Source organism: Streptomyces tardus (genome assembly GCF_018101125.2).
GTDB classification, from domain to species: domain Bacteria; phylum Actinomycetota; class Actinomycetes; order Streptomycetales; family Streptomycetaceae; genus Streptomyces; species Streptomyces tardus.
In genome coordinates this window covers 4,181,428-4,236,515 of the sequence record NZ_JAELVF020000001.1, presented here as the reverse complement: position 1 = coordinate 4,236,515, position 55,088 = coordinate 4,181,428, and the positions used below count along the sequence as shown (strand labels likewise).

Annotated in this window: 53 protein-coding genes (1 of these 53 running past the window's edge); 33 read left to right on the top strand and 20 right to left on the bottom strand. The window is 71.7% G+C overall.

Features of this window, described 5'->3' with window-relative positions; all coding sequences use genetic code 11:
• A protein-coding gene (locus JGS22_RS18140) for a HesB/IscA family protein (protein WP_211039779.1) crosses the window boundary here: on the bottom strand, positions 1-99 show its 5' end (the start). 258 nt of this gene lie to the left of the window's left edge; the window shows 99 of its 357 coding nt (coding positions 1-99); it begins with the start codon at positions 97-99; the stop codon falls past the left edge of the window.
• Positions 100-496: 397 nt separating this feature from the next.
• Between JGS22_RS18140 and nadA the strand changes: the two genes are divergently transcribed.
• Positions 497-1,717, top strand: coding sequence for a quinolinate synthase NadA (gene nadA, locus JGS22_RS18135; protein WP_372454276.1), 1,221 nt, complete (start codon positions 497-499; stop codon positions 1,715-1,717).
• Positions 1,718-1,858: 141 nt separating this feature from the next.
• Entirely contained in the window at positions 1,859-2,719 is an 861-nt protein-coding gene (locus JGS22_RS18130) for a GNAT family N-acetyltransferase (RefSeq protein ID WP_211039781.1), read from the top strand.
• A 114-nt stretch (positions 2,720-2,833) separates the two neighbouring features.
• On the opposite strand, the gene JGS22_RS18125 is transcribed toward JGS22_RS18130, so the two are convergent.
• Both JGS22_RS18125 and JGS22_RS18120 read right to left on the bottom strand, forming a co-directional pair.
• The gene (locus tag JGS22_RS18125; RefSeq protein ID WP_211039782.1) at positions 2,834-3,628 is read right to left on the bottom strand and encodes a class I SAM-dependent methyltransferase; all 795 of its coding nucleotides are present in this window, start codon (positions 3,626-3,628) and stop codon (positions 2,834-2,836) included.
• On the bottom strand, positions 3,628-4,230 hold the full coding sequence (locus JGS22_RS18120; RefSeq protein WP_211039783.1) for a DUF3043 domain-containing protein: 603 nt from the start codon (positions 4,228-4,230) through the stop codon (positions 3,628-3,630). The genes JGS22_RS18125 and JGS22_RS18120 overlap by 1 nt, the downstream gene beginning before the upstream one ends.
• A 258-nt stretch (positions 4,231-4,488) precedes the next feature.
• On the opposite strand from JGS22_RS18120, the gene JGS22_RS18115 reads away from it, so the two are divergent.
• From JGS22_RS18115 to JGS22_RS18105, 3 genes are all read left to right on the top strand, one after another.
• A complete protein-coding gene (locus tag JGS22_RS18115) occupies positions 4,489-5,280 on the top strand; it encodes a PspA/IM30 family protein (RefSeq protein WP_211039784.1) in 792 nt (263 codons plus the stop codon).
• A gap of 68 nt (positions 5,281-5,348) precedes the next feature.
• Positions 5,349-5,630 (top strand): PspA-associated protein PspAA, encoded by a 282-nt coding sequence (gene pspAA / locus JGS22_RS18110; protein WP_211039785.1) that lies wholly within the window; start codon positions 5,349-5,351, stop codon positions 5,628-5,630.
• A gap of 233 nt (positions 5,631-5,863) precedes the next feature.
• Complete coding sequence (locus JGS22_RS18105) at positions 5,864-6,943, top strand: S1C family serine protease (protein ID WP_308405734.1); 1,080 nt, start codon at positions 5,864-5,866, stop codon at positions 6,941-6,943.
• A 236-nt stretch (positions 6,944-7,179) separates the two neighbouring features.
• Here the strand turns inward: JGS22_RS18105 and JGS22_RS18100 are convergent, their stop codons facing one another.
• Positions 7,180-7,389, bottom strand: a complete 210-nt coding sequence (locus JGS22_RS18100) for a hypothetical protein (protein WP_211039287.1) — start codon at positions 7,387-7,389, stop codon at positions 7,180-7,182.
• A 158-nt stretch (positions 7,390-7,547) separates the two neighbouring features.
• Here JGS22_RS18100 and JGS22_RS18095 point away from each other — a divergent pair, with 158 nt between their 5' ends.
• The 7 genes from JGS22_RS18095 to sucB all read left to right on the top strand — a co-directional run bounded on the left by JGS22_RS18095 (position 7,548) and on the right by sucB (position 16,711).
• Complete coding sequence (locus JGS22_RS18095; RefSeq protein ID WP_211039286.1) at positions 7,548-8,843, top strand: bifunctional adenosylcobinamide kinase/adenosylcobinamide-phosphate guanylyltransferase; 1,296 nt, start codon at positions 7,548-7,550, stop codon at positions 8,841-8,843.
• A gap of 97 nt (positions 8,844-8,940) precedes the next feature.
• Positions 8,941-10,032: a nicotinate-nucleotide--dimethylbenzimidazole phosphoribosyltransferase gene (locus JGS22_RS18090; protein ID WP_211039296.1), complete on the top strand. Its 1,092-nt coding sequence runs from the start codon at positions 8,941-8,943 to the stop codon at positions 10,030-10,032.
• A gap of 166 nt (positions 10,033-10,198) precedes the next feature.
• Positions 10,199-10,990 (top strand): adenosylcobinamide-GDP ribazoletransferase, encoded by a 792-nt coding sequence (locus tag JGS22_RS18085; protein ID WP_211039285.1) that lies wholly within the window; start codon positions 10,199-10,201, stop codon positions 10,988-10,990.
• Between the two features lie 143 nt (positions 10,991-11,133).
• Entirely contained in the window at positions 11,134-12,711 is a 1,578-nt protein-coding gene (locus JGS22_RS18080) for a leucyl aminopeptidase (protein WP_211039284.1), read from the top strand.
• Positions 12,712-12,892: 181 nt separating this feature from the next.
• Positions 12,893-13,120, top strand: a complete 228-nt coding sequence (locus JGS22_RS18075; RefSeq protein ID WP_211039283.1) for a hypothetical protein — start codon at positions 12,893-12,895, stop codon at positions 13,118-13,120.
• A gap of 385 nt (positions 13,121-13,505) precedes the next feature.
• On the top strand, positions 13,506-14,894 hold the full coding sequence (gene lpdA, locus JGS22_RS18070) for a dihydrolipoyl dehydrogenase (protein WP_211039282.1): 1,389 nt from the start codon (positions 13,506-13,508) through the stop codon (positions 14,892-14,894).
• A gap of 53 nt (positions 14,895-14,947) precedes the next feature.
• Positions 14,948-16,711 (top strand): 2-oxoglutarate dehydrogenase, E2 component, dihydrolipoamide succinyltransferase, encoded by a 1,764-nt coding sequence (gene sucB / locus JGS22_RS18065; protein WP_211039281.1) that lies wholly within the window; start codon positions 14,948-14,950, stop codon positions 16,709-16,711.
• 92 nt (positions 16,712-16,803) lie between these two features.
• On the opposite strand, the gene JGS22_RS18060 is transcribed toward sucB, so the two are convergent.
• Complete coding sequence (locus tag JGS22_RS18060; protein WP_211039280.1) at positions 16,804-17,298, bottom strand: SRPBCC family protein; 495 nt, start codon at positions 17,296-17,298, stop codon at positions 16,804-16,806.
• A gap of 165 nt (positions 17,299-17,463) precedes the next feature.
• Here JGS22_RS18060 and JGS22_RS18055 point away from each other — a divergent pair, with 165 nt between their 5' ends.
• Together JGS22_RS18055 and aceE are read left to right on the top strand one after the other, a co-directional pair.
• Positions 17,464-18,087, top strand: coding sequence for a GntR family transcriptional regulator (locus tag JGS22_RS18055; RefSeq protein WP_211039279.1), 624 nt, complete (start codon positions 17,464-17,466; stop codon positions 18,085-18,087).
• Between the two features lie 365 nt (positions 18,088-18,452).
• A complete protein-coding gene (aceE, locus tag JGS22_RS18050) occupies positions 18,453-21,143 on the top strand; it encodes a pyruvate dehydrogenase (acetyl-transferring), homodimeric type (protein WP_211039278.1) in 2,691 nt (896 codons plus the stop codon).
• Positions 21,144-21,246: 103 nt separating this feature from the next.
• On the opposite strand, the gene JGS22_RS18045 is transcribed toward aceE, so the two are convergent.
• Together JGS22_RS18045 and JGS22_RS18040 are read right to left on the bottom strand one after the other, a co-directional pair.
• Entirely contained in the window at positions 21,247-21,456 is a 210-nt protein-coding gene (locus JGS22_RS18045; protein WP_211039277.1) for a methionine/alanine import family NSS transporter small subunit, read from the bottom strand.
• A complete protein-coding gene (locus JGS22_RS18040; protein WP_211039276.1) occupies positions 21,456-22,994 on the bottom strand; it encodes a sodium-dependent transporter in 1,539 nt (512 codons plus the stop codon). The genes JGS22_RS18045 and JGS22_RS18040 overlap by 1 nt, the downstream gene beginning before the upstream one ends.
• Positions 22,995-23,133: 139 nt before the next feature.
• Here JGS22_RS18040 and JGS22_RS18035 point away from each other — a divergent pair, with 139 nt between their 5' ends.
• Positions 23,134-24,162, top strand: coding sequence for a helix-turn-helix transcriptional regulator (locus JGS22_RS18035; RefSeq protein ID WP_211039275.1), 1,029 nt, complete (start codon positions 23,134-23,136; stop codon positions 24,160-24,162).
• 102 nt (positions 24,163-24,264) lie between these two features.
• Here the strand turns inward: JGS22_RS18035 and JGS22_RS18030 are convergent, their stop codons facing one another.
• Positions 24,265-25,188, bottom strand: coding sequence for an SDR family oxidoreductase (locus tag JGS22_RS18030; RefSeq protein WP_211039274.1), 924 nt, complete (start codon positions 25,186-25,188; stop codon positions 24,265-24,267).
• Positions 25,189-25,423: 235 nt separating this feature from the next.
• Between JGS22_RS18030 and JGS22_RS18025 the strand changes: the two genes are divergently transcribed.
• The 5 genes from JGS22_RS18025 to JGS22_RS18005 all read left to right on the top strand — a co-directional run bounded on the left by JGS22_RS18025 (position 25,424) and on the right by JGS22_RS18005 (position 31,085).
• Positions 25,424-25,948, top strand: coding sequence for a DUF4240 domain-containing protein (locus tag JGS22_RS18025; protein WP_211039295.1), 525 nt, complete (start codon positions 25,424-25,426; stop codon positions 25,946-25,948).
• Positions 25,949-26,147: 199 nt separating this feature from the next.
• A complete protein-coding gene (locus JGS22_RS18020) occupies positions 26,148-27,050 on the top strand; it encodes a TIGR01777 family oxidoreductase (RefSeq protein WP_211039273.1) in 903 nt (300 codons plus the stop codon).
• Between the two features lie 292 nt (positions 27,051-27,342).
• Positions 27,343-28,695, top strand: coding sequence for an FAD-dependent oxidoreductase (locus JGS22_RS18015; protein ID WP_211039272.1), 1,353 nt, complete (start codon positions 27,343-27,345; stop codon positions 28,693-28,695).
• A gap of 288 nt (positions 28,696-28,983) precedes the next feature.
• Positions 28,984-30,048: a phosphatidylinositol-specific phospholipase C domain-containing protein gene (locus JGS22_RS18010; protein ID WP_308405733.1), complete on the top strand. Its 1,065-nt coding sequence runs from the start codon at positions 28,984-28,986 to the stop codon at positions 30,046-30,048.
• 149 nt (positions 30,049-30,197) lie between these two features.
• Positions 30,198-31,085: a polysaccharide deacetylase family protein gene (locus JGS22_RS18005; protein WP_211039270.1), complete on the top strand. Its 888-nt coding sequence runs from the start codon at positions 30,198-30,200 to the stop codon at positions 31,083-31,085.
• A gap of 123 nt (positions 31,086-31,208) precedes the next feature.
• Here JGS22_RS18005 and JGS22_RS18000 read toward each other — a convergent pair whose 3' ends face one another.
• The gene (locus JGS22_RS18000) at positions 31,209-31,574 is read right to left on the bottom strand and encodes an arsenate reductase family protein (protein WP_211039269.1); all 366 of its coding nucleotides are present in this window, start codon (positions 31,572-31,574) and stop codon (positions 31,209-31,211) included.
• Positions 31,575-31,695: 121 nt separating this feature from the next.
• On the opposite strand from JGS22_RS18000, the gene JGS22_RS17995 reads away from it, so the two are divergent.
• Both JGS22_RS17995 and JGS22_RS17990 read left to right on the top strand, forming a co-directional pair.
• Positions 31,696-32,910 (top strand): serine hydrolase domain-containing protein, encoded by a 1,215-nt coding sequence (locus JGS22_RS17995; protein ID WP_236073200.1) that lies wholly within the window; start codon positions 31,696-31,698, stop codon positions 32,908-32,910.
• Positions 32,911-33,142: 232 nt separating this feature from the next.
• Positions 33,143-33,895: a CPBP family intramembrane glutamic endopeptidase gene (locus JGS22_RS17990; RefSeq protein ID WP_211039268.1), complete on the top strand. Its 753-nt coding sequence runs from the start codon at positions 33,143-33,145 to the stop codon at positions 33,893-33,895.
• On the opposite strand, the gene JGS22_RS17985 is transcribed toward JGS22_RS17990, so the two are convergent.
• Positions 33,825-34,781, bottom strand: coding sequence for a LysR family transcriptional regulator (locus JGS22_RS17985; protein ID WP_211039267.1), 957 nt, complete (start codon positions 34,779-34,781; stop codon positions 33,825-33,827). The genes JGS22_RS17990 and JGS22_RS17985 overlap by 71 nt on opposite strands.
• 93 nt (positions 34,782-34,874) lie before the next feature.
• Here JGS22_RS17985 and JGS22_RS17980 point away from each other — a divergent pair, with 93 nt between their 5' ends.
• From JGS22_RS17980 to JGS22_RS17965, 4 genes are all read left to right on the top strand, one after another.
• The gene (locus JGS22_RS17980; protein ID WP_236073199.1) at positions 34,875-35,609 is read left to right on the top strand and encodes a succinate dehydrogenase cytochrome b subunit; all 735 of its coding nucleotides are present in this window, start codon (positions 34,875-34,877) and stop codon (positions 35,607-35,609) included.
• A 1-nt stretch (position 35,610) separates the two neighbouring features.
• Positions 35,611-37,743: a fumarate reductase/succinate dehydrogenase flavoprotein subunit gene (locus JGS22_RS17975; protein WP_236073198.1), complete on the top strand. Its 2,133-nt coding sequence runs from the start codon at positions 35,611-35,613 to the stop codon at positions 37,741-37,743.
• Positions 37,740-38,483, top strand: a complete 744-nt coding sequence (locus JGS22_RS17970; protein WP_211039265.1) for a succinate dehydrogenase/fumarate reductase iron-sulfur subunit — start codon at positions 37,740-37,742, stop codon at positions 38,481-38,483. Before JGS22_RS17975 ends, JGS22_RS17970 begins: the two co-directional genes overlap by 4 nt.
• Before the next feature lie 151 nt (positions 38,484-38,634).
• Positions 38,635-39,087: a VOC family protein gene (locus JGS22_RS17965; protein WP_211039264.1), complete on the top strand. Its 453-nt coding sequence runs from the start codon at positions 38,635-38,637 to the stop codon at positions 39,085-39,087.
• Here JGS22_RS17965 and JGS22_RS17960 read toward each other — a convergent pair.
• From JGS22_RS17960 to JGS22_RS17945, 4 genes are all read right to left on the bottom strand, one after another.
• Positions 39,047-39,856, bottom strand: coding sequence for an alpha/beta hydrolase (locus JGS22_RS17960; protein WP_308405732.1), 810 nt, complete (start codon positions 39,854-39,856; stop codon positions 39,047-39,049). The two genes, JGS22_RS17965 and JGS22_RS17960, sit on opposite strands and share 41 nt — an antisense overlap.
• 182 nt (positions 39,857-40,038) lie before the next feature.
• Positions 40,039-40,407 carry a hypothetical protein gene (locus JGS22_RS17955; protein ID WP_211039263.1) on the bottom strand — a complete coding sequence of 123 codons (369 nt, stop codon included), beginning with the start codon at positions 40,405-40,407 and terminating at the stop codon, positions 40,039-40,041.
• The gene (locus JGS22_RS17950; protein ID WP_211039262.1) at positions 40,404-41,423 is read right to left on the bottom strand and encodes a sigma-70 family RNA polymerase sigma factor; all 1,020 of its coding nucleotides are present in this window, start codon (positions 41,421-41,423) and stop codon (positions 40,404-40,406) included. Before JGS22_RS17950 ends, JGS22_RS17955 begins: the two co-directional genes overlap by 4 nt.
• Before the next feature lie 228 nt (positions 41,424-41,651).
• On the bottom strand, positions 41,652-42,455 hold the full coding sequence (locus JGS22_RS17945) for a VOC family protein (RefSeq protein ID WP_211039261.1): 804 nt from the start codon (positions 42,453-42,455) through the stop codon (positions 41,652-41,654).
• Positions 42,456-42,902: 447 nt separating this feature from the next.
• On the opposite strand from JGS22_RS17945, the gene JGS22_RS17940 reads away from it, so the two are divergent.
• The gene (locus tag JGS22_RS17940) at positions 42,903-44,525 is read left to right on the top strand and encodes an FAD-binding oxidoreductase (RefSeq protein ID WP_211039260.1); all 1,623 of its coding nucleotides are present in this window, start codon (positions 42,903-42,905) and stop codon (positions 44,523-44,525) included.
• 19 nt (positions 44,526-44,544) lie between these two features.
• On the opposite strand, the gene JGS22_RS17935 is transcribed toward JGS22_RS17940, so the two are convergent.
• Positions 44,545-45,489, bottom strand: a complete 945-nt coding sequence (locus JGS22_RS17935) for an alpha/beta hydrolase (protein ID WP_211039259.1) — start codon at positions 45,487-45,489, stop codon at positions 44,545-44,547.
• Between the two features lie 260 nt (positions 45,490-45,749).
• On the opposite strand from JGS22_RS17935, the gene JGS22_RS17930 reads away from it, so the two are divergent.
• Positions 45,750-46,670 carry a helix-turn-helix domain-containing protein gene (locus JGS22_RS17930; protein ID WP_211039258.1) on the top strand — a complete coding sequence of 307 codons (921 nt, stop codon included), beginning with the start codon at positions 45,750-45,752 and terminating at the stop codon, positions 46,668-46,670.
• 94 nt (positions 46,671-46,764) lie between these two features.
• Positions 46,765-47,655 (top strand): helix-turn-helix domain-containing protein, encoded by an 891-nt coding sequence (locus JGS22_RS17925; RefSeq protein WP_211039257.1) that lies wholly within the window; start codon positions 46,765-46,767, stop codon positions 47,653-47,655.
• Between the two features lie 111 nt (positions 47,656-47,766).
• Here the strand turns inward: JGS22_RS17925 and JGS22_RS17920 are convergent, their stop codons facing one another.
• Positions 47,767-48,789, bottom strand: a complete 1,023-nt coding sequence (locus tag JGS22_RS17920; protein ID WP_211039256.1) for a right-handed parallel beta-helix repeat-containing protein — start codon at positions 48,787-48,789, stop codon at positions 47,767-47,769.
• A 249-nt stretch (positions 48,790-49,038) separates the two neighbouring features.
• On the opposite strand from JGS22_RS17920, the gene gad reads away from it, so the two are divergent.
• Together gad and JGS22_RS17910 are read left to right on the top strand one after the other, a co-directional pair.
• Positions 49,039-50,412 (top strand): glutamate decarboxylase, encoded by a 1,374-nt coding sequence (gad, locus tag JGS22_RS17915; RefSeq protein WP_211039255.1) that lies wholly within the window; start codon positions 49,039-49,041, stop codon positions 50,410-50,412.
• A gap of 195 nt (positions 50,413-50,607) precedes the next feature.
• Positions 50,608-51,141 carry an NADPH-dependent FMN reductase family protein gene (locus JGS22_RS17910; protein ID WP_211039254.1) on the top strand — a complete coding sequence of 178 codons (534 nt, stop codon included), beginning with the start codon at positions 50,608-50,610 and terminating at the stop codon, positions 51,139-51,141.
• A gap of 96 nt (positions 51,142-51,237) precedes the next feature.
• Here the strand turns inward: JGS22_RS17910 and JGS22_RS17905 are convergent, their stop codons facing one another.
• Complete coding sequence (locus tag JGS22_RS17905) at positions 51,238-51,738, bottom strand: ATP-binding protein (RefSeq protein WP_308405731.1); 501 nt, start codon at positions 51,736-51,738, stop codon at positions 51,238-51,240.
• A gap of 176 nt (positions 51,739-51,914) precedes the next feature.
• Between JGS22_RS17905 and JGS22_RS17900 the strand changes: the two genes are divergently transcribed.
• Positions 51,915-52,784, top strand: coding sequence for a helix-turn-helix domain-containing protein (locus tag JGS22_RS17900; protein WP_236073197.1), 870 nt, complete (start codon positions 51,915-51,917; stop codon positions 52,782-52,784).
• On the top strand, positions 52,781-52,969 hold the full coding sequence (locus JGS22_RS17895) for a DUF397 domain-containing protein (protein WP_211039253.1): 189 nt from the start codon (positions 52,781-52,783) through the stop codon (positions 52,967-52,969). The genes JGS22_RS17900 and JGS22_RS17895 overlap by 4 nt, the downstream gene beginning before the upstream one ends.
• A 61-nt stretch (positions 52,970-53,030) precedes the next feature.
• Here the strand turns inward: JGS22_RS17895 and JGS22_RS17890 are convergent, their stop codons facing one another.
• The 3 genes from JGS22_RS17890 to JGS22_RS17880 are packed head-to-tail and all read right to left on the bottom strand — an operon-like array spanning position 53,031 to position 55,076.
• On the bottom strand, positions 53,031-53,348 hold the full coding sequence (locus tag JGS22_RS17890; protein ID WP_211039252.1) for an SUKH-4 family immunity protein: 318 nt from the start codon (positions 53,346-53,348) through the stop codon (positions 53,031-53,033).
• A 43-nt stretch (positions 53,349-53,391) separates the two neighbouring features.
• A complete protein-coding gene (locus tag JGS22_RS17885; protein ID WP_211039251.1) occupies positions 53,392-54,240 on the bottom strand; it encodes an immunity 49 family protein in 849 nt (282 codons plus the stop codon).
• Positions 54,237-55,076: a hypothetical protein gene (locus tag JGS22_RS17880; RefSeq protein ID WP_211039250.1), complete on the bottom strand. Its 840-nt coding sequence runs from the start codon at positions 55,074-55,076 to the stop codon at positions 54,237-54,239. The genes JGS22_RS17885 and JGS22_RS17880 overlap by 4 nt, the downstream gene beginning before the upstream one ends.
• Between the last annotated feature and the right edge of the window lie 12 nt (positions 55,077-55,088).

Sequence of the window (55,088 nt, the reverse complement as noted above, 5' to 3'; positions counted from 1 at the left end):
CCGGCCCTCCTGCTCCAGCAGGGCCTTGACCTTCGCCTGGGCGGCGTCGGACACGATGATGCCGTCAGTGGTCGTGGCGGTCTCGTCCGATACGGACATCTGCTTCTCTCCCGGGTTGTACGGACTGCTCTGCCGCCTGCTGCAACAGACGAGTTCCCGGATCTATTCCGGTCCAGGAGCTTTTCTCGCCACCGCGTTCGCACTGGTCTCGTACTGCTCACCCGGCGCTGCTCCGCTCTCATGCTCGCACACCGCCCGGGCACCGGTCACGGGTCGGCCGACCGCATCCCCGTCCGGCACGGTGCGCGGCACGGAGCGGCCGGGCCCGGGGCGCCGCCCCGGCGGCCCCACCGGCGCCACCGGGGCGGTGTCCGACACCGGCGACGAAGCGGGGATGCGTCACATTGACACGAGGCCCATCGTCAAGCTGACACAAAGCGGCTATCATAGATAACGTCAAATCGACGAAAAGCGTTGAGCCGAGCAACCAGAAAGGGTGCGTGCTGTGACCGCTGCGTCGAACGCAACCCCGCCCACCCAGACGTTGGACGTCCAGCCCACTCCCCTCGCCCTGCTGCTGCTCGGCCGGGAAGCCGACCCGCGGAGCGAGCGCGGGGTGGAGTGCCCCGGCGACCTCCCCTCCCCCTCGGACCCCGATCTGGTGGCCCGTGCCCGCGCCGCCAAGGAGCGCCTCGGTGACCGGGTCTTCGTGCTCGGCCACCACTACCAGCGGGACGAGGTCATCGAGTTCGCCGACGTGACGGGCGACTCCTTCAAGCTCGCCCGCGAGGCGGCGGCCCGCCCCGACGCGGAGTACATCGTCTTCTGCGGCGTGCACTTCATGGCCGAGTCCGCCGACATCCTGACCTCCGACGACCAGCAGGTCGTACTGCCCGACCTGGCCGCGGGCTGCTCGATGGCCGACATGGCCACCGCCGAGCAGGTCGCCGAGTGCTGGGACGTGCTGGCCGAGGCCGGGGTGTCCGAGCAGACCGTGCCGGTCGCGTACATGAACTCCTCGGCCGACATCAAGTCGTTCACCGGGCGCCACGGCGGGACCATCTGCACCTCCAGCAACGCGGCACGCGCGCTCGGCTGGGCCTTCGAGCAGGTCGACCCCGACCGCGGCAAGGTGCTCTTCCTCCCCGACCAGCACCTGGGCCGCAACACCGCCGTGCGCGACATGGGGATGTCGCTGGAGGACTGCGTCGTCTACAACCCGCACAAGCCCAACGGCGGCCTCACCCCCGAGGAGCTGCGCGACGCCCGGATGATCCTGTGGCGGGGCCACTGCTCCGTGCACGGCCGCTTCTCGGTGGACTCGGTGCGCGACGTGCGCGAGCGGATGCCCGGCGTCAACGTGCTGGTGCACCCCGAGTGCAAGAACGAGGTGGTCGCCGCCGCCGACTTCGTCGGGTCGACGGAGTACATCATCAACACCCTGGAGGCCGCCCCCGCGGGCTCCAAGTGGGCGATCGGCACCGAGCTCAACCTGGTGCGCAGGCTCGCCAACCGGTACGCCGCCGAAGGCAAGGAGATCGCGTTCCTGGACCGGACCGTGTGCTTCTGCTCGACGATGAACCGCATCGATCTCCCGCACCTGGTCTGGGCGTTGGAGTCGCTGGCCGACGGTACGACCGTCAACCGCATCCAGGTCGACCGGGAGACGGAGAAGTTCGCCAAGCTCGCGCTGGAGCGGATGCTGGCCCTGCCCTGAACCCTTGACCCCCGTGCCCCGCGCCCCCGCGCCGACCGGTGTTCGCCGGCCGACGCGGGGGCGGACTGCCGGGGGCTGCGGGGCGGCCGGCCGAGGCGGGACGGGCTGCGCGGGGCACGCCCCGGGCGGCAGGATGTCCCCATGATCCTTCGCCCCCTACGACCAACTGCCGCTGACGCGGAGGCCGTTCGCACGGTGACGGCTGCCGCCTTCGTCGATCTGGACACCCGCCCCTGGCCGCCGGGGCGGATCGACCGCCACCACCGCCGGGCGCTCCACCTCGCCGAGCGGGACCCCGACGGCTGCTGGATCGCCGAGGACGCGCAGGGCAGACCCGTCGGCACGGTGCTCGCGAGCATCAGAGAGGGCACCTGGGGACTTTCCCTGCTCGCGGTGGGACGGGAGGCCCAGGGCGAGGGGGTCGGGAAGGCGTTGCTGACACGGGCACTGGAGTACGGGCGCGGCTGTCTGCGCGGCGTCATCTGCTCGTCCGACCACCCGGCCGCGGTTCGCGCGTACCGCGCGGCCGGCTGCGATCTGCACCCGGCGATGCGGCTGACCGGCGAGGTTCGGCACGCCGGACTGGCCGCGCCCGACGGCCCGGTCGCCCCCGGGGGGCCGGACCGGTTCGATCTGCTCGACTCGGTGGACCGCCGGCTGCGGGGCGGGGCGCGCGGCAGCGACCATCACGAACTCCTGCGCCACTTCCGCCTGTTGGTCTGCGACGACCTGGCGGGCAGCGGCTACTGCTACTACTCCCCGGACGGCGGGATCGAGTTGCTGGCCGCCACCTCGCGCCGACTGGCCACCCGCCTGCTGACCACCGCGCTGCTCGGCATGGACGACGGCGCCGAGGTGGAGGCGACAGGCCTGACCGCCGAGCAGCAGTGGGCCGTGGATGTCGGGCTGGCCGCGGGCCTGCGGGTGTCGGCCGGCGGCTTCGTCTGCCTGCGGGGCATGCGTCCGCCGACTCCGTACGTGCCGTCGGGGGCGTACCTCTGAGATCGGCGGCGCGCACCGGCGGCCGGTGACGGGCAGCCGCCGCACGGCAGCACGGCCGCGGGCGCCCGGGACACGGGCGGCGGCTACCGCCCGGCCGGCCTCGGACCCCGCCGGTCAGCCGCGTACGCCGCACAGGTGCAGCTGGGCAGCCACCGCGCGGTAGGGGTCGGTGGTGCCCGCCCGCTCCTCGGCGGCGAGCAGCCGCTGCCATTTCTCGCCCTGCGGCGGCTCGGCGTCGTCCGGCGCGAGGTCGGTCAGCACCCGTACGCCGTACCAGCGGGCGAGCGGGACGCCGATACCGGCCAGCGTGGCGGTGAGGCTCTCCAGCCGGTCGGCGCGGGCGGCGAGGCCGAGACGGTTGGTGTACCCGGGCTCGTCGAACGCGGACAGGGCGGCGGACCAGTCGCCCGACTGGCCGGGCCGGAGCGCCAGGGCGTCGGCGTTGCGCACGAGCAGCGAGAGCAGCCCGTCCCTCGCGAGCACCCGCGCGAGCCCGGCCAGGGTCGGCCCCGGCTCCGCCAGGTACATCAGCACGCCGTGGCACAGCACCACGTCGAAACTGCCCGGTGCGAACAGCGCACCGGTGTCCCTCGCGTCCCCGGCCCGCAGATGCAGTCGGGCCCGGATGCCCTCGGGCTCCTGCTCCAGCGCGGTGTGCGCCGCCGCGAGCATGGTGGGGTCCGACTCCAGACCGGTGACCTCGTGACCGAGGCGGGCCAGCCGCAACGCCTGGACACCCTGGCCGCAGCCGACGTCCAGCACCCGCAGCCGCCGGTCGATCGGATAGCGGTGGGTGAGCTGTTCGTCGAGCTGCCGGGTGACCAGCGCGTGGCGCACGGCATCGCGGAACTTGCCCTGTCCGTTCAGCCAGCGGTCGACGGCGGGGCTGAAGTGGTTGACCGCGGTCATCAGCGCCGCGGAGCCTCTCCCCGCGCCACCTGCGGCTTGGGCAGCCGCATCCGGCGCATCTGCAGGGTGCGCATCAGCCCGTAGCCGGTGGTGCCCTTCAGGCTCTCGTCCGGGAACCGCTCGCGCAGCGCCTTCTTCAGACGTCGGGCGGTGAGCACCGAATCGAAGATGATCATGATGATGACGCCCATCCACAGCACCAGCGAAAGGTTCTTCGCGGCGAGCGACGGCATGATGCTCATGACCAGGATGATCAGGGCGATCGGCAGGAAGAACTCGGCGATGTGCCACCGGGAGTCGATGAAGTCCCGGGTGTAGCGCCGCAGTTGGCCCCGGTCGCGGAGCGGCAGGTAGCGCTCGTCGCCGGTGGCCAGCGCCTCGCGCTGCTTGGCGAGGTCGGTGCGGCGGGCCTCCCGGGCCCGCTTCGCGGCCTCCTTGCGGTTGGCAGGCGGCTTCGACAGGCTTCGCCTGCCCGTCTGGGCCTCGCTCCGCTTGGGAGTGGGGCGGCCCTTGGGTGCCTGGGGGTCACGGGTCAGCTTCGTCAGGTCCTCGCCCGGCTGGCTTGGCGCGGCCTGCTCATCCTTGGAACGGCTTCGGAACACGCACCCAAGGGTACGTGCACCGCACGTGTGGGCTGCGCCGAGGAGGGGAACGATCCCGCAACGGTGTGCGCACAGCGCTCTCCACTGCGTCGACCTGCGTTCGCTTCCTACTCCTCAGGCGGGAGACGCGGGCTCCACGATCGTCCTGGAGAAGGACCGCATCCGCACCCGAACAGTGCGGTAATGGAACCGGGCCCCGTAGGCTGGGGTTGTAGATGCTGAGGTCGATGTCCATTACGAAGGGGGCGCGCGAGGCCCATGAGCGGTGTCATGAAGCGGATGGGAATGATTTTCCGCGCGAAGGCCAACAAGGCCCTGGACCGGGCCGAGGACCCGCGCGAGACGCTGGACTACTCGTACCAGAAGCAGCTGGAGCTGTTGCAGAAGGTGCGTCGGGGCGTCGCCGACGTGGCAACCTCCCGCAAGCGGTTGGAGCTTCAGCTCAACCAGCTCAACGGCCAATCCGGGAAGCTCGAGGATCAGAGCAAGAAGGCCCTGGCCCTCGGCCGGGAGGACCTCGCGCGTGAGGCGCTGGGCCGCAGGGCCAACCTCCAGCAGCAGGTCACCGACCTGCAGACCCAGCACCAGACCCTCCAGGGCGAGGAGGAGAAGCTGACGCTCGCGGCCCAGCGGCTGCAGGCCAAGGTGGACGCCTTCCGCACCAAGAAGGAGACCATCAAGGCCACTTACACCGCGGCGCAGGCGCAGACCCAGATCGGCGAGGCCTTCTCGGGCATCTCCGAGGAGATGGGCGACGTCGGCATGGCGATCCAGCGGGCCGAGGACAAGACGGCGCAGTTGCAGGCCCGTTCCGGTGCGATCGACGAGCTGCTCGCCTCCGGCGCACTGGACGACCCGACCGGCACCGCGCGCGACGACCTCTCCGCCGAGCTCGACCGGATCTCCGGCGGCGCGGACGTCGAGCTGGAGATCGAGCGCATGAAGGCCGAGCTCGCGGGCGGATCCGGCAGCGGACAGCAGGCGCTCGAGGGCGGCAGCGGCAGCACTCAGCAGCAGTCTCAGGACACCCCTCGGTTCGACAAGCAGTGACCGGCGCGGCCCTCGCGCCGCGAGCAGTGCCGGAGCCCCTGAACAGGCCCTGGAGAAGGAGCGCAGACGTGATCGTGAGGATCATGGGGGAAGGCCAGGTGAAGCTGGACGACAGCCACTTCGCCGAGCTGAACAAACTGGACGATGAGCTGCTGGAGGAGATGGAGAAGGGCGACGAGCCCGGTTTCCGTCGCACTCTGGAAGCGCTGCTGGACGCCGTGCACCGGCTCGGCGCTCCGGTGGAGGACGACTTTCTGGAGCCGTCCGAGCTCATCCTTCCCGAGCGGGACGCCACGATCGAGGAAGTGCGCGCCATGCTGAGCGACGACGGGCTGTTCCCGGTCATCTGATCCCGCGGACAGTGCGCGCGCTCCGCGTCATCCGACCCAGCTGGTCCCCGCCCCGACGAACGCGTCGGGGCGGGGATTTTTCTGCGCCCGACCGTGGGCGGCGAACGACCGGCCGGAGCGGTGGGTCGTACGGGCGGGGCGTACGAGCGGGAGCAGGGGGTGACGGCACCGTCGGCGCACCGCGGGGGTGAGGGTCCCAGGGCATCTGCCGCCGGCTGGGGACACTGCACGCTATGCGTCGTATGTCTGGCATTCCCCGATCGGTCTGCTTCCTCTGTTGCGCGGTGCTGATCGCGGCGGGCGGCTCCGCGTGCACCGGGATCGACGGAGATCCCGCGCGGCGCGGCGACTCGCCCGCGACGCCGTCCACCTCGGTCGAACCCGCGCCCGAGCCCAGCGTCGACGAGGCCCTGGAGGGCCGGTACCAGCAGGTCGTACGGAATGTGCTCCCCTCGGTCGTGCAGATCACCACCGGCGAGGAGCTCGGCTCCGGAATCGTCCACGACCGGGACGGCCACATCGTCACCAACGCCCATGTGGTGGGCCGTTCCGAGAAGTTCGAGGTCGAGCTGGCGACCGGCGGGCAGCCGCTGAAGGCGAAGCTGGTGGCGGGCCACCCGGAGGAGGACCTCGCGGTGATCAAACTGACGGACCCGCCGAAGCGACTGCGGCCGGCCGTCTTCGCGGACTCCTCGAAGGTCGAGGTCGGCCAGATCGTGCTGGCGATGGGCACCCCACTGGGCCTGTCCTCCAGCGTCACCCAGGGCATCGTCTCCGCGGTCGGACGAGCCGTGACCGCAGGAGAGGACCAGGCCACCCTCGGCAACATGGTGCAGACCTCGGCAGCCATCAACCCGGGCAACAGCGGTGGCGCGCTGGTCAACCTCTCCGGGCAGGTCGTCGGCATCCCGACCCTGGCGGCGCGCGACCCCCAGCTCGGCGGCGGCGCCGCGCCCGGCATCGGTTTCGCGATCCCCGCGGTCACGGTGCGCCATCTGGCCGCCCAGATGATCGAGCACGGGAAAGTGGTCGATCCCCGGAAGGCGTCGCTGGGCGTGGCGGTGCGCACCATCCTCGGCGAGGACTTCCAGCCCGCGGGCGCCTCGGTGGTGCGGGTGGCGAAGAACGGGCCGGCGGACCGGGCGGGCATCCGGCCCGGCGATCTGGTGGTGCAGGTGGACGAGGAACCAGTCGCGGACACGGTCTCCCTCGCCGAGGCGCTGGCCACCCGGCAGCCGGACGACAAGGTGCGCGTCACCTTCGTACGGGCCGACAAGCGGGAACGGGCGAACGTGACGCTCGGGGAATCCTGACCCCGCGATCCGGCACGATCCCGCGATTCCGCGGAACGGTCGTCACGCCCGGGCCCGGGCAGAGATCAGTGGCGGGGAGGGCTGCTCGGCGCTCGTCGGTACGAGCCGGTTCGACGGGAGCCTCGCGCCCTCGCCGTAGGGCACTCGCCGTAGGGCACTCGCCGTAGGGCATCTGCCCTACGGAAACTGCGGCACAGTCCGACGGCGGCAGCAGTGCCCCCGCCGTCGGAAGCGGTTCAGTCCTTGGCCTCGTGCAGGCTCATCGGGCCGTAGATCTCCTTGCCGTCCTCGGAGAGCCGCACCTGGTCCACGCCGCCCTCCAGCAGCTCCCGCCAGACCTCACCGATCCAGGACTCGGCATCGCCCTGGGTGGTGAACTCCTCGGGCTCGACGGCAGGTTGGGCCTCCGTACCGTCGGACTTCTCGAACCGCCACGTCCACGCCATCGTCGCCTCCTGAAGATCACCCGACAGTGCTGTTCGCAGCGTACGTCGGAACGCGGCGGAAGCCGGGCGGTGTGCGGGAATCAGCCGTTCGACACCCGCCGCGCGCCGTCTCGCGCTGCGCACGCGCCCAACCCGGCGGGACGCGAGACGATCGGGGTGTGGAACTCACTCTGCTCGGCACCGGAGCCCCCGACGGGCTCCCCCGGCCCGACTGTCCCTGCGCACGCTGCGCGCTCGCGACCGGGCAGCACGCGCGGGCGGCGACCGCCGCACTGATCGACGGCGTGCTGCTCCTGGATCTGACGCCCGGCCCCGCCTTCGCCGCCGCCCGGGTCGGACGCTCGTTGCACGGCGTACGCCAGGTGCTGCTCTCGCATCCGCGCTCCGGGCCGCCGGTGGAGTTTCCCGAGCCGCTGCCGACCCCGGTGCGGGTCCCCGACGGCGAGGAGCTGGTGCTGCTGTCCGGCCACCGGGTGACCGCCCTGGCGCTGGACTCCCCCGGCACCGGGTACGAGGTGGTCGGGCCGGGCGGCGAACGTCTGCTGTACCTGCCGCCCGGCGGCGCGGTGGCGGGCGCGCTGCCGCCCGGGCGCGTCCGTACGGCGCCGAAGTCGGGCCCGGCGCACGGTGGTGGCGCGCGCGACCGGTCCGCCCGCGGTCGGGAGCGGGCCGAGCCGGGCACCAGCCCGTACGACCTGGTGCTGCTCGACGTCCTCGGCCGCCCCGACGGGCTGGCGCGGTTGCGCGCGGTCGGCGCGGTGGGCTCGGAGACGGACGTGGTGGCGGTGCATCTGGACCACTCCACCCCGCCGGGCGCCGAGACCGGTCGGCGGCTGGCGTCCCTGGGGGCCAGGGCCGAACCGGACGGCAGCACACTGGTGGTCGGCGACTTCCGCGCGGCACCGGAGGTCCCCCGCCGGACGCTGGTGCTGGGCGGGGCGCGTTCCGGGAAGTCGGCGGAGGCGGAACGGCGCCTCGCCGCCTTCCCCGAGGTCCTGTACGTGGCGACCGCGGGACGGCGGGACGGCGACGCGGAGTGGGACGCCCGGGTCCGGCTGCACCGGGACCGACGCCCGGCGAGCTGGCGCACGGTGGAGACCTGCGATCTGCTGCCGCTGCTCGCGCAGGACGACCCGCATCCGCTGCTGGTCGACTGCCTCTCGCTGTGGCTGACCGACGCCATGGACGCGGTGGGCGCATGGGACGAGAGGGTCTGGCACGGCGGCGGCGCCCACAGGCTCGAACAGCGGATCGGCGAGCTGGTCGTGGCGGTGCGGGACAGCCGTCGCGTCCTGGTCGCGGTCAGCAACGAGGTCGGCTCCGGCGTCGTCCCCGCGACCCCGGCCGGCCGGCGTTTCCGCGACGAACTGGGAAGGCTCAACGCCGCGTTCGCCGCCGAGTGCGAACAGGTACTGCTGGTCACAGCGGGACTGGTGCAGCCTCTGCGCGGCTGAGCGACGGCCGCGCAGAGGGTGTCGGGGACTAGATCCACCGGGCAGGCTCGGAGCCGAACACCACGGCCGGTAACCTCCCCGTATGAGTGATGACCGGCTGAACCTGGACGACTTCGGCGATCTGATCCAGCGCCCGGACGGCTCCGTCCGCCGCGGTGCTGAGGAGCGCCGGGAACGCACCGGGCTCGCCCCGAGCGCCCTGGGGAGGCTGGACGAGCTGGCCGAGTGGCTGTCGGCCGCGCAGTCCGAGGTTCCGGTGCGGCCGATCAGCCGGCCGAAGCTCGTGCTGTTCGCCGGCGACCACGGGGTGGCGGATCTCGACGTCTCGGCGCGCCCGGCCGGGTCGGCCGGCGAGTTGGTGCGGGCGCATCTGGACGGCGAGAGCCCGGCCGCGATCCTTGCGCGGCAGCACGGCGTACCGACCCGCATCGTCGACATGTCGCTGGACTGCGAGCGCGCCGGACTGCCCGCGGAAGTCACCGACCTGCGGGTCCGGCACTCCTCCGGCCGGGTCGACCTCGAGGACGCGCTCACCCTCCACGAGACCGAGCAGGCAGTGCGGGCCGGGATGGCGCTCGCCGACGAGGAGGCGGACTCCGGCACCGACCTCGTCGTGCTGGGCGACCTGAGCGTGGGCGGCACCACGATCGCGGGCATCCTGATCGCCGCCCTGTGCGGCACCGACGCCTCGGTCGTCACCGGCCGCGGCGGTGCGCACATCGACGACCTCGCCTGGATGCGCAAGTGCGCCGCCATCCGCGACGGACTTCGCCGAGCCCGCCCGGCGATGGGCGACCAGGTGGAGCTGCTGTCCGCGGTGGGCGGCGCCGACTTCGCCGCAACGACCGGCTTTCTGCTCCAGTGCTCGGTGCGACGCACTCCGGTGATCCTGGACGGCGTGGTCTCCGCGGCGTGCGCGCTGGTCGCCCACCGGGCCGCCTTCCGCGCTCCGGACTGGTGGCTGGCCGGGCACGCGAGCGGCGAGCCCGCACAGCTCAAGGCGCTGGACCGGATGGGACTGGACCCGTTGCTGGACCACGGCGTGACGGTCGGCGCGGGCGCGGGGGCGCTTCTCGCGCTGCCCCTGGTCCGGTCGGCCGCGGAGCTCGCCGCCCAACTCCCGGTGCGGGAGCCTGAGTCGGACGCGTCGACCGCGGCGGGCGCGGCGGAGATCCTCGAAGCGACCTGAGCCGCGCCTCCCCCTCCTGGCGCCCCGGCCGTCCCCACGTCCGCGCCCATCCCGGCGGGCAGCCGTACGCAGCACTCGAGCCCGTCGCGCAGCAGTTCTGCGCGACGGGCTCGCGCCGTACCGGCCGCGGCGGACCGGCCGCGGCGGCCGCTTAGGGTGCACAGCGATGAACGAAACACCGGCACACCCCCTGGACGGACCGCGCTTCGCCTTCGGCACGCTCACCGTGCTGCCCGTGCGAGTGGTGCGCTGGGACCGCACGGCCGCGCGCGGCGGCATGCTCTGGGCGCCGGCCGTCGGGCTGGTGGTCGGGCTGTTCGCCGCGGCGGCGGGCGGTGCGCTGCTCGTGCTGGGCGCGGGGGCGGCGACCGCGGCGGTGGTCTCGGTCGCGGTGCCGGCGGCGCTGACCCGCGGACTGCACCTGGACGGACTGGCCGACGTGGCCGACGGGTTGGGCAGCGGGCTGGAGGCGGAGGGCGCCCAGCGGGTGATGAAGCGCTCGGACATCGGCCCGTTCGGGGTGGTGACGCTCGTCCTGGTGCTGCTGGCGCAGACGGCCGCGCTGACGCAGCTGTACGCACAGGGGTGGACGCACGGCGCGCTCGGCTGCGCCCTGTCGGCAGTGGCCGCACGTACCGCGCTCACTCTCACCGCGCGGCGCGGGGTCGCCGCCGCCAGGCCGGACGGGCTCGGCGCCGTGGTGGCCTCGGTGGTGCCGCCGGTCGGAGCCGGCGCGGTGGTGGCGGCAGTGGTGGTGCTGACCGGGCTCGCGGTGTGGCCAACGTGGGGCGCGACGTGGGCAGTTGGGTCCGTACTGGCGGTGGCGGCGGCGTTGGCGGCCGGCGAGGGGTTGCTCCGACGCTGCTGTCAGAGGTTGGGTGGGGTGAGCGGGGACGTGTTCGGCGCGGTCTGCGAAGTCGCCGGTACGGCGGCTCTGTTGACGCTCACGCTGTGCTGAACACCGGCATGCACTCGGCGCCGGCGCCGGTCCGGGTTTCCCGGGTCGGGGCGGGTTCGAGTTCTCTCCTGGCCCGCAGGGGCCTCATCCGATGGGCGTAGGCTCTCGCCCATCTACAACCAACGAACAGGATCGCGAAGACCGTGACTGCACTGACCCTCAGTTCCTCTTCCGCCGCGGCGTTGCGTGCGGATGCCGTCGTCATCGGAGTCGTTCAGGGCGCCGACGGGGCGACCACGCCCGTGCTCGCCGCCGGTGCCGAGACCGTCGACGAGTCCTTCGGCGGGCGGCTCGCCACGACCCTGGAGACGTTGGGCGCGAGCGGGCGCGAGGGTGAGGTCACCAAGCTGCCCTCCCCAGAGGGGGTCAAGGCACCGCTGATCGTGGCCGTGGGCCTGGGCGCACAGCCCGCCGAGGACGAGACGTACGCCGCAGAGACGCTGCGCCGTGCCGCCGGTGCCGCAGCACGCGCGCTGGCCGGTACCAAGAAGGGCGCCTTCGCGCTGCCCGTCGCCGAGGACGTCGAGGCCGTGGCAGCTGTCGCCGAGGGCGCGCTGCTGGGTGCGTACTCCTTCACCGCCTACCGCGGCTCACAGAGGGCGAACGCCAAGAACGGCAAGTCCAAGGACACCAAGGAGACCAAGGACGGCGCGGCCAGCGGCGCGCCGCTGGCCGAGATCGCGCTGCTGGGCGCCAAGCCCCGCGACAAGGCCCACAAGTCGGTCGTCGAGCGCGCCGGTGTGCTGGCCGCGGAGGTGGCCCGGGCCCGCGACCTCATCAACACCCCGCCCAACGACCTCGACCCCAAGGCGTTCGCCGAGCACGCGCAGGCCGCCGCCAAGGAGTTCGGACTCAAGGCGCAGGTGCTGGACGAGAAGCAACTCGTCAAGGGCGGCTACGGCGGCATCGTGGGCGTCGGCCAGGGTTCGCAGAGCCCGCCGCGGCTGGTGCGGCTGAGCTACACCCACCCGAAGGCGGAGAAGACGGTCGCGCTGGTCGGCAAGGGCATCACCTACGACTCGGGCGGCATCTCGCTGAAGCCCGCGGGCCACAACGAGACGATGAAGTGCGACATGAGCGGCGCCGCCGCCGTGTTCGCCTCCGTGGTGACGGCCGCCCGGCTGGGGCTGCGCGTCAACGTCACTGGCTGGCTGGCGCTCGCCGAGAACATGCCCTCCGGCGGCGCGCTGCGCCCCGGCGACGTGCTGACCATGTACAGCGGCAAGACCGTCGAGGTGCTCAACACCGACGCCGAGGGCCGGCTGGTCCTCGCCGACGCGCTGACCAAGGCGGGCGAGGAGTCGCCGGACGCCATCCTGGACGTGGCCACCCTGACCGGCGCGATGATGGTGGCGCTCGGCAAGCGGACGTTCGGCGTGATGGCGAACGATGACGCGTTCCGCACCGAGGTGCACGAGACGGCGGAGGAGGCGGGCGAGCAGGCCTGGCCCATGCCGATGCCGGTCGAGCTGCTCAAGAGCATGGACTCGCCGACCGCCGACCTCGCCAACATCGGCGACCGGATGGGCGGTGGTCTGGTCGCGGGCCTCTTCCTGAAGGAGTTCGTCCCCGAGGGCACCCCGTGGGCCCACCTGGACATCGCGGGTCCCGCCTTCAACGAGTCCGGCCCGTTCGGCTACACGCCGAAGGGCGGCACCGGTGTGGCCGTCCGGACGCTGGTGCGGCTGCTGGAGCGCACCGCCGACGGCGAGCTCGGCTGACGCCGGATTCGACCGACTCCAGGCGCCTCGCGCGACGGTGGGGTTGCGGGCCGCGCTCGGCCCGCAACCCCACCACCCTCCCCTCGCCCGGTTCGCACCGGTACGTCCGCACTCCTCCATGGCGTTCGCGTCACGGCGGAGGGACACTGGTGTTCTGACGGGCGAGGAGAGGGGGCACGCCATGCCCACCACGCACGACGGTCATCGGCGCACCCGCGCACTGGGTCTTGACCTGTTCTTCCTGGTGCTGCTGGGGGTGGTGGTGTTCACCGCGACCAGCCTGGCGGCGGGCGGCCTGCCGGGGTACGCCCCCGCGGCCATCACCGCGGTGGTGGTGCTCGCGGCCTGGGCGGCACTGTCCTACCGGGGCACCCACCCCGCACACCACGGCACCCACCGCGCACACTGAACCACCCGGCCCGTCGCACCGGGAGCGGAGCACACTCGCGGAGTCGGGGCGTTCCGTGGTTCGACCGCTGCTCAGCGGCGCCGCAGGCGCTCCCCGGCACCGGCGGCACGTTCGTTCGCTCACAGCGATGCGATGGGCTACTGGTCAGTAAATCCGCGTGGTCCACCCGGTTTCAGCGCTTTGCACATGTTTGACGGCTCTCGTTTCGAACGGGTGGTCGCCCCTCGGTACGGCCCGGCGTCCCGTCGCGCGCCAACAAGTGCGAAGATGTTGTACCGGCAGGACAGGGGCCCGCAAAGCCAAGGGCCGACAACAAGCGGCCGTACATTCAGCCGCCCGGTCACAGTGGACCGGCTCCGGCGCACCCATGCATGGAGGACGTGACGTGGCGAACGACGCCAGCACCGTTTTCGACCTAGTGATCCTCGGAGGCGGTAGTGGCGGCTATGCCGCTGCCCTGCGCGCCTCGCAGCTGGGTCTGGACGTCGCCCTGATCGAGAAGAACAAGGTGGGCGGCACCTGCCTGCACAACGGCTGCATCCCCACGAAGGCGCTGCTGCACGCCGGCGAGCTGGCCGACCAGGCCCGCGAGAGCGCCGAGTTCGGAGTGAAGGCCAGCTTCGACGGCATCGACATGGCCGGCGTCCACAAGTACAAGGACGGCGTCATCTCCGGCCTTTACAAGGGCCTCCAGGGACTGATCGCCTCCCGCAAGATCACCTACGTGGAGGGCGAGGGCCGACTGTCCTCCGCCACCTCGGTGGACGTCAACGGCCAGCGCTACGAGGGCCGGCACATCCTGCTGGCCACCGGCTCCGTGCCGAAGTCGCTGCCCGGACTGGAGATCGACGGCAACCGCGTCATCTCCTCCGACCACGCGCTGGGCCTGGACCGCGTACCGGAGTCCGCGATCGTGCTGGGCGGCGGCGTGATCGGCGTGGAGTTCGCCTCCGCGTGGAAGTCCTTCGGCACCGACGTCACGATCGTCGAAGGGCTCCCGCACCTGGTCCCCGCCGAGGACGAGGGCAGCTCGAAGCTGCTGGAGCGCGCGTTCCGCAAGCGGGGCATCAAGTTCTCGCTCGGCTCCTTCTTCGAGAAGGCGGAGTACACCGACAACGGCGTCAAGGTCTCCCTGGCCAACGGCAAGGAGTACGAGGCCGAGGTGCTGCTCGTCGCCATCGGCCGCGGCCCGGTCTCGCAGGGCCTGGGTTACGAGGAGGCCGGCGTCGCGATGGACCGCGGCTTCGTCCTCGCTGACGAGTACTGCCGCACCAACGTCCCGACGATCTCCGCGGTCGGCGACCTCATCCCCACTCTCCAGCTGGCCCACGTCGGCTTCGCCGAGGGCATCCTGGTCGCCGAGCGGCTGGCCGGTCTGAAGACCGTGCCGATCGACTACGACGGCGTACCGCGCGTCACCTACTGCCACCCCGAGGTCGCCTCGGTCGGCCTCACCGAGGCCAGGGCCAAGGAGGTGTACGGCGCCGACAAGGTCGTCTCGCTGAAGTACAACCTCGCGGGCAACGGCCGCAGCAAGATCCTCAAGACCGCCGGCGAGATCAAGCTGGTGCAGGTCAGGGACGGCGCCGTGGTCGGCGTCCACATGGTCGGCGACCGCATGGGCGAGCAGGTGGGCGAGGCCCAGCTGATCTACAACTGGGAGGCGCTGCCCGCCGAGGTCGCCCAGCTCATCCACGCCCACCCCACGCAGAACGAGGCGATGGGCGAGGCGCACCTCGCACTGGCCGGCAAGCCGCTGCACTCCCACGACTGACATCACGTCGGGCGCGACTACACTTCCGCAATTCGTAAGGAGCAACCGAAACCATGGCGGTTTCCGTAACCCTGCCGGCGCTCGGCGAGAGCGTCACCGAGGGCACCGTCACCCGCTGGCTCAAAGCCGAGGGTGAGCAAGTCGAGGCCGACGAGCCGTTGCTCGAGGTCTCCACCGACAAGGTCGACACCGAGATCCCGGCCCCCGTGTCGGGCGTGCTGTCGGCCATCAAGGTCGCCGAGGACGAGACGGTCGAGGTCGGCTCCGAGCTGGCCCTGATCGACGACGGTTCCGGCGCCCCGGCCGCCCAGCAGGCCCCGGCCGCGCAGGCCGAGCCGGAGCCCGAGCAGGCCCCCGAGCCCGCTCAGGAGCCGCAGCAGGCCCCGGCCGCGCAGGCCGAGTCCGCTCCCGCCGCGCCGCAGGGCGGCTCCGCCGAGGGCACCGAGGTCGTGCTTCCGGCGCTCGGCGAGAGCGTCACCGAGGGCACCGTCACCCGCTGGCTCAAGGAAGTCGGCGACGAGGTCACCGAGGACGAGCCGCTGCTGGAGGTGTCGACGGACAAGGTCGACACCGAGATCCCGGCTCCGACCTCCGGCACTCTGCTGGAGATCGTCGTCGGCGAGGACGAGACGGCGGAGGTGGGCGCCAAGCTGGCGGTCATCGGTTCCGGCTCGCCCGCCCCGGCAGCCGCCCCGGCACCCGAGCAGCAGGCCCCGGCCGCGCAGCCCGAGCCCGAGCCCGCGCCCACCCCGGAGCCCGCGCCGGCGCCCAAGCCCGAGCCCGCCAAGCAGGCACCGGCGCCCGCTCCCGCTCAGGCTCCCGCCGCCCCGGCGTCCGCGCCCGCCGCGTCCGCCGCGTCCGCCGCGTCCGCCGCGTCCGCTCCCGCGGGCGAGGCTGCGTACGTCACCCCGCTGGTGCGCAAGCTCGCCGGCGAGAACGGCGTGGATCTGAGCAGCGTCAAGGGCAGCGGCGTCGGCGGTCGCATCCGCAAGCAGGACGTGTTGGAGGCCGCCGAGGCCGCCAAGTCCCAGGCCGAGCAGGCACCTTCGGCGCCCGCCTCGTCGGCTCCGCGCACGCCGAAGCTGGAGGCCTCGCCGTTGCGCGGCCAGACGGTGCCGATGTCGCGGATCCGCAAGGTCATCGCCGCCAAGATGGTGGAGGCGCTGCAGAAGCAGGCGCAGCTCTCCACCGTCGTCGAGGTCGACGTCACCCGGGTCATGCGGCTGCGCGCCCAGGCCAAGGAGGGCTTCGCCGCACGCGAGGGCGTCAAGCTCTCGCCGATGCCCTTCTTCGTGAAGGCCGCCGCCGAGGCGCTGAAGGCCCACCCGGCCATCAACGCCAAGATCAACGACGACGGCACCGTCACGTACCACGACACGGAGAACGTCGGCATCGCCGTCGACTCCGAAAAGGGCCTGATGGTCCCGGTCATCAAGGGCGCGGGCGACCTCAACCTGGCGGGCATCGCCAAGAAGACCGCCGAGCTGGCCGGCAAGGTCCGCTCCGGCGGGCTCAGCCCGGACGACATGTCCGGCGGCACGTTCACGATCAGCAACACCGGTTCGCGCGGTGCGCTGTTCGACACGATCATCGTGAACTACCCGCAGGTCGCCGAGCTCGGCATCGGCGCCACCGTGCGCCGCCCGATGGTCGTCAACCACCCGGACCTGGGCGAGACCATCGCGATTCGCGACATGGTCTACCTGACCCTGTCCTACGACCACCAGCTGGTCGACGGCGCGGACGCCGCCCGCTACCTGAGCGACGTCAAGGCCCGCCTGGAGGCAGGCGAGTTCGAGGGCGAGCTGGGTCTGTAACCCCGCTCTCCACCGCATGAGGGTGGCCCCGTCCCGAGCTTCGACTCAGGGGCGGGGCCACCCTCATGTGCGCCTCCGGGTGAGCGCCGGCGTCACTCCGCCGGTTCGCGCCCGCGACACGCGGCGTCCACCGCCGCCAGTTCGTCGTGCACCGCCTGCCGTACGGCCGCGGCGAGGGTCGGCGTACGCACCCGGGCGAGGAGTCTGGCCAGGCGTCCCGGGTCGGCTGTGCGCACCGTCGCGCGCAGCAGCGTGCCGTCGGCCCGGCCCTCGGTGGCGCCCTCGCCGACGCAGCTGAGCAGCGCGTACTCCACCGACCACGCGGCAGCGCCGCTGGTGGCGGGCTCCACGACGTACCCGGCCCCGGGGACGCATCGGGTCACCAGGAGTTCGGTGGTGACCGGGCGGCCGTTGACCCGCCGGGTCTGCCACCTGCTGCTGCCCACCCCGAACGTCCCGGGGCCCGGGCTCTGCACCGAGGTCGGTCCGTCCGGGCGGGCTCGCGTCACGGACGAGGTCAGCAGGCTCCACACCGTCTCCACCGGGGCGGCGATCCGCCGCTCCAGGACTGCGTTCCGGTACGACATGGGTTCATTGAACCGCCGCCCCCGCGCGCCGCCCGTGCGCCGTGCCGGACGGGGCCGGGGAACGTGAGCCTTCTCGCAACGCGGCTCGGGTCGCCGCTCCGAGCGCCTCTGGAGGCAGCCGCGCCGTATTGTCAGTGCCCTCGTACATTACGGAGGAGTAGGCCCATGACACCGCCCGTCGTCCACTCGCTGCGCGAGCAGATCCACGAGCACCTGGTGGAGGGCATCGTCAGTGGGCGCTGGAAACCGGGCGAGCGCATCGTGGAGCGCCGCGTCGCGGCCGAGTTGGAGGTCAGCCAGACGCCGGTGCGCGAGGCGCTGCGCGAGCTGGAGGCGCTGCGCATCATCGAGTCGGTGCCGAACAAGGGCGTACGGGTACGGGCGCTGACCGCCGCGGACCTGGAGGAGATCTACCCGGTGCGGGCCGGCCTGGAGCAGATGGCGGCCGAGCTCGCCGCGCCGAAGCTGGCCGAGGACGTGTCGGTGCTGGAGCCGCACGTCGCGGCGCTCTACGAGGCGGACGCGGCGGGCGACGGCGAGGCGCAGGTGCGCCACACCGTCGCCTTCCACCGCGAGCTGGTGCGGGCCTCGGGCAACAGCGTGCTGCTGCACACCTGGGAGTCGCTGGGCATCGAGGTGTGGACCGCGCTCTCGATCCGCTGGCTGGGCACCGTGCAGGAGTCCTACGCCGAGGAGCACGAGCAGGTGGTGGCGGCCTTCCGCGGCAAGGACCCCAACGTGGCGCGGCTGGTGAAGGACCACGTGCTCGGCTGCGCGCCGCGCCCCTGAAGCGCCCGTCGGAGCCGGCCGAGCACGTCCGAGCCTTGCGGGCCCGGGCTCTTCGCCGGGCCGCACCACACCCCGGAACGTCGCGGGGTCGCCCGGCTCATGTCCCACCTCCGACAGAAGGAGAGCGGGCATTCGCACCCTCCGCGAGTGCCCGCTTTCGCCGTCTTTGCCCCTGCACTGCGTGCCCTCCCCCTGGGCACGCCATGCCAATTTCGCTGCTCAGGCAGGGTTTTACTCTTTCCCCTCTTTGATCGATCATCGATCGGGTTTACAGTCACCAGCGCGGGGCCCACCCCTGTCCTGCCCCCGCTCGGCAACACCTGCCAAGACCACCCCTCACCGTCCCCATCCCGGAAGGCGGCCTCATGACCGACCCCGTAACGACGCGGGCGAGCGAGCTCGACCAGCTCCCGGACCGCGACCCCCAGGAGACCGCCGAATGGCGCGAGTCCCTGGACGCCGTAGCCCGGGCCGCGGGTCCGCAGCGCGCCAACTACCTGGTGCGCAGGACCGTGGAGCACGCCCGGCTCAGTGATCTGGGTGTGCCGCCCCTGCTGGAGTCGGAGTACGTCAACACCGTCCCCACCGCCGCCGAACCGGACTTCCCCGGCGACCAGGCGATGGAGTCGCGCATCACCGCGTACAACCGGTGGAACGCCGCAGCGATGGTCACCCGCGGCTCCCGGTACGGCGTCGGCGGGCACATAGCCACCTTCGCCTCCGCCGCCTGGCTGTACGAGATCGGCTTCCAGCACTTCTTCCGCGGGAAGGACGACCTCGCCGGCGGCGGCGCCTCGGGCGACCAGCTCTACATCCAGGGCCACGCCTCCCCCGGCGTCTACGCCCGCGCCTTCCTCGACGGCCGGCTGAGCGAGGCTCAGCTGGACAACTTCCGCCAGGAGTCCGGCGGCAACGGCATACCCTCCTACCCACACCCCCGGCGGCTGCCGTGGATGTGGGAGTTCCCCACCGTCTCGATGGGCCTCGGCCCGCTGTCGGCGATCTACCAGGCCCGGTTCAACCGGTACCTGGAGCACCGCGGCATCAAGGACACCTCCACCTCGCACGTCTGGGCCTTCCTGGGCGACGGCGAGATGGACGAGCCCGAGTCCACCGCCGCACTGGCCCTCGCCGGGCGCGAGGGGCTGGACAACCTCACCTTCGTCATCAACTGCAACCTCCAGCGCCTGGACGGCCCGGTCCGCGCCAACTTCAAGATCGTGCGCGAGCTGGAGACCCAGTTCCGCGCCGCCGGCTGGAACGTGGTCAAGTCGCTGTGGGGCAGCGCCTGGGACGAGCTGTTCCGGCTGGACGCGACCGGCGCGCTGCTGCGACGGCTGCGCGAGGTGCCCGACGCGCAGTTCCAGACCTACGCCACCCGTGACGTCGCCTACATCCGCGAGCACTTCTTCGGCGCCGAGCCGGCGCTCGCGGAGCTCGCGAAGCTCGTCGGCGACGACCGGATCCTGGAGTGCTTCCACACCTCGCGCGGCGGCCACGAGCCGCGGAAGGTGTACGCCGCCTACCGCGCGGCCCTGGCCCACAAGGGCGCGCCGACGGTGATCCTGGCGCAGACCGTCAAGGGCTGGACCCTCGGCCCGGGCTTCGAGTCGCGCAACGCCAACCACCAGATGAAGAAGCTTTCCGGCAAGGAGTTCCGCGCCATGCGGGATCTGCTGGAGCTGCCGATCCCGGACTCCGCGCTCGACGAGGAGCTCGTCCCGTACGCGCATCCGGGCGCGGACTCCCCCGAGGTGCGCTATCTGCAGGAGCGCCGCGCCGAGCTCGGCGGCCCCGCGCCGGCCCGTAAGGTGCATCCGGTGGCGCTGCCGGAGCCGGCGGAGCGCTCGTTCAAGTCCCTGGAGAAGGGCTCGGGTACGCAGGAGATCGCCACCACGATGGCGTTCGTCCGACTGGTCAAGGACCTGATGCGGGACAAGGAGACCGGTCGGCGCTGGGTGCCGATCGTGCCGGACGAGGCGCGGACCTTCGGCATGGAGGCGCTGTTCCCCTCGGCCGGCATCTACTCGCCGCTGGGCCAGACCTACGACCCGGTCGACCGCGACCAGCTGATGTACTACAAGGAGGCCAGGGACGGCCAGATCCTCAACGAGGGGATCACCGAGGCCGGCGCCATGGCGGACTTCACGGCCGCCGCCACGTCGTACGCGACGCACGGCGAGCCGATGATTCCCTTCTACATCTTCTACTCGATGTTCGGCTGGCAGCGGACGGCCGACCAGTTCTGGGCGCTGGGCGACCAGTTGGGCCGCGGCTTCGTCGTCGGCGCGACGGCCGGGCGCACCACGCTCACCGGCGAGGGCCTCCAGCACGCCGACGGCCACTCCCCGTTGATCGCCTCGACGAACCCGGCGGCGCTCTCCTACGACCCCGCGTTCGCGTACGAGATCGGTGTGATCGTGCGCGAGGGTCTGCGCCGGATGTACGGCCCGGACACCGGCGAGGACCAGAACGTCTTCTACTACCTCACCGTCTACAACGAGCCCAAGCCCCAGCCCGCCATGCCGGAGGGTGCGGAGGAGGGCATCGTCCGCGGCCTCTACCGCTTCAACGAGGGCGAGGCGGAGGCGGAGACGCCCAAGATCCAGCTGCTGGCCTCGGGCACGGCGATCCACTGGGTGCTGGAGGCGCAGCGCCTGCTGTCCGAGGAGTGGGGCGTCAGCGCGGACGTCTGGTCCGCCACCTCCTGGGGCGAGCTGCGCCGCGACGCGATGGAGTGCGACGCCGCGCTGCTGCGCGGTGAGGAGCGGACTCCGTACGTGACCAGGGCGCTGGAGGGTGCGCCCGGTCCGGTGCTGGCGGTCAGCGACTGGATGCGGCAGGTGCCGGACCAGATCAGCCAGTGGGTGCCGCAGGAGTACACCTCGCTGGGCACCGACGGCTTCGGGCTCTCCGACACCAGGGACAACGCCCGCCGCCACTTCGGCGTGGACGCCCAGTCCATCGCGGTGGCCGCGCTCGCCCAGCTCGCCCGTCGCGGCGAGGTCAAGCACGAGACCGTGCGGAAGGCGGCCCAGGAGTACGGCATCGGATGATCGCCCGCGCGGACGCGCGAGCAGCAACCACACCACGGTGAAGGTGCCCCGGAACTCGGTGAGTTCCGGGGCACCTTCGCGTGTGCGGGGGCGTGTGCGGCAGTCAGGGGCGCGGGTGTGCGCCGTAACCCTCCGGCCCGTCGTACCCCTGCGGTCCGTCGCTCCCCTCCGGCCCGTCGCTCCCCGTACGTCCCGGCTCCTCGTCGGGCTCGGGCTCCTCGGGGTGGCTGCGGAGTTTGAGGATGGCGGCGACCATCCCGCCCCACAGCAGCAGGACGGCGAAGACCATCATCATGATCGCGCTGGCGCCCATCAGCTACCACTCCGCTCGTTCTTCTCGACGTCGGCGACCGAGCCCGGCGGCGGTTCCGGCTCGTGCCTCCAGGGGATCAGCGACACGAGGATGCCGAAGAGCAGCGCAGCGCCGGCAACACCCCAGCCGGCTGCCAGTACGAAGCCGTCGCTGTAACCCTCGTAGTTCTCGTTGAGCTCCTGGCGGACCGAGTCGACGAGGAAGACGGCCAGCACGATCGGGGTGATCACTCCCAGGCAGAAGCGCCACCAGCGGCCGAGGTGGATCGCCGAGGTGGCGTCCGCCTCCTCCTGCTGCTGCTTGAGCCTGCGCAGGATCCAGCCGACGGTGATCAGGACGACGAGCCCGGCGAGCGCGATGCCGTAGCGGTTGATGAACCGGTCGGCGATGTCCAGGAAGTAGAGCCCGCCCTCGCGCGGGTACACGAGCAGCGAGGCGAGCGCGGTCGCACCGCCGACGATCGCCACGGTGCGTCTGCGCCCCCAGCCGGTGCGGTCCTCGACCGCCGCGATGATGACCTGCACGATGCTGATCAGCGACGTCAGACCGGAGATGACCAGCGAGGTGAAGAAGAGGAAGCCGAAGAACGCACCCGCGGGCATCTGCGAGATGATCGTCGGGAACGCGACGAAGGCCAGCCCCACGCCGTCGCTCACCAACTCCTCGATCCGCAGCCCCGACGCCTGCGCCATGAAACCGAGGGTGGAGAACACCCCGATCCCGGCGAGGAGTTCGAAGGAGCTGTTGGACAGGCCGGCCACCATCGCCGATCCGCTGAGATCGGAGCGACTGCGCAGATACGAGGCGTAGGTGATCATGATGCCGAAGCCGACCGAGAGCGAGAAGAAGATCTGCCCGTAGGCGGCCACCCACACGTCTCCGTCGGTCAGCGCGTCCCAGTCCGGGGTGAAGAAGGCGTTCAGCCCTTCCACGGCGCCGTCCAGAGTGAGGGCCCTGACCACCAGGATCAGGAAGAAGACGACGAGCATCGGCACGAAGATCTTGTTCGCCGTCTCGATGCCGCGCCGCACCCCGAGCCCCAGGATGACCAGGGTGATCACCCAGATCACCAACAGCGGCCAGAAGACGCCCGGGACGAAGCCTCCGAAGCTGCCCGGGGTGTCCGCCCGCTGGAGGAAGGTGTCGAAGAGGAAGCCGTCCGGGTCATCGCCCCACTTCTCACCGAAGGAGAAGCCGATGAAGCGCACCGCCCACGCCAGGATCACCGCGTAGTAGGTGGCGATGACGAAGCAGATCGCCACCTGCCACCAGCCGATGAACTGGGCGGGTTTGGCCATCGCCCGGTACGCGGCGGGCGCGGACTTCCGGTAGCGACGGCCGATCGTGTACTCCAGGATCAGCAGCGGCAGTCCGGCGGAGACCAGCGCGATGAGGTAGGGCAGGACGAAGGCGCCGCCGCCGTTGCGGTAGGCCTCCGCGGGAAATCTCCAGATGTTCCCGAGCCCGATCGCCGAACCGATGGCCGCGATCAGGAATCCGTAGCGGCTGCCCCACTGTTCGCGGGGTTTAGTTGCCATAGTTTGCATCCTTGCTGACTGGCGGTGGCTGCACGTCAACTGCGCTGTCGGCCTGTCACATCCCGTGCCGGCGCGAGGTTCGGCGAGTGAGGTTGATCGGCGGGCGAACGCTGTCAGCGGCTGCCCGCACAATGGGGCGATGCGTGCTTCTCGGCTCATCAAGATGGTGCTCCTGCTTCAGACCCGCCGCCACCTGACCGCCGCCGAGCTCGCAGCCGAGCTGGAGGTCTCGGAGCGCACCGTGGCCCGCGACGTGGCCGCGCTCTCCGAGGCGGGTGTGCCGGTCTACGCCGACCGGGGCCGCCTGGGCGGGTACCGGCTGGTGGGCGGGTACCGTACTCGGCTGACCGGCATGGGCCGCGAGGAGGCGGAAGCGCTCTTCCTGTCCGGGGTGCCGAGCGCACTGCGCGACCTCGGGCTCGCCGACGCCGCGTCGGCTGCGGCGCTCAAGGTGTCGGCCGCCCTCAACCCGGAGCTGCGCGACGCCCGTACGAACATGGCGCAGCGCTTCCATCTGGACGCTCCCGGCTGGTGGCGCGAGCCCCGGGCGCCCGAGCTGCTGCCGACACTCGCCGAAGCGGTGTGGGACGACCGGTGGGTGACGGTGCGCTACCGCAGACGCCCGTCGGAGGCCGGCGCGCAGGAGGCAGGCGGGGTGCAAGAGGCTGGTGGGGCGGGGAAGGAGGTGGTCCGGGAGTTGGAGCCGTACGGCCTCGTGCTCAAGGCCGGGGTCTGGTACCTGGCCGCCCGGGTCCCCGGCGCTGCGGTGCGGATCTACCGGGTCGACCGGATCGGCGGGGTCACGGTCGGTGAGGCGGTGTTCGACCGGGACGGGGAGTTCGACCTGCCCGCGTTCTGGGCCGAGCAGTCGGCGGCCTTCGCCCGTTCGGTGCTGCGCGAGAGCGTCACCCTGCGGCTCTCCGAGGCCGGCGCGGCGCGGCTGCCGCATGTGCACGGCGACCGCACCGCGGTGGCGGAGGCCGTGGCCGCGGCCGGCCCCGCCGAGGAGGGTCGGCTGACCGTCACGCTCCCGGTGGAGACGATGGACGTGGCGTACGGGCAGCTGCTGGCGCTCGGACCCGAGGTGGAGGTGCTCGCCCCGCCGCCGATGCGGGAGCGGATGGCGCGGGCGGCGCGGGCCACCGCTCGGCTGTACGAGGGCGGCTGACGCACCCGTACAGCCCGTGCCGTGGCCAGCGAGTCGACGGGCGCGGGCTCGACCGAGTCCGCACGGTCCGCTCGCCTCGGCGACGCGTGAGGACGGCTCGTCTCAGCGGTAGTCCTCCGGGTCCGCGGTCGGGTCCTTCTCCGCCGCCAACAGATAGCGCCAGCAGTCCGGTTGGGAGCCGTCGGTGTCGGTGACGCCGTACTCCCTGGCGAGGTCGCCGCTGGAGAGCGAGGCCCGGTTGAAGCGCGCGACCTCCGGGTCCGCGGCCAGGGCGGCCAGGCCCCGGGCGACATAGGCCGGGCTCTCGGACACGGCGAACCCCGCGTCCTGCTCGGCGCCCTCGCGCCAGTTCTCCTCGGTCACCTTGAAGTGGGTGTCCAGCATCGCCTCGGAGCGCAGCCAGCCGGGGCTGACGCAGACGGCGGTGGCGCCGTGGTGGGCGAGTTCGCTGCCGATGCCGTACGCGAGGCGGATGGGCGCGCACTTGGCCAGGTCGTAGTAGACGTTCTCGCGGTAGTGGTCGGCGTTGTATTCCGCGGTTCCGTCGGTGACCTCCACGAGCAGTCCGCCAGGGTGCCGGATCAGCAGCGGCAGCGCGTAGTGGCTGGTGACGAGGTGTGCCTCGACGCCGAGCCGCAGCTGCCGCAGTCCCGCCTCCAGATCGTGCTCCCAGACAGGGGTGCCCCAGGAGAGCAGGTGGTCGCCGCCCCACAGGTCGTTGACCAGGATGTCGAGCCTGCCCTGTTCCCGGTCCACGCGTGCGAGGAGGTCGCGCACCTGGTCGGCGACGAGGTGGTCGGTGGGTACGGCGATACCGGTGCCGCCCGCGGCGGTGACCAGTTCGCCGGTCTCCTCGATGGTCTCGGTGGCCCGCCCGACCTCGCTGACGCGGGTACGGGTGGTGCGTCCGGTGACGTAGACGGTCGCACCGGCGCGGCCGAGTTCCACCGCGATGGCGCGGCCGGCACCCCGGGTGGCGCCCGCCACGAGGGCGATTCTGCCGGTGAGGCTGGGTCGGGAGGTCATACGTGCTCCGTCCGGATACGGGGCGTCGGCCCCGGTCGAGGTGTGGTGTCCGCGCTTCGCCCCCACGCTCACACCGCATCCCGACATCTCCTGTCCGGATTTCCCGGCGGGTCGCCGACACGTCGCGTGCAGCCCGGCGACGGGGTCGGGAGCGACCGCGCGGGCGCACCGTCGGGCCGGCCGGACGCCTCCGCGTGCGGGCCGGTGCGGAAGGGCCGATGCTGGTGCCGTGACGATGCACGAGGACGAGTTCTGGGAGCTCATCGACGAGGCGCGCCGGGCCGCCGAGGGCGATCCGGAGGAGCACGCCGAGATGCTGGTGGAACGGCTGGTGCAGCTGGATCCCGACACCGTCACCGACTTCGCCCGGCACTTCGAGGCGCGGTTCCTGCGTTCCTACCGCTGGGACCTGTGGGGTGCGGCGTGGGTCCTCCTGGACGGCGCGGGCGACGACGTCTTCGACTCCTTCCGCTGCTGGCTCATCGGCCAGGGGCGGGCGGTCTTCGAGGGTGCGCTGCACGACGATCCGGACGCGCTGGCAGACCTGCTGGGCGACTTCGACGAGGAGTTCGACGGCGACGGCGACGAGATCGGTTTCGCCGCCGACGACGCGTACAGCATCCTCACCGGCGACGAACTGCCGGACCTCGCGCTGCCCGACCCCCCGGACGAACCGGCGGGCACCGCGCTGGACTTCGAGAGCGACCGGGTGCTGGCCGAGCGCTACCCGCGGCTGTGGAAGCGCTTCCGCGGCACCTGACCCTCCCGACGGCCGCCGCCCACCCGCCCGCACACCACGCCTGTCGACGGGTGCGGCCGACGGCTCCCGCCGCACCGGGCCCGACCGGGCAGGACCCCGCGCCCGACCCGACCCGGCGCCGGGCAGGTCCCCGCGCCGACACCGCCTCAGCGCCGGGCAGGGCCTCGCGCCCGGCAGGCGGGTGCCGCAGTATGGGGCCATGCGTATCGCGATCACCGGTTCCGGCGGACTCATCGGTGCGGCCCTGCGCCGTTCCCTGCTCGACGACGGGCACGAAGTGGTGCGGTTGGTGCGCCGTCCGGCCCGCGAGGGCGACGAGGTGGAATGGCACCCCGGCTCGCAGGACGCCCCGGGGCGGGTCGACAGCGCGGGCCTGGTGGGCTGCGAGGGGGTCGTCCACCTCGCCGGCGCGGGCATCGCGGACAAGCGGTGGACGGACGCCTACAAGCAGGAGCTGCGGGACAGCAGAGTGCTCGGCACCACGACGCTGACCCGGGCGCTGGCCTCGCTGGACGTTCCGCCGCGGGTGCTGGTCTGCGGCAGCGCGATCGGCTGGTACGGCGACACCGGCGACCGCGCGGTGGACGAGAGCGACGGCGCGGGCAGCGGTTTCCTGCCCTCGCTGTGCGAGGAGTGGGAGGCCTCGGCTGCGCCCGCGAGCGAGGCCGGGGTGCGAACTGCCTTCGCGCGTACGGGACTTGTGGTCGCCCAGGAGGGCGGCGCGTGGGGGCGGCTGTTCCCGATCTTCAGGGCGGGGCTGGGCGGACGGCTGGGCAGCGGCCGTCAGTACTGGAGCTTCATCGCGCTGCACGACCACATCGCCGCGCTGCGGCATCTGCTGGAGACCGACGGCCTGTCCGGGCCGTTCAACCTGACCGCCCCCGACCCGGTGACCAACCGCGAGGTCACGGCGGCGATGGGCCGGGTGCTGCGGCGGCCCACCGTGGCGATGGTCCCCTCGCTCGCGCTGAAGGTGGCGCTCGGGGAGTTCTCGCAGGAGGTGCTGGGTTCCCAACGGGTCGTCCCCACAAGGCTGTTGGAGTCCGGCTTCACCTTCGCCTTCCCCGGTGTCGAGGACGCGATCAGGTCCGCGCTGAAGTAGCCGGCGAACACCCGGCCCGCTCACGGGGGTTGGGGCCGGCCCGTACGGGCGGCCCGCGGCCGGCCGCGCACACGGAACGTGTCCGGCCGTACGAGCTGTGCGACCGGTGTGCGACCACGCGCCGCCCGGCGTGCCCCCGTCGCGGCTCCCGACCGGGGCTAGGGTCGGGGCCGATTCGGGTATTTCCTGCGCCGGTTGGGGGCATGAGGGGTGTGTCCGGCGAGTCGCGCCGAGGAGGCGGGACGGCCCGGAGACCCTCGTCCGCCAACGGCACTCACCTCGGGGAGGGCATGTGCTCAGTGCCGCGCCAGCGACTGCGTCAGGACGGTCCGCGGACTGCGACGTCGTCATCATCGGAGCCGGGCTCGCGGGTCTCGCCGCCGCCGTCCATCTGACCGGCGCGGGGCTGACGGTCACTGTGCTGGAAGCCGGCGAGAGCGTCGGCGGCCGGATGGCGACGGACCGCGTCGACGGCTACCGCCTGGACCGGGGCGGCCAGTTGCTCTGCGCGGACAGCCCCGAGCTCGGGCCTCGTTCGGGGCCGGCGCCGCTCGCCGCGCTCTCCCTGCGGCCGTTCGCACCGGGCGCGGTGCTGCGCGGGGCGGAGCGCAGCGTACGGATCAGTGGCAGCCACGCGCTGCGCGTCGGAGGTGGCACGGGGGGCGCACGCACCAGGGCGCGCGCCCTGGCGGGAGCGCTGGACTCGGCGAGGCTGCGCCACCAGCTCTCCCGGCTCGCCTGCACGCCGCTCGCCCGCCTGGAGCTGCGGGAGGAGCTCCCTGCCGGCCGAGCGCTGACGGCACGCGGTGTCCCCGGCCGCACGGTCGACGGTCAGCTCCGTCCCCTGGTGTCGGCACTGCTCGGCGACCCCGACCTCGGCACGTCGAGTCGCGTGGTGGACCAGGCACTTCGGGCTTTCGCCCGCCGCGGCCTGTGCCTGCCCGCGGGCGGCGCGCAGGCCGTCCCCGAGCTGCTGGCCCAGTCGCTGCCGCCCGGCACTGTGCGCACGGGGGTGCGCGCGGTGTCGGTGGCGGTCAACGCCGTCGAAACCGAGGCACACGGCCGGCTCGGCTGCCGCGCGGTGCTGATCGCCACCGGCGCGACGGACGCCGCGGAGCTGCTGCCCGGTCTGCGCGTGCCCGACTTCCACCCGGTCACCGTGCTGCACCACGCGGCCGATTCCGCGCCCCCCGGCTGCGACGCCCTGCGCACCTCACTGCTGCTGGACGGAGAGCAGCGCGGACCGCTGACGCACTCCTCGGTCGCCTCCGCCGTCGACCCCTCCCGCGCGCTGCCCGGTCGCACCCTGGTCACCTCGGTGGTGCTCGGCCGCGCGGCACACGAACCGGTGCCGGCGCTCGACCGTGCCGCGCGGCCCCAACTCGCCGCGCTGCACGGCACCTCGGCCGAGAGCTGGGAGCTGCTGGCCGCGTACCAGGACCGCAGAGCGGTACCGGCGATGCCCGCGCCGCACGACAGCGCACGCGCGGTACGGGTGCTGGCCGGCCTGTACGTGTGTGGCGACCACCGGGACACCAGCACCGCGCAGGGGGCGCTGCGGTCCGCGCGCCGGGCCAGCGCCGCGATCTGCCGCGACTTCCGGCTGCCGGCGAACGCGCAGGCCGCACTCCGGGTGGTCGCCTGAACGACCCGCGACACGGCCCCGATCCGCTCGCCCTTCGACTCCCGACGATTCCGCAGGCCGTGCCGTGCTGCCGGAACAGATTCGCGGGACGGGCACGGGCCGGATCGGGTCCGTCGGGGCGTCGGTCCGTCGGGGCGCGCAGGGGCGCGTCAGTCCGTCGAGGAACGACGGCGGGGCGGCGGTCGCCGGGGGAACTCCGGGAGTTCATCCCGCACTGGTGGCAGATCCATCCAACTGCCTTACGCTGTCCGGCGATTGAGCCGCTCCCCCATGCGAAGGTGGTCCCCCGTGCGTCTCTTCCGCTCCAGATCCCGTACGACCGCACTGCTGTGCACCGCCGCGCTCGCGGTGGTCGCCGCGACCGCGCTGCACTCCCCGGCCGGCGCCGCGCAGGCCGACCCCGGCCCCTACTCCGCCACCACCGGCGTGGGGGTGCACAACGCGTACGAGAAGGCGACGTTCCCCTACGTCGGGCAGGCCCTGGACTCCGGCGCGGGCCTGCTGGAGTTCGACGTCTGGACCAACAACTTCGGCGGCGGCTGGCGCGTCTCGCACGACAACCCGCTGGGCAACAACAACAACTGCACCAACGCCGCCACTCCCGAGGAGCTGGAGAACGGCGACCGCGACCGGGACCTGGCGGGCTGCCTGACCGATCTGCGCACCTGGAGCGAGGCCAACCCCGGCCACCGGCCGATCCAGTTGAAGCTCGAGATGAAGGACGGTTTCAACGCGGTCGGCGGTCGCGGCCCCGTCGAGTTCGACGCGCTGGTCGCCGAGAAGCTCGGCGACGCGGTCCACCGCCCGTCCCAACTGCTCGGCGAGCACGCGACGTTGGACGACGCCGTACGCGCCGACGGCTTTCCGTCCCGGGACGCGCTGGCCGGGAAGTTCCTGATCCACCTCATCCCCGGCACCGTCGAGCAGGGCAACCCCTTCGACGATCTGTGGACGGACGAGGAGTACGCCCGCCATCTGCACACCAGGGCCGGGGAGGGGGAACTCGACACGGCCACCGCGTTCCCCGCCGTCCTCGGGGCGGAGGCCGGCGACCCTCGGGAGGAGCGGTACGAAGCCGCGCTGCGGCCCTGGTTCGTGGTCTTCGACGGTGACGCCTCCGCCTACGCGGGCGAGACGATCGACACTGCCTGGTACGCCGAGCGCAACTATCTGCTGGTGGCGACCTCGGCCCATGGGGTGGCGCCGGCGATCGACGCCCGGGAGCCGAGTCCGGAGGAGGCCGCGGGGCGGGTCGCGGAGCTGGCGGCGGGAGTCCACGCCACCACCGTGACCTCGGACTGGGCCGCGCTGCCCGAGGTGCTCGCCACCGTCCTGCCGCGCGGCGGCAACTGACCGCGCACGGCCCGCAGGAGCGCGCCGAACACCGACACCCTAGACAGGGCCCGCGGGTTCGGCGCGCTGGGAAGGTCGTACGAGTGCAGTGGCCGGGACACGGTTCGCGAGGGCGGGGGCGCGCCATCGGGGCGTGAGAGCAGTAAGTCATGCAGTACGACAAATCAGCCCTGACACGCCGTACGCTGCTCAGCGGCGCCACCTGCCTCTGTGTGTACGGCGCCTACCGCGCGCTGCTCGCCCCACCGGGGCCGACCCCCGCCGCACCGGACGGGTCCGGTGCGGCGGCCCGTCCGTCACGCTCCCCCTCGCCCTCCGCACGCGGTACCGGTGCCGCGGGCGCCCGGGGCGCGCCGGACACGTACCGGATGCGTCCGCTGGCCGGCGGCGCCCGGATGCCCCGGGCCGAACGGCGTCTGCGGCGGTCCGCCGTGCCGCGCAAGCAGGCGCATCTGACTCTGGCCGACCCCGGCCGCAGCATCGCCCTGACCTTCGACGACGGCCCGCACCCCGTACAGACCCCCGCGATCCTGCGCATCCTGCGCCGCCACGGCACCCTCGCCACGTTCTTCGTCATCGGGGAGAACGCCGAGTGGAACCCTGATCTGGTGAAGGCGATCGAGGCGGACGGCCATCTGGTCGCCAACCACTCCTGGAGCCACCCCGAGCTCCCGAAGATCTCGCGGGCCAGGGTGCGCAAGGAACTCGGCCGCACCTGCGACCTCATCGAGCAGGCCATCGGCACCGCCCCCCGGTTCGCACGCGCGCCCTACGGCGCCTGGCACGCACCCTCGTTGCAGATCTGCGCCGAGCTGGGGATGGAGCCGATGGGCTGGTCGGTGGACACCCTGGACTGGAAGTCGCCGGGCACCGCCACGATCCGTCGCCGGGTGCTGAACGGTGCGCACCCGGGAGCGATCGTCCTCGCGCACGACGGCGGCGGCGACCGGTCCCAGACGGTCGCCGCGCTCGCGTACTACCTGCCCCGGCTGATCGAGCGGGGCTACTCGTTGGTGCCGTTGGCCGAGCCGCTCTGAAGCCTGCCGCCCGCGCGGCCGACGGGCGTCGAGTGGCCGTGCACCGCCCCGCGGGTGCGTGACGCGACGCGAGACGAGGTGACGACGCCCGACGCCCCGCCCCGGCCGCGTGCGGCGCACCGGCTAGCCGCTGCGCCGCATCGCCTCGCGCACCGCTTCCTCGCTGCGGCCGACCACCGCGCTGCCGTCGTGCGCGGTGATGATCGGGCGCTGGATCAGCTTGGGATGCTCGGAGAGCGCGGCGATCCAGCGTTCGCGTTCGGCGGGCTCGCGGGGCCAGTCGCTGATGCCCAGCTCCTTGCCGATCGCCTCCCCCGTCCTGGTGATGTCCCAGGGCTCCAGACCCAACCGATCGAGCACCGCGCGCAGTTCGTCCACCGTGGGCGGGTCGTCGAGGTAGCGGCGCACGGTGTGCTGCACGCCCTCCTCGTCCAGCAGCGTCAGCGCGGACCGGCACTTCGAGCATGCGGGGTTGATCCAGATCTCCATCCTCACAACCTAGAGCCCCTGGGGGTGGTGCTGGCACCCCGTACGAGCGGGTGGCCACCACCCTCGTGCGCCGGCCCGTGTGACGGCAGGCTGTTCGCAGAGATCTTCGGGAGAGGAAGACATGGCCAACACACGTATGCGCAGGCTCGGTTCGGCGGCGGCGCTCGCCGCGATCGTCGTGACGACCGCCACCACGGGAGCCGCCCACGCCGGGAACGGGACCGCCGAGAACGGTTCCGGAGGAGCTTCGAAGGTGCTCCGGAAGGAGGCCCGACGCGCCCTGGAGAAGGGGGAGTTCGTCTCGATCACCGCGGGCCTGCGGGACGGCCGCAAGCACAGCGAGACCAACCAGGGCCTTCGGGACCTGAACGGGGACGCCGCACCGCCGTCCGGCGCGAGCTACCGGATCGCCAGCACCACCAAGACCTTCACCTCCACCGTCGCGCTCCAACTGGTCGGCGAGGGACGGCTGTCGCTGGACGACACGGTGGAGAAGTGGCTGCCGGGGCTGGTCCGCGGCAACGGCAACGACGGCAGCGCGATCACCGTGCGCAACCTGCTCCAGAACACCAGCGGACTGCACAACTACACCGCCCAACTCCCCCTCGGCGACGCGGAGTCCTTCGAGAAGGAGCGCTGGAAGCAGTGGACCCCGCACGAGCTGGTCGGGCTCGCCGTCGCGCAGAAGCCGAGCTTCCCTCCCGCGGACAAGGACGACCCCGAGCCGGACTGGGAATACTCCAACACCAACTTCGTACTGGCCGGCATGATCATCGAGGCGGTGACCGGCAACGACTGGCGCACCGAGGTCACGGACCGCATCATCCGCCCGCTCGGCCTCAAGGACACTTACGCCCCGGGCCGGGACACCGGCATCCGGGGGCCGCACTCCCACGCGTACCAGCGGTTCGCGGACTCGAAGGAGTGGACGGACACCACCGAGTACTCCGTCACCTGGGGCGACTCGGCCGGTGAACTGATCAGCACCCACCGGGACCTGGACCGCTTCTTCACCGCCCTGCTCCGCGGGAAGCTGCTCGCCCCGGCGGAGCTGCGCGCCATGCGCACCACGGTGCCGATGCCGAAGGAGTTCACCGACATCTGGCCGGGCGCACGATACGGGCTGGGCCTGCTGTCCCACCCGCTGAGCTGCGGCGGCAAGTTCTGGGCGCACCACGGCGATCTGGTGGGCACCACCGTACGGCTGGCGTTCACCGACGACGGCCGGGTGGGCGTGGCCTCCACCGCCAACGGCATCAGCGACGGCACGCTCCTGGCCGGCGACCGGGCGATGATGCGGATGCTGGACCGCACCGTGTGCGAGGCCCGCGACTGACCTCCGGGCGGGGAGCGGGTGCGTGCGGTCGGGACGTCGGCGCCGAGCCGGCGGTCCGGCCGTACGCGCGTGTCCGGCGGCCCCGCGGCGACGCGGCTCCGGAGCGGGCGTCGGGCGCGGCCCCGGTGCACGCGACTCCTTCGAACCGATCGGCTCCCGGAGCGCGCGCCCCGGGCAGGCGACGGGCCGTGCCGCTCCTCGGGCGGGCCGGGGCTCTTCTACGCTCGCGGACATGAGCCCGTCACTGCGCCACTCCCCCCGCGCCGCGCTCGGTGTCGCCCTGGGGGTGCTCGCCGGCGCGCACGTGCTGGACCACCGGCTCGGCCCGCCCGCCCATGTCCCGGTCTCGCTGGCCTCGACCGGGCTGCTGCTGCTCACGGCCCGCAGTGCCGGTGCCGACGCCGCCGAACTCGGCTTGGAACACGCCCGGTTGGGGCAGGGACTGCGATGCGGCGCCACCGCCGCCGCAGGAGTGGGTGGGCTCTACGCGGCGGGTGCACTGCTGCCGGCGACCCGGCCGCTCTTCGCCGACAGCCGGGCCGAGGAGCGGCTGTCGGGTCTGCTGCGGCAGATGCTGCTGGAGGTGCCGCTGGGCACGGTCCTGCTGGAGGAGGTCGGCTTCCGCTGTGTGCTGCCGGCCCTGCTGCGGCGTACGTGCGGTCCGCGCCTGGGCGAGGCGGTGCCGGTGGTCCTCTTCGGGCTGTGGCACGTGCTGCCCTCGGCCGCACTCGCCGCCTCCAACCCGGCGCTGGCCGCCGCCTCCACCGGTAACCGGGCCCCCGGCGGGGACGGTGTCTTTCGGCTGGCGGCGGCCTCGGGCTCGGTGGCCGTCACGGCGGCGGGCGGTGCGGTGTTCGCGGCGCTGCGGCGGCACACCGGCAGCGCGGTCGCGCCGGCGCTGCTGCACACGGCGTTCAACTCGCTCGGTCATCTGGCCGCTTGGTCCGTACGGCGGCGCTCCGGCCGCCTGCGGCGGGCGAGTTGACCGAGGCGGGGAGCCGTTCGGCGAGGATGCGGGAGAGCTCGCGAGCGGCGCGCGGGGGCGAGACGTCGCCCCGGTGCGCCACCGACACCGAGCGGTGCAGCCCGGGAGCGGCGAACCGGGTGACCCGCAGCCCGGAGCGGTCGGCGACCATGTGCGGTACGACCGCGACGCCGAGGCCGGCGCGCACCAGGCCGAGCACCGCGTCCATCTCGCCGCCCTCGACCGAGAGCACCGGCTCGAACCCGGCGGACCGGCAGGCCCCCAGCGTCAGTTCGCGCAGATCGTAGCCGCGGCGGAACATCACCAGCGGCAGCTGCCGCAGATCCTCGACCCGGATGCGACGACGACGCACCGGCGCGGGTTCGTCGGGCGCGGAGACCACCACCAGCTCCTCGCGCAGCAGGTCGGTCGTGGTGAGCGCCGGGGCCTGGACCGGCAGCGGGGTGATGACGAGCGCCAGGTCCAGCTCGCCGGCGGCGAGCACCCGTACCAGATCCTGCGAACCGCCCTCGCGCACCTGCAGTTCGACGCCGGGGTAGCGGTCGTGGAAGGCGCGCAGCACATCGGGCACCAGGCTGGCGCACAGGCTCGGCGGCGCCCCCAGCCGTACCCGCCCGCGCCGCAGCCGGGCGACCTCCTGCACCTCGCGGCGGGCGGTCTCCGTATCGGCGAGGATGCGGCGCGCCAGCGGCAGCAACACCTCGCCGGCGTCGGTGAGGGCGATGTGGCCGCGGGCCCGGTGGAAGAGCTCGGTGCCCAGCTCCCGCTCCAGCGCCTTGATCTGCTGGGAAAGCGACGGCTGGGCGACGAGTTCGCGTTCGGCGGCCCGGGTGAAGTGGCGGGTGTCGGCGACCGCCGTGAAGTAGCGGAGCTGGTGCAGCTGCATACCGGCAGCCTAGCGCTGCGATAGGCATTGCCTATGGAGTGCAGACTTTCCATGTCTTGGACTGATGCACCCGCCGCTCCCTACCTTCGTCCCATGGCTCAGGTTCAGGCTCAGGCGACTGCGACGGGACAAAGCGGCAGACAGGCGTCGACCGCGGACCTCCTGTGGCGGTCGACGATCGGCAAGAAGCTGGTGATGGCCGTCACCGGCGTGATGATGCTGCTCTACCTCGTCGGCCACATGCTGGGGAATCTGAAGATCTTCTTCGGGCCGGAGGAGTTCAACGGCTACGCGCACTGGCTGCGCACCCTCGGCGAACCGCTGCTGCACTACGAGTGGTTCCTGTGGCTCGTGCGCCTCGCGCTGCTCGCCGCGGTGGTGCTGCACGGGATCGCCGCCTTTCAGCTCAGCCGCCGCGATCTGGCGGCCAGGCCGAAGCGGTACGCGCACCGGGGCGGCTCCGCGCGCCGCGGCGGCTACGCCACCCGCACCATGCGCTGGGGCGGCGTGATCCTGGCACTGTTCCTGGTCTGGCACCTCCTCGATCTGACCACCCACACCGTGAACCCCAACGGCGAGGCCGGCAAACCGTACGAGAACGTCGTCGCCACCTTCGGCACCTGGTACGGGAACCTCATCTACGGCGTCGCGATGATCGCCGTCGGCCTGCACGTGCGGCACGGCCTCCGCAGCGCGGCGCACAGCCTGGGCGCCGCCACCGCGGGACGGGACCGGGCGCTGCGGTTCCTCGGCGACGGCCTCGCGCTCGTACTCACCGCCGGTTTCCTCTCCGTACCCCTCGCCGTCCAGATCGGAGCAGTGAGCTGAGATGACCACACCACCAGGGGCCGGCGCCGGGCAGGACGCCGCCGAGCACGCCGGACACGCTGCCGGGCGGGGCCGCGAGCAGACCGGGCGAGACGCCGAGCAGGACGCCGGGCACGCCGAGCAGGACGCCGGGCACGCCGAGCAGCCGCCTCCGGCGGACGCCGACGCGGCCCGCACCGTCCCGTACGCCGACTACCGGGTGGGCGAACCGCTGGTGGACCGCAGCGCACCGGACGGGCCGATCGCCGAACGCTGGGACCGCCGCCGTTTCGAGGCCAAGCTGGTCAACCCGGCGAACCGCCGCGGCCACACCGTCATCGTGGTCGGCACCGGTCTCGCGGGCGGTGCGGCCGGCGCCACCCTCGCCGAACAGGGCTACCGCGTACTGCAGTTCTGCTATCAGGACTCCCCGCGCCGTGCGCACTCCATCGCCGCGCAGGGCGGCATCAACGCCGCCAAGAACTACCGCAACGACGGCGACTCGGTGCACCGGCTCTTCTACGACACCGTCAAGGGCGGCGACTTCCGCGCCCGCGAGTCGGGCGTGCACCGGCTCGCGCAGGTCTCGGTGGAGATCATCGACCAGTGCGTGGCGCAGGGCGTGCCCTTCGCCCGCGAGTACGGCGGGTTGCTGGACACCCGCAGCTTCGGCGGCGTCCAGGTCTCCCGCACGTTCTACGCCCGCGGGCAGACCGGGCAGCAACTGCTGCTCGGCGCCTACCAGTCGCTCTCCCGGCAGATCGCCGCCGGACAGGTGGAGATGCGGGCACGCACCGAGATGCTGGACCTGATCGTCATCGACGGACGCGCACGCGGCATCGTCGCCAGGGACCTGGTGACCGGGCGCATAGACAGCTACCTCGCGGACGCGGTGGTGCTCGCCACCGGTGGCTACGGCAACGTCTTCCACCTCTCCACCAACGCCAAGAACTCCAACGCCACCGCGCTGTGGCGGGCACACCGGCGCGGCGCGTACTTCGCCAACCCCTGCTTCACCCAGATCCACCCCACCTGCATCCCCCGGGCCGGCGACCACCAGTCGAAGCTGACGCTGATGAGCGAGTCCCTGCGCAACGACGGCCGCATCTGGGTCCCCGTCCGGGCGGGCGACGACCGGCCGCCGCGCGAGATCCCGACGAGCGAGCGGGACTACTACCTGGAGCGCCAGTACCCGGCGTTCGGCAACCTCGTACCGCGCGACATCGCCTCCCGCGCCGCCAAGAGCGTCTGCGACGAGGGCCGCGGCGTCGGCCCGGGCGGCCAGGGCGTCTACCTCGACTTCACCGACGCGATCGCCCGACTCGGCCGGGAGGCGGTCGCCGAGCGCTACGGCAACCTTTTCGAGATGTACGAGCGCATCACCGCCGAGAGCCCGTACGAGACTCCGATGCGGATCTACCCGGCCATCCACTACACGATGGGCGGGCTGTGGGTCGACTACGACCTCCAGACCACGGTGCCCGGCCTCTTCGCGATCGGCGAGGCCAACTTCTCCGACCACGGCGCCAACCGGCTCGGCGCCTCGGCCCTGATGCAGGGCCTGGCGGACGGGTACTTCGTCCTGCCCTCGACCCTCGGCGACTATCTGGCACGGCTGCCCCGAGACGAGGCCTTCCGCGACGTCGACCGGGACCACCCGGCCGTGCACGCCTGCGTCGGCGAAGTCACCGACCGGCTCTTCGCTCTTCTGTCCAACAACGGCGACCGCAGCCCCGAGTCCTTCCACCGGGAGATCGGCGAACTGCTGTGGGAGGAGTGCGGGATGGCGCGCGACGAGGCGGGGCTCAAGCGCGCGCTGGAGCGCATCCCCGCGCTGCGCGAGGAGTTCTGGCAGCGCATCCGGGTGCCGGGAAGCGGCCGGGAGCTCAACCAGTCGCTGGAGAAGGCCAACCGGGTCTCCGACTACCTCGAACTGGCCGAACTGCTCTGCCTGGACGCCCTGCACCGCACCGAGTCCTGCGGCGGCCACTTCCGCACCGAGAGCCAGACCGCGAGCGGCGAGGCGCTGCGCGACGACGAGTCGTACACCTACGCGGCCGGCTGGGAGTTCACCGGCGCCGGACGGGCACCGGTCCTGCACCGGGAGCAGCTGAACTTCGAGTACGTCCACCCGACCATGCGGAGCTACGCGTGAAACTCCATCTGCGCATCTGGCGCCAGGCCGGCCCCGACGCCCAGGGCCACATGGCCCGGTACGAACTCGACGGCGTCACCCCCGACATGTCCTTCCTCGACATGCTCGACACCCTCAACGAGCAGCTGATCGCCGAGGGTTGCGAGCCCGTCGCCTTCGACCACGACTGTCGGGAGGGGATCTGCGGGGCCTGCGGCGTGGTCATCAACGGCGAGGCGCACGGCCCCGAGCGCACCACCACCTGCCAACTGCACATGCGGCACTTCTCCGACGGCGACACCATCGACGTCGAGCCGTGGCGGGCGGCGGCGTTCCCGGTGGTCAAGGACCTGGTGGTGGACCGCTCAGCGATGGACCGGGTCATCGGATCCGGCGGCTACGTCAGCGTGCCGACCGGCAGCGCCCCCGAGGCGCACGCCACGCCCGTGCCCAAGCCCGACGCGGACGAGGCCTTCACCCACGCCGAGTGCATCGGCTGCGGCGCCTGCGTGGCTGCCTGCCCGAACGGCGCGGCGATGCTCTTCACCGCCGCCAAGGTCGTCCATCTCGCCGCGCTGCCGCAGGGTCGGGTCGAGCGCGAGAGCCGGGTGCTGGACATGGTCGGCACGATGGACGAGGAGAGTTTCGGGGGTTGCACCGTCACCGGCGAGTGCGCCACCGCATGCCCCAAAGGCATCCCGCTGACCTCCATCGCCGCGATGAACAGGGAGTACGTGCGCGCGGTGCGCAAGCGCCGCTGATCCCGAACCGGCCTGTGGCGCACGGGAGTCGGGCGTCCGCACGGTCGCTTGGTGGTCCCCTCCGCGGCAAAGACCCCGACGCGAGGGGTGGCGTTGTCATAGGTCTGCGGCACGCTGGCTGCACACGAGGCGGCCGATGTGAGGGAGAGCGATGGCGACCAGGCTTCAGGTGACAGTGGACTGCGCGGACCCCGGTCGGCTGGTCGCCTTCTGGGCGGAGGCACTCGGCTACGTCCCCGCCCCTCCGCCGGAGGGGTTCACCGACTGGTACGCGTACTACCGCAGCATCGGCGTGCCGGAGTCGGAGCTGCCCGACGACGGCGACCTCACCGATTCGGTCGTCGACCCCGCAGGGGTCGGGCCGCGCCTGTGGTTCCAGCAGGTGGCGGAGCCCAAATCCGGCAAGAACAGGCTGCATCTGGACCTTCGGGTGACCGGCGGACGGAGGGTCCCGCTGGCGGAGCGGCGGCGGGAGGTGGACGGCGAGGTGGCGCGGCTGCGGGCGGCGGGCGCCCAGGTGCTGCACACCCTGGACGCCGAGGGGCTCGACCACTACGCGGTGGTCATGAGCGACCCGGAAGGGAACGAGTTCTGCGTGTGCTGACGATCTCGGTGGGCAGCGCGGCGAAGTCCGGGCCGAGCGCGCCGTCCTGAGCGCCTCCACCGCCACTGTCGTCCGCACCGCCCTCGCGGGCCGCGCCGAGCATTTCGGCGACCAGGCGTCCCACCCATTCGTGCCACACGGCGCTGCGGCGCAGCATCGCATGGTCGCTGCCGGTGATCTGGATGCCGTGCGCCCGGGCACCCTGTTCCCGCGCCCGCTCGACGAACGCCCAGGACGCCAGGGGGTCGGTCATCCGGTCGCGATCGGAGTGAAGCAGCACGGCCGGTTTGCCGGCGAGCTGGGCGGTCGGCTCGTACTCCGGACACCAGGGAGCGAGCGCCACCACCCCGCGCACCGCCGGGTGGCCGGCGATGTGCAGTGCTGCCCGGCCGCCCATGGAGTGGCCGAGGAGCACGACGGGCAGGTCGCCGTACCGGGCGAGCAGAGTGTCGAGCGCGGCCCGCGCGTCCTGCGCGGGGTCGGCACGCCGGCCGTTCCAGCCCCGGCACCGGTACCGGGCCTGTGCGACGAGCGCGGGGACGCCGGCGGTCGCCCGCACGAGAGTGGAGACGAACGGGCGCAGTCTGCGCGAGGGCAGGTTGAGCGCCGTCGGCGGTCCGAGCCCCCGGGCACGTCCACCGTGCAGCATCAGCACCAGCGCGCGCGGATCGGCGGGCGCTCGGTGGATCCTCGGCGGGAGGTGCCCGGCGGCCGGGATTCTCTCCGACTCCCCCTCCGCGGGCGGCTCCGCAGGCTGCTCGACGGTCACACGCTGCTCACTCTCGCTGTCGACGGGGCTGGGATGCCGCGGGGCATCCCGCGCAGCTCTCCGGTCCTGCGCCTCGTCCATGATTCGTAGCCGATCGCACCGAGGATGGGTCGGCGCTCACGGCGAGCTTGGCAGCCGCGGCGGGGCTGCCGCGGGCGGGGCTGCCGTGCGGGCCCCGCTGCTCAGCCGCGGCTGCGGTGGACGAGCCCTGCGAGGGTCAGTGAGCCCCAACCCACCGCCACCGCGACGGCCTTGGCCCGGTTGCCCTTCGGGAGGGTGCCCGCGAGCAGTACGGCGTCGCCGAAGTCCGCGGCCAGACGGACCGCTGCCGCCGTACGCAGCGCGGGGCCCTCGGGCGCGAGGGCCAGCGCGGCGCCCGAGGCCGCGTCGCGGAAACCCAGCGGCCTCAGCGAGGTCGCGGTGTGGTGGGCGACCTCGCCTCTTCGGTCGACCAGCCCGGAGGGCCGGGCGAGGAGCTGCGGGCGGAGCGTCACCGCGAGGCCGTACGCGGCGGTGGCCACCCCCACGGTGCGCAGCAGTGCTGTGTTCATGAACGCTCTCCTTCCCCCGGGCCCTGGGCGGACACCTCTTCGAAAACTTCGGGCAGCCCGAACTTCTCGAAGAGCTCCAGGTCGAAGAAGGCCACCACATGGGCGACCTCGGCCCCCTCCAGCGTCAGCACATGGAGGTTCCACGGACGGAACGGCTCGCCCTCGCCCTCTCGCAGATACATCGCGAAGGCGTGCTGGCCGTTCAGCTCGGTCGCTATCAGCCGCATGTCGCCGGGCCCCGCCGGGCAGTTCCGGCGGATCAGCTCACCGATGTGCACAGGCCCCTTGAACCAGCTGAGGAAAGGAGGCATCTCCCACACGGCGTCATGGGTGAACAGCCCCACGATGGCGTCGATGTCCTTCTTCTCGAAGGCCGTCACATAGCGGTCGAGCAGCTCCCGCTGGGCCGGGGTGGTCGGCTCGTCGACCGTCTCCTCGCTCGGGGTGACCGACTTGAGCTGGGCCCGCGCCCGCTGGAGTGCGCTGTTGACCGAGGCGACGGTCGTGTCCATCAGCTCCGCGACCTCCGCGGCCCGCCATCTGAGCACGTCTCTGAGCAGCAGCACCGCCCGCTGGCGGGGTGGCAGATGCTGGAGCGCGGCGACGAAGGCGAGCCTGATGGACTCGCGAGAGGTGACGATGGCGGCCGGATCCGCACCGTCGGCACCGACCATCGCGTCCGGCACCGGCTCCAGCCAGGGCACCTCGCGCCGCTCCGTCAGCTCGTCCGCGGGCTGGGCGTCCGGAGTGCCCAGACCGGTCGGCAGCGGACGCTTCTTGCGGCTCTCCAGGGCGTCCAGACAGGTGTTGGTGGCGATGCGGTGCAGCCAGGTGCGCATCGAGGACCGCCCCTCGAAGGCGTCGTAGCCGCGCCAGGCCCGCAGATAGGTCTCCTGCACCAGGTCCTCGGCGTCGTGCACCGAGCCGAGCATCCGGTAGCAGTGAGCGAGCAGCTCCCGCCGGAACGGGTCGGCCAGCCGTGGGAACTCCTCCCTGATCTCGTCCTGTTGAGTCATCGGTAACCCTCTCGCTCGACCCGGCTGCGGCACGCTTCGTCATCGTGGCAGAGACCACTGACAATCCCGGCGCAACCGGACGGCACCCGTTCGGTCCGCCCTTGCCCACTCTCCAGCTCACACCCGCACCGCCGGCTCCGCCACCCGGGCGAATGCCCGGCGTCCCGGGCGAACGGCGCCCCGGGCAAACGCGCCCCGGGCGGAGGGCGCCCCGGGCGGAGGGGCGCGCTACCGGGAGGCGCGGCGCGATAGAGGCGGGTCCTGCCGGTCCTCGCCGCTGAGGACCCCGCACACCGCTCCCACCGGGTCGGCGAACACCGCCAGCCGCCCCGCGCCGGCCTGCTCCATCGGCGGGAGAAGCACCGAAGCGCCCTGTTTGACGGCGGAGTTGAGCACGGCGTCGCAGTCGACGACGGCGAACCACGGCTGCCACCGGGAGCGGACTCCGGCCGTCTGGCTCTCCCCGGGCAGCTGGACGATGCCGCCGTGCGCCGCCTCGCCCACGGCCGCGACCGACCGGTGGAGCCCGCCGTACGCACCGTCGTCGCGGATCTGCCAGCCGAGCACCGCCCGGTAGAAGGCGGCGGCCCCGTCGGCGTCGGCGGAGCAGAGCTCGACCCGGGTCAGCGTGCCGGGCTCGTCGACCACGTCCAGGCCCTCGTCCCCGCCGGGCCCCTCCAGCGCGAAGCGCCCGCCCGTCGGATCGTGGACCACGGCGGTGTCGGTGGCGGCGGTCGCTGCGGTGTCTGGGTCGACGGTTCCGCCGTTCTCCCGCACCGCTTCCAACGCTGAGGCCAGGTCGGGCACCCGGAAGCGCACGGTCCACCGGTCGTGCCGCGCGGACCGCCTTCGTTCGGTTCCGGCGACCCGGAGGCCGTCGAGGGTGAAGTGGCCCTGCGCCTCCCCGCCCCGGCCGAGCTGCCGGTGCCGCCAGCCGAAGAGCTCGCCGTAGAAAGCCGCGGAGGCTGCCGCGTCCGAGGTCTCCAGCGCGATCCAGGCGGGTGCACCGGGTGCCGGTTCGGTCCTCAACATGCTGGCCACTCCTTGTCGGCCGCCGTCGCTGCGGCCCGGCACCCGGCCGGTGCGGCGCTTCGGCGCGCTGCCTTCCGGCTCGGTCCGCCGACCGGCTCGGGTCGGTGGTCCGCCGCGAGCCGGTGAGGGCCGCGGCCCCGAGCCTCAGGCTAGGTACGGCTCGTACGCCCCGCCTGTCGAGCGACCACGGGCCGGGCTCTCGGTCGCTCGAAACGCGGTCGCTCGAAACGCGGCCCCTCGGAAACGGCGGCCCCTCGAGAACGCGGCCGGCGGCACGCGGGCCACCGGTCGGGTGCGCACGGCGACACGAGAGATCCGACGGACCGGCGGCCCACCGCCGCAGCCCTCTGGCGCCGGCTGCTACCCGTAGGTAGGTTTCGAGCCCGACAGAGCGGCGGTGCAGGCGGGAGCGTGCGCGCCCGCACGGGTACCAGGGAGCGTGAGCGCATGGCCGACGGACCGACCGGCAGGTCCTGGTGGGGTTGGGGCAACGAGTCCGAGCAGCTCGGCGACGAGGAGTGCGCCGCGCTCGGGGCGCTGCTGCCCGGGCTGCGGGAGCACCCCGTACCGGTCCCCGACATCCGCCGACTCGACCTGCCCACGCCGAGGTTGGCCCCGCCCGGGGCGCTTGCCGAGCTGGTCTCCGCCGATCCGGCGCTGCGCGCCGCGCACACCTACGGCAAGGCGTTCCGCGACGTGGTGCGCGTGCTGGCCGGGGAGATGGCCGCCGCTCCCGACCTGGTCGCTCTTCCCCGCCGGGAGGCGGACGTGGTGGACCTGCTCGACTGGGCGAGCCGGGAGAACGTCGCCGTGGTGCCGTTCGGCGGCGGCAGCTCCGTGGTGGGCGGAGTGGAGTACCGGGAGGGCGACCACGCCGGTGTCCTCTCGCTCGACCTCACCCGGCTCGACCGGGTGCTGGAGGTCGACCGCGAGAGCCGCGCCGCCCGCATCCAGGCCGGTGCGTTCGGCCCGGCCCTGGAGGCTCAACTGCGCCCGCACGGCTACACCTTGCGGCACTTCCCGCAGAGCTTCGAGTTCTCCACTCTGGGCGGTTGGCTGGCCACACGGGCGGGCGGGCACTACGCCACCGGCCACACCCACATCGACGATTTCGTCGAGTCGATGCGGGTGGTGGCTCCGAGCGGCGTGCACGAGTCGTGGCGGCTGCCGGGCTCCGGAGCGGGACCGTCGCCCGACCGACTCTTCCTGGGTTCGGAGGGCGCTCTGGGGGTGATCACCGAGGCGTGGCTGCGGGTGCAGGAACGCCCCGCGCACAAGGCTTCCGCCTCGGTGCTCTTCGACGACTTCCCGGCTGCTCTGCGCGCCGTCCGCACGCTGGCCCAGTCCGGGCTGAACCCGGCCAACTGCCGGCTGCTCGACCCCGGTGAGGCGATGCTCGGCGGCGCGGGCGACGGCAGCAGCAGCGTGCTCGTCCTGGGTTTCGAGTCGGCCGGACAGCCGGTGGACGCGCTGCTCGAACAGGCGCTGGACCTCGTCCGCGGACACGGCGGCCGCGTCCGTACCGGCGGCGGAGCCGGTGGGCGCCCGGCTGCCGACCGCGGCGACGGATCGGCCGCACGCCCGGCCGCAGACCCTGCCGGCGCCTGGCGCTCGGCCTTTCTGCGGATGCCCTACCTGCGGGACGCGATGACGCGGATGGGCGCCGTGGTGGAGACCTTCGAGACCGCGCTGACCTGGGACCGCGCCCCCGAGCTGATCGAGGCGGTGCGCACCGGGCTGGGCCGGGCCGTCGAGGAGATCACCGGCCGACCCGGCATCCTCAACTGCCGTCTCACGCACGTCTATCCGGACGGCTGCGCCCCGTACTTCACCGTGATCGCCGCCGGGCGCGTCGGCGCGCAGCGGGCGATGTGGGACGAGATCAAGGCCGCCGCGGGCGAGATCCTGGTGCGCCACCGGGCGACCATCACCCACCACCACGCAGTCGGCCGCGACCACCGGACCTGGTACGACCGTCAGCGTCCCGAACTCTTCGCCGACGTCCTGCGCTCCGCGAAGAGTTCACTGGACCCGGCCGGCATCCTCAACCCCGGCGTACTGGTGGACTGAGCCCCGCCGGGTCAGGGACTCAGCCGTCCTGTGCGGCGGCGGACCGCTCCGCGGGGGTGTGCAGCGTCTCGCGGAAGAAGGCGACGGCCTCCTCGACCGCGCGGTCGACGTACTTGGGGACGTCGAAGAAGTCGGTGTGCGCGCCGCCCTCCACGACCACCAGCCGCTTCGGCCCCCGTAGCCGGCCGTGGAGCTCGGTGGTGTGCCACAGCGAGCCGGCCTCGCCGCCCGCGACCATCAGGACCGGCTGGGTGAGCAGGTCCTCGACGAGGTGGAAGGCGTCGAAGGCGAAGAGCTTGGCGATGCTGCGGGCGAAGAGCTTCCTGTTCTCCGCGTTGACGTGCCGGCCGCGCGGCGTCAGGTAGTACTCGGACGCCTCCACCAGGTCACGCGGCGTCCCGGCGGCCGGATCCGCCGGGACGTAGGGGATGTACGCGGGGGCGCCGCCCTGCGACTCCGCGGTGCGCTGCTGCGCGGCGGCGACGAGGGTCGGGACGGCGGCGGCGTCCAGCCCGTTGCCCGTCCAGCCCTTGCGGTAACCGCTGCCGATGTTGAGCGCGGAGACGGTGGCGACCGCCCGCAATCGGTGGTCTGTCATCGCGGCGTTGACCGCGTAGCCGCCGCCCGAGCAGACGCCCAGTACGCCCAGGCGCTCGGCATCGACGCACTCCAGCGACTGGAGATGGTCCACGGCGGCCCGTACGTCCTCCACTCTCGCCCCGGGGTCCTCCAGATGGCGCGGCTGGCCGCCGCTGGCGCCCTGGTGGGAGGCGTCGAAGGCGAGCGCGACGAAGCCCTGTTCCGCGAGCCTGCCCGCGTAGAGCCCGGCCGTCTGCTCCTTCACGCCGCCGCCCGGATGCACGGTGACGATCGCGGGGCGGCACTCGCCGGCTCTGAGGTCGTCGGGGAGATGGAGGTTGCCTGCCATCGTGATCGGCCCGTTCGGGAAGGTGATGGCTTCCATGCCTGACTCCCTCTGACAGTGCCGCGGTCACACTTCCGATCGCGGCGGTGAACGATCAGGAAAACCGGTCGAAGACGCGGCCCGAACCGCACGCCCACACCCGTGCGGTCGCCGAGCGTTCGGAGTTTCCCCGGGCTGCGAAGCGGCCTCGGCCGCGATACGCATCCCGCTTGCGGAGCAGAATCCCACCCGTGGAACGGCTCAACCAGGGATGGATTCCTCCCTGCCACCGCGCCCCGGAGCGGCGCAGACTGGCCGATATGAATAACAGCGCACGCCCCGACGGGCTCGGGGCCTTTCTGAGGGCTCGCCGGGGCGAGTTGAGCCCGCGCACCGTCGGACTGCCGGAGGCCGGTGGCCGCCGACGGGTCAGCGGCCTGCGCCGCCAGGAGGTCGCCGCGCTCGCCGCGATCAGCACCGACTACTACACCCGCCTCGAACAGGGCCGCACCCGCGCCTCCGCCGCCGTGCTGATCAAGCTCGCCCGGGTGCTGCACCTGGACGACGACCGGCGTGCGCAACTCTTCGCACTGGCCGGAGAGTTGGCGGAGCGCCCGGTACGGCGCGCCGTCCAGCAGGCCCGGCCGCGACTGCGCAGAGTCCTCCACGACCTGCACACCACACCCGCCCTCGTCCTCGGCAGAAGCACGGACGTCCTCGCCTGGAACTCCCTGGCCGCGGCGCTGATCACGGACTTCTCCCAAGTACCGAAGAAACAGCGGAACTTCATCCGCATACTCTTCGCCGACCCGGCGATGAGGAAGCTGCACGCGGACTGGGGACACATCGCCCGCACCTGTGTGGCGCAGTTGCAGACGGAGGCTGCGCGGGACCCGGGCAACCCTCGGCTGACCTCCCTCGTCGGTGAACTCTCCGTCCGCGACGAGGACTTCCGCCGCTGGTGGGGTACGCACGAAGCGCCGGCGCGCACCGTCGGCACCACCACGATGCACCACCCGGTCGTCGGCGAACTCACGCTGGACTGGGAGGCGTTGGCCGCCGTCGGCACCGACGGACAGCAGGTGCTCCTCTGGACGGCGGAACGCGGTTCGCCCTCGCACGACGGTCTGCGCATCCTCGCCTCCTGGTCCCGCTCCTCCGAAACAGAAGGGCGACCGAACGGCCCCGATCCGTCGGGCAGCGACCACCAGCGGTCCGGAAACGAAAAGGACCAGATCTGAAGCGTGGCCCGTCCGAACATTCGAGACAGACCGCCCGGCTGCCCAACTGTCGGGAAACGGCCCCTTGTTGGACGGATCGCGTCACACTGTGTGCATGACTAGTGGCAGCGGAGACGCGAAAGAGCTGGGCACTTTCCTCAGGACCCGCCGGGCCGAGCTGACCCCCGCCGGCGTCGGCCTGCCCGACCTCGGAACTCCCCGCCGGGTACAGGGACTTCGTCGCGAGGAGGTGGCACAGCTAGCCTCGATCAGCACCGACTACTACACGCGGATCGAGCAGGGCAGGATCGCCGCTTCGGTGCCGGTACTGGAGAGCGTCAGTCGCGCCCTGAGACTCTCGCCGGACCAGCGCACCTACCTCTTCAACCTGGCCGGAAAGCCCGCGCAGGAGCAGCCCGCCCACTCGGCGCGCACCATCTCCCCGCACACCCGCAGGCTTCTGGACACCCTCGGCGACTCCCCCGCGCTCGTCCTGTCCACCACCATGGACGTACTTGCCTGGAACCGGCTGGCCTCCGCCCTCTTCCTCGACTTCGAGAAGCTCCCCGAAGAGGACCTGAACTACGTCTGGCTGCTGTTCGACAGGCCGGAGATGCGGGACCTGTACGCGGACTGGGCGTCGGGCGCCCGGGCGTGCGTGGCGTATCTGCGGATGCACACCGCCGGCCGCCCCGAGACCCCCGACCTCGGCCGCCTGGTGGCCAAGATGGCGCCGTACGAGGAGTTCACCCGCTGGTGGGAGGGGCACGAGGTCGCCGTCCAGGGCACCGGCAGCAAGGAGTTCGTCCACTCCGCCGCCGGCACCCTCGACCTGGACTGGGACACCCTGACCAGCTCGACCGACTCCGACCAGTTCATCGTCGTGTGGACCGCACCGCCGGGCAGCCCCTCGCAGGAGGGCCTGCGGCGTCTGGCCGCCCACGCCGAGGCGATCGGGGTGACCGCCGGAGAGGCGGTGGCCCGGGAAACCGCGGGCCGGGCCTGACGCGGGCCCGGCGCGGGGCCGGCGCGGGGCCGGGCGCGGGGCCGGGCGCGGGGCCGGCGCGGTCCTGGAGAACGGCGCGGGCCGGTCCGGAGCGGCCCGGCGGGCTTCGGCTCAGCCGATCGGGACTCCCGGGGTCGCCGACCCGTCGCCGCCGGTCACGGTGTTGTCGGAGGCGATCGTCACCGGGCAGGAAGCGGCGTCGTGGTTGGTGATCTCGAACGCGTACCGCCCGCTGCCGGTGGCGCCGGTGAGGTCCGAGTCGTTGCCGCGGAAGACGGTGCCGCAGCCCCAGCCGGGCTGCGGACTGTGGGTCTGGTAGCCGTCGTTGAGCGTGCCCACTCCGGTGTTGTTCTCGATGAGGTAGTCGTTGCCCTTCACGTCGACCCAGGAGTCGTCGTAGTGGACGTTGGCGAGACCGTCGCCGTGGAAGGTGTTCCCGGAGACGGTTCCACCGGTGGTGCCCTCCTTGATGTCGACGTTCTCACCACGCACCCGGGGGCCGATGGTGTTGTTCTCGATCCGCACGCGGTCGCTGCGGTCCTCCAGGGTGTTGGCGGAGCCGATGTACACGCCCTCGCCCATGCCCCGGCCGTCGGTGCCGGTGTCGCGGACCGTGGAGTTCTTCAGCACGCCGTGGCTGCTGGACCTGCGGAAGTGCACGCCCTCCATCGTCAGGTCGTGCACGGTGATCGAGTCGAGCACGACGTAGTCGCTCGCGTCGACCATGACGCCCTTCTGACCGCCGGTGACGGTGACCCCGTGGATCGTCCAGTGGCTCGCGGAGTCGACGTGCAGCCCGTACCCGCCGCCGCTCGGCGCGGTCAGAACGGCGTCGGCGGAGCCGGTGAGGATGATCCGGTTCTCGCGCTCACCCGGCCGGTTGATCTTGAAGTTGCCCGCGTACACACCGTCGGCCAGCTCAATCGTCTGCCCGGGCTCGGCCGACGCCAGCGCCTCCTTCAGCTCGCCGCCGTCCGCCACCCGTACGGAGGCGCCGCCGTCTGCCGCCTGCGGAGCGCTCGACCCGGGGACGGCCGAGGCGGTGGTCGTGCAGACAACTCCCAGCACCACGAGGGACGTTGAGCAGGTCAGTACGGCGCGGCGGAATCGGGCGGCACGGGGTCGGGACGACATACGGCACTCCTGGGGCGAGGCGCGGGCAGAGCAGGACGAACCGGCGGCGGGGCGCGCGGCGGGAGCGGACCGGGACAGCTCTGAACGCTGGTCCGGACCTTCACCGCTGTCAAGACCTCGCGCTGCGCCGCACCCGCTGCTCCCGCCGCACCCGCCACCCGTTCGGCCCCCTCTCCTGCGGCCCGAACCCGCCACCGCTGCCAGCGTGGAACGAGCGGGGGCACGGGCGACGAGCAGAGAGGGCCGGCCATGGCGCTGCACCAGGTGGAACACGGCCGCGGCGACGATTCCGGCGACGTCTACAGCCATCCGCTGAGCCAGGAACCGCTGCCCAAGTACCGGGTCCCCAAGCGCACTTCGCCACCGGAGACGGTCCACGCGCTGGTCCGCGACGAACTCGCACTGGACGGCAACTCCTCGCAGAACCTCGCCACTTTCTGCACCACCTGGGCCGAACCCCAGGTCCATGCGCTCATGGACGAGTGCCTCGACAAGAACATGATCGACAAGGACGAGTACCCGCAGACCGCCGAGATCGAGTCCCGCTGCGTCCACATGCTCGCCGACCTCTGGCACTCCCCCGAGGGACGCGGCACCGCCGGCTGCTCGACCACGGGCTCCAGCGAAGCGGCAATGCTCGGCGGCCTCGCGCTCAAATGGCGCTGGCGCGAACGCCGCCGCGCCGAGGGCAAAACGACAGACCGCCCGAATCTGGTGGTCGGTCCGATCCAGGTCTGTTGGGAAAAATTCGCACGCTATTTCGATGTGGAGCTGCGCCAGGTCCCGTTGGAGCCGAACGCCACCGGCCTGCGTCCCCACCAACTCCGCGCGCACATCGATGAGAACACCATCGGCGTCGTCGCCATCCTCGGCGTCACCTACACCTGCGACTACGAGCCGGTGGCCGCCCTCGCCGCCGAACTCGACGCCGTGCAACAGGACTTGGGCCTGGACATTCCGATCCACGTGGACGCGGCCAGCGGCGGCTTCGTGGCGCCCTTCCTCCAGCCCGCGCTGCCGTGGGACTTCCGGGTGCCGCGCGTCGCCTCCATCAATGCCTCGGGCCACAAGTACGGAATGGCACCGCTCGGAGTGGGCTGGATCATCTGGCGCACCGCCGAACTCCTCCCGGAGGACCTCGTCTTCCGCGTCAGCTACCTCGGCGGCGACATGCCCACCTTCGCGCTCAACTTCACCCGCCCCGCCGGGGAGATCGTCGCGCAGTACTACACGCTGCTGCGACTCGGCCACGAGGGCTACCGCGCCGTACTGACCGCCTGCCGCCGCACCGCCTGCGCACTGGCGGGCGACATCTCCTCGATGGGCCCCTTCCGGCTGCTCTACGACGGCGGCACCGCCCTGCCCGCCGTCTCCTGGACGCTCGCCGACCCGGAGCGCGCGGGCTTCACCCTCCACGACCTCACCGACCGGCTGCGCCGACGCGGCTGGCAGGTGCCCGCGTACCCGTTGCCCGCCGACCGCGAACAGACAGTCATCCAGCGGGTGTTGATCCGCCACGGCATCAGCCACGACAAGATCGCACTGCTGGTCGAGGACATCCGCGCCGCCGTCGACGACCTCACCGCCGACTCCCCGCCGCCCCAACAGTCCTTCCACCACTGACAGCCACCCGCCCCACCCCAGCAGCCCACGTACGCGCACGTACGCGCACACCCGCCGCACGTCCGGACCCGTGTACCCGCTGCCGCACCGACGCACCGACGCACCGACGCACCGACTGAAGCGTCCCCGATGTCACATCCGACACTCCCGCTCCGTGGTGCCTGTGTGAAGCAGGCAACCGAAGAGATCGGCAGGATGAGGACCATCATCGTGTGCACGTCCGTGTCGCACGGAAGCACCCGCAGGATCGCCGAGGCCATGGCACCGGAGCTCGACGCGAGGGTCGTCACGGCCGAGGAGGCGGCTGCGGACCCGGCCCTGCCCGCGGCAGCCGACCTGGTCCGCTTCGACTCCGGCATCCTCCACGCCAGGCCCCACTCCAGCCTCATGGACGTGGCCAAGGCGCTTCCGGTCGGCCCGGGCCGCACCTTCGTCTTCGCCACCAGCGGGTTCCCGGAGCTGCCGCCGGCGCCGTTCTTCCGGCCGCTGGTGTGGCTGCTGGAGTCCAAGGGCCGTACGGTGCAGGGCCGTTGGTCCAGTCGAGCCTTCGACACCTGGGCGCCGATGCGGCTCGTCGGCGGCGTCGACAAGAACCGGCCGAACGACGACGGCCTCGCCGAAGCCCGTACCTTCGCCCGGTACTTGCGGCAGCACGGTCGACCGCTGTGGAGTGCTGCCCCGGCAAGACAGTGTCAACCAGCGCGCCCGCGGACGCAGCGACCATCATGAGATACAGCGCAAGAGCCACAGCCGCCGGTCCGTACGAGCCTCCGGACCCAGCCGCCCGGGACGCGTGGTGCCCACCGCTCACCGCTCTCACCGCTCTCACCGCCGGCCGCTCACCGAGCCGGGGCCGGGGCGCGGGGCCGGGGTCGGGGCCGTGCACAGCGCCCAGACCGTCTTGCCCGGCCCAGACCGGGCACGTACACCCCAGTCCCGCGCGTACGCCTCCACCAGAAGCAGCCCGCGACCGTACGTCTCCTCCAACGGATCGGCGGGTACGGCGATTCGGGCGGGCAGTGCCGGGTGCGGATCGCAGACCTCGATCCGTACGAATGACGGCTCGCCCGCCGAGCCTTCGGCGAGCTCCAGCCGTACGGCGAAGTCCCGCCCCGGCACCCGTCCGTGCACCACCGCGTTCACGGCCAACTCGGCGACGACCAGCAGCACTTCGTCATGCAGGCGCACACCGCGCGGCAGCCCCCACGCGTCCAACTGATGTGCGGCGAGCAACCGGGCGAGCCGCGCACCCCTCGGCGTGGCGGAAAACCGCTGCTTGAACGTCCGGCACACGCCGGTTGGTTGGAGATCCTCAGAAACCTTCACGGCGTCAGCTTTGAGTCGGCTGCACCTGGTTCGACAGGTTCACCACTGGTACAGATCATCTTGTACGGGTTCACGCACTGGACTGGGCGGGTTGCGGCGAGTAACCATCACCTGTGGAACGGGGGTTCTGCACAGGGCACTTCAGGTGCGCACCGTCTCGCGAAAGGCGACCACAAATGCCAGCGGAGATGCACGACACGACCAACGGCGACGACCCCGCCGCCGGCGCACCGGAACCCGAACTCTCCGACAGCCTCAAGACGTTCGGTGCCGTACTCAAGGCCCTGCGCGACGAGGCGCACCTCACTCAGGAGCAGTTCGCACCCAGGGTCGGCTACTCACCGCACTACGTGGCCAAGATCGAGCAGGGCAAACGCTTCCCGCCAAGCGACCTCGCCCCGCGCGCCGAGGACCCGCTCGGCCCCGTCGCCTCCCGAGTCCTCACCGCCGCCATCCGCAGCCTGCGACGCAAGGCGGGCCTGGCGACCTGGTTCCACCAGTGGGCCAACATCGAGGAGGAAGCGGTCACTCTTCACGCGTACGAATGCACGGTGATCCCCGGGCTTCTCCAACCCGATGCTTACATTCGCGCTCTCTTCGACCAACGTCTGCCCCCGCTCACGACGGATCAGCTCGAGAGGCAGGTCGAGGCGCGGCAAGCACGCCAGCAGCTGTTGGAGTCCAGGCCGAACACTCAGTTCAGCTTCGTCATCGAACAGGCCCTGCTGGAACGCCGGTTCGGAGGCACGGACGTCGCGCGGCAGCTGCTGGACAACCTTCTGGAGCAGGGCGAACGCCGTAACGTGGAAGTGCAGCTCATGCCGCTCCAACAGGTGGACCACGCAGGGCTCGACGGACCGTTCCGACTCGCAGAGACGCCGGACAACACCTGGATCGGCTACATCGAGGCGCAAGACACCAGCATGCTGGTAACTGACGCGAAAAGGGTCAGTGCCATGCACCAGCGCTATGGCAGGATGCGCTCACAGGCCATGAGTCACCACGCCTCTGCGAGCAGGCTCAGGGAGATGCGAGGAGCGCTATGAGCACCACGGAGCTGACCTGGTTCACGAGCAGCTACAGCGGCAGCGGCGGCGGCGAATGCGTCGAGGTCGCTATGGAGCAGAACGCCGTGCGCGTACGCGATTCCAAGGAACGCCACCGCGCCGCACTCGCTCTCACCCCCACGGCCTGGTCGCACTTCACCGCGCACCTCGCAGCCGAGCGCTGAGACTCCTCACACCGGCGACAACATCCGTACGGGCTGGCTGCGGGCAGCGCCGCCAGCCCTCTCAGCCGGTGGGCGCGTCCCCGCCGCGGTAGAAACGCTCGAACACCTCGATGGCCTTGGCCGGCGGATAGTTGGGTACAACCCCGATCTCGCCGTTGTCCTTGGCAACCACGTAGTTGCTGCCACCCGGCTCAGCCGGCTGCGGCACTCCATTGATCGGCTCGGGCAACGGGAACGACGCGTACACCACGTACCCGCTCTCGAACTCCTCGACGTGCATCGCAGCAGGCACCCCGCCCGGCCCTACCGGACGCCCGTACTGCTCCAGCACCCTCTCGAGCGCCTCCGCACCCGAAGCGGGCGGCCCCAACACACTCATCGTCACTCACTCCTCAACTCGCCACGACCGTAACCGAGTTCGGTCAGGTGGGGAACTCGTTCAGCCAAGAGCCCTCAAGCAGATGCTTCGGCAAGTACTCCGACTCCACCTCAACCGACAAACCAGAATCCCGCGCCATACACGCCACCGCCAACGGCCCAAGCGCCACGTTCCCCTTGTCGTTCCTGCACCGATCCTCAGTGCCCCAATACGCCTTGTGCCACCTCAGAGAATCCACAAGCGACTCGTTAAAACCCTCCGCGTCCCGCTCCAAGAACCTGATGAACAACGGAATCACGGGATACATCAAATGCAACACAGCCTCACGAGCCCCCGGCTGAAGCTCCTCCGGAGCAGACAACTCCATCGCCCTCATCAACAACTCCACCACATCACCACGCCGCAACCAATACCCCTGCAACGCATCAACCCACGAATAAATATACGCATCAAACCCACTCGAGCTCTCCCGCAACAAATCAAGCGGTACCTCGCACAACTCCTCCACCCGTTCAGCCTCACGGCAGACCATTGCCAACCAAAAAGAATCCAACCAATTACTGGCATTTGTATAGTACTGAGGCGAACTCGACTTGATCAAGCGCTTTTCATGCAGAATTACACGTTCCACCTGACCCTCGACCGGCAAAACTGACGCAAACATCGCAGAACCAATCTGCATCCCCGCCACGAAGGATTCCCAAGTTTCGAACAACTCCGCCCGCGGATCCCCTGCCACGTAACGAAAGGTCAAATCTCTCGCCGACATAAATCGGGTCGAGAAATTGTTATAGCCGAACGCGCCGGGAACATTCAGTATTCTGCTTCGATTAGACTTGAGGTACTCAGTCGGCAGCACGACCACCTCATGGCGGTCGACATTACGGGTCACGGTGACTCCTTGTCGATATTGAAACGTGATAATAGGTACCCGGCATACTTTTCGTCTTTTAGTCTGGGTTTTACTGAAATGTACTCAACTCCAACGGGATCCGCTTCCAGTGCGTCTAGTAAAGCAGTCGCTAGCGCTTCCTCTCTGATGGCTGCCTCTCGGATTCTTACATCGTCACTCATTGCTTCATTTAGACTTCGTTCCTCCATGTCCTTGATGATCGTTTCGAAGTATTCGCGGGTGCCTTGGCTGACGCGTTGGCCGGTGTGGCCGTAGCGCTCGCCGAGATCTGCGCTCGGGCCCTTGGCCTCGACCACGATGAACGTGCCGTCGGGGTTCATCCAGACTTGATCGAACCTGCGGTTTCCCTTGACCCCTCCTGCGACCAGCGTAGCTTCAGGGTGCTGCTCTGCCATGGCGTGGGCGGAGGCGGTGAGTTCGCCGAACTCCTCACCAATGTCGGTGACCTTCTTGTTCGCTGCGCTGCGGACAGCTGTGGCCGCCTCCTGCTGCTTCAGGTTCTCCGGTGTCTCGTCGGCTTTGTAGGCATCGTCGGCCCGGTTCTTGTTCGCTTTGGCCTTGTCCAACTGCTCAAGCGCCCTGGCTCGTTCGCGCACCATCTCTTCCAGCTTGGCGCGGTTCTCCGGGCTGAGGCTGTCGATGTCGGTGTATTCCAGCCTCTGGGCGTGGTAGCCGGGCTGGATCGCAGGCGGGACATCGGAGGCTGCGATCCACTCGGGTGGTGGCTGCCCGTTCTTGCTGATCTGCGGGATGAGATCGCCGTTCTCGTCCCGGGAATTGACACGAAGTCGGTAACCGGTCTTTTGCCGTAGCACTTGCCGAAGAAG

What these genes read in the sequence shown, in the direction of transcription:
- JGS22_RS18025 (WP_211039295.1), top strand. Translation starts at nt 25,424, where the DNA reads ATGCACGAGGACGAGTTCTGGGAGCTCATCGACGAGGCGCGCCGGGCC.
- JGS22_RS17930 (WP_211039258.1), top strand. Translation starts at nt 45,750, where the DNA reads ATGAATAACAGCGCACGCCCCGACGGGCTCGGGGCCTTTCTGAGGGCT.
- JGS22_RS17965 (WP_211039264.1), top strand. Translation starts at nt 38,635, where the DNA reads ATGGCGACCAGGCTTCAGGTGACAGTGGACTGCGCGGACCCCGGTCGG.
- JGS22_RS17890 (WP_211039252.1), bottom strand. Translation starts at nt 53,348, where the DNA reads ATGAGTGTGTTGGGGCCGCCCGCTTCGGGTGCGGAGGCGCTCGAGAGG.
- JGS22_RS18060 (WP_211039280.1), bottom strand. Translation starts at nt 17,298, where the DNA reads ATGTCGTACCGGAACGCAGTCCTGGAGCGGCGGATCGCCGCCCCGGTG.
- JGS22_RS18020 (WP_211039273.1), top strand. Translation starts at nt 26,148, where the DNA reads ATGCGTATCGCGATCACCGGTTCCGGCGGACTCATCGGTGCGGCCCTG.
- sucB (WP_211039281.1), top strand. Translation starts at nt 14,948, where the DNA reads ATGGCGGTTTCCGTAACCCTGCCGGCGCTCGGCGAGAGCGTCACCGAG.
- JGS22_RS18005 (WP_211039270.1), top strand. Translation starts at nt 30,198, where the DNA reads ATGCAGTACGACAAATCAGCCCTGACACGCCGTACGCTGCTCAGCGGC.
- JGS22_RS17920 (WP_211039256.1), bottom strand. Translation starts at nt 48,789, where the DNA reads ATGTCGTCCCGACCCCGTGCCGCCCGATTCCGCCGCGCCGTACTGACC.
- JGS22_RS17955 (WP_211039263.1), bottom strand. Translation starts at nt 40,407, where the DNA reads ATGAACACAGCACTGCTGCGCACCGTGGGGGTGGCCACCGCCGCGTAC.
- JGS22_RS17910 (WP_211039254.1), top strand. Translation starts at nt 50,608, where the DNA reads ATGAGGACCATCATCGTGTGCACGTCCGTGTCGCACGGAAGCACCCGC.
- JGS22_RS18045 (WP_211039277.1), bottom strand. Translation starts at nt 21,456, where the DNA reads ATGGGCGCCAGCGCGATCATGATGATGGTCTTCGCCGTCCTGCTGCTG.
- JGS22_RS17945 (WP_211039261.1), bottom strand. Translation starts at nt 42,455, where the DNA reads ATGTTGAGGACCGAACCGGCACCCGGTGCACCCGCCTGGATCGCGCTG.
- JGS22_RS17990 (WP_211039268.1), top strand. Translation starts at nt 33,143, where the DNA reads ATGAGCCCGTCACTGCGCCACTCCCCCCGCGCCGCGCTCGGTGTCGCC.
- JGS22_RS18075 (WP_211039283.1), top strand. Translation starts at nt 12,893, where the DNA reads ATGCCCACCACGCACGACGGTCATCGGCGCACCCGCGCACTGGGTCTT.
- JGS22_RS17995 (WP_236073200.1), top strand. Translation starts at nt 31,696, where the DNA reads ATGGCCAACACACGTATGCGCAGGCTCGGTTCGGCGGCGGCGCTCGCC.
- JGS22_RS18040 (WP_211039276.1), bottom strand. Translation starts at nt 22,994, where the DNA reads ATGGCAACTAAACCCCGCGAACAGTGGGGCAGCCGCTACGGATTCCTG.
- JGS22_RS18100 (WP_211039287.1), bottom strand. Translation starts at nt 7,389, where the DNA reads ATGGCGTGGACGTGGCGGTTCGAGAAGTCCGACGGTACGGAGGCCCAA.
- JGS22_RS17985 (WP_211039267.1), bottom strand. Translation starts at nt 34,781, where the DNA reads ATGCAGCTGCACCAGCTCCGCTACTTCACGGCGGTCGCCGACACCCGC.
- JGS22_RS18105 (WP_308405734.1), top strand. Translation starts at nt 5,864, where the DNA reads ATGCGTCGTATGTCTGGCATTCCCCGATCGGTCTGCTTCCTCTGTTGC.
- JGS22_RS18085 (WP_211039285.1), top strand. Translation starts at nt 10,199, where the DNA reads ATGAACGAAACACCGGCACACCCCCTGGACGGACCGCGCTTCGCCTTC.
- JGS22_RS18030 (WP_211039274.1), bottom strand. Translation starts at nt 25,188, where the DNA reads ATGACCTCCCGACCCAGCCTCACCGGCAGAATCGCCCTCGTGGCGGGC.
- JGS22_RS17980 (WP_236073199.1), top strand. Translation starts at nt 34,875, where the DNA reads ATGGCTCAGGTTCAGGCTCAGGCGACTGCGACGGGACAAAGCGGCAGA.
- JGS22_RS18130 (WP_211039781.1), top strand. Translation starts at nt 1,859, where the DNA reads ATGATCCTTCGCCCCCTACGACCAACTGCCGCTGACGCGGAGGCCGTT.
- JGS22_RS17895 (WP_211039253.1), top strand. Translation starts at nt 52,781, where the DNA reads ATGAGCACCACGGAGCTGACCTGGTTCACGAGCAGCTACAGCGGCAGC.
- JGS22_RS18115 (WP_211039784.1), top strand. Translation starts at nt 4,489, where the DNA reads ATGAGCGGTGTCATGAAGCGGATGGGAATGATTTTCCGCGCGAAGGCC.
- JGS22_RS18125 (WP_211039782.1), bottom strand. Translation starts at nt 3,628, where the DNA reads ATGACCGCGGTCAACCACTTCAGCCCCGCCGTCGACCGCTGGCTGAAC.
- JGS22_RS17975 (WP_236073198.1), top strand. Translation starts at nt 35,611, where the DNA reads ATGACCACACCACCAGGGGCCGGCGCCGGGCAGGACGCCGCCGAGCAC.
- JGS22_RS18035 (WP_211039275.1), top strand. Translation starts at nt 23,134, where the DNA reads ATGCGTGCTTCTCGGCTCATCAAGATGGTGCTCCTGCTTCAGACCCGC.
- JGS22_RS17950 (WP_211039262.1), bottom strand. Translation starts at nt 41,423, where the DNA reads ATGACTCAACAGGACGAGATCAGGGAGGAGTTCCCACGGCTGGCCGAC.
- JGS22_RS18055 (WP_211039279.1), top strand. Translation starts at nt 17,464, where the DNA reads ATGACACCGCCCGTCGTCCACTCGCTGCGCGAGCAGATCCACGAGCAC.
- JGS22_RS18000 (WP_211039269.1), bottom strand. Translation starts at nt 31,574, where the DNA reads ATGGAGATCTGGATCAACCCCGCATGCTCGAAGTGCCGGTCCGCGCTG.
- JGS22_RS17940 (WP_211039260.1), top strand. Translation starts at nt 42,903, where the DNA reads ATGGCCGACGGACCGACCGGCAGGTCCTGGTGGGGTTGGGGCAACGAG.
- JGS22_RS17935 (WP_211039259.1), bottom strand. Translation starts at nt 45,489, where the DNA reads ATGGAAGCCATCACCTTCCCGAACGGGCCGATCACGATGGCAGGCAAC.
- JGS22_RS17925 (WP_211039257.1), top strand. Translation starts at nt 46,765, where the DNA reads ATGACTAGTGGCAGCGGAGACGCGAAAGAGCTGGGCACTTTCCTCAGG.
- aceE (WP_211039278.1), top strand. Translation starts at nt 18,453, where the DNA reads ATGACCGACCCCGTAACGACGCGGGCGAGCGAGCTCGACCAGCTCCCG.
- gad (WP_211039255.1), top strand. Translation starts at nt 49,039, where the DNA reads ATGGCGCTGCACCAGGTGGAACACGGCCGCGGCGACGATTCCGGCGAC.
- JGS22_RS17900 (WP_236073197.1), top strand. Translation starts at nt 51,915, where the DNA reads ATGCCAGCGGAGATGCACGACACGACCAACGGCGACGACCCCGCCGCC.